Here is a 57,443-nt window from a genome sequence, read left to right as displayed (position 1 = left end):
TACGATCCGCAAGATGGAAGCCCCGCGAAAATAACATCCGCCATCGCAATGAGAACCTCAATCAAAAGGCTTTTCTCATTTCGCATCGTTGAGTTTTTTGAGAAACGGCTTCCGCACTGGTGAAAGTCCTGGTTGCTCCAGTAGACGGGCTCAATATGTTGATGAAATCCGAGGGCGCTCGCAAACCGAAAATGTGCGCAGCCTGCCAAGGCTCCGATGTCGAAAGTCTCCACCTTGCCAGGCAGCGCAAACGTTCCGTGTCACCTGAGGCATTACTGCTTTGCGGACAGAGAGACATTTCTACTTAGTTGCAACACATAACAGGTCATCCAAATGGTTTTCGTGCCAATAAGCCTTGCTCTAAGTTGCCCCAGTGAAAACTTTGGACCCAATATCTTTGATCGGGCCCAAGACCAATTCTTCCCAGCCAATGGCGGCGGCAGCTATTTCTTCCCCAAAAAGGGCTCGTCGATCAGCTGGTACACCACTCAGTCGAACTCAGCTGTAAGTGTTGGATCTTCGGACCACGATTGCACCTCGCCGAAGAAACGGTTCGAACTTTCACCGTTTGGGTCCACCAAAACCTTACTGTAAACACAGCGCTTTTTGTGTGTCAGGGTATCTCGACCCCACAAATAACCCCTAAAAATGCTGACTTCGAGTGATATCAACTGCTTTCTTAGTTTGGTCTGATAGCCTGAACAGGTATCACGTTTTCCTTTGTAGAGTACGCCCCAGCCACTTCCGCACACCGAACCTTTCAAGGTTACGTTGACGGGCAGCATGTCCAAATGGCTATTGAGCAAACTGCTAGATTTAACTTTCGGGCACCCAGATAGAGCTAACGCGCCCCGCGAGCAGACCCCTTTGAAGGGGCCGGTTGTCTAAAAATCTGCCCCCTCGGAAGGAAGCGCTCCGAATAAAAAGGAGCCTATATGGAACGCCCGCTGCCACGAGGCGTTCTCACGTAGTTATAGGTCATCAAGTTCATATTCGGTGACGGATCTCGCGCCATAGGGTAGACCCGCTTTAAAGATCAAGCGCGAACCATCGGCACGGTCAATCTGGAACTCCTCTGAGGTCAACTTCGCAACTTCGGGAACTGGTAGTGTGATCGACCGGTACGGTGTTTAGGTCAAAGGCGCTCCCCACCAGCTGCGCTAGATTTTCAACAACCTGGCATCATAAGCCGGCAAAACAGGATACCTAATCAGGCACACTAAAAAATTAGTTGTTTCATTTTGCCGTCAGCTTTGGGTATATCAAAACCAGGTCCACAGGTCTTTGGTAGCCTTCTGGTGATACAAGCGTAAGGGACATTTTCCAAATCGCAGAGAAAGGCGCCTGGAGAAGAGACCGCAAAAATACCTCCTGCAATCTGTTCGAAGTCAGCTCGGAAGTGGGTGGTGCTCTTCACGCATATCACCGAATAATTCGCAGGGTTTAGCCCGATATGAGTAAAATGTGCACGATCCAGGCATTGATTGCGTATGCTTGTGACGACAAGGTCAATATCGGCCTCGTGCTCAACCAATCGTAGAGCAGCTGTTTTGCCCAGCGTTGCCACGCCACCGCGATACATTTCTCCGGTATAGCGGCAAGTGCCATCACCCAAAGCCAGGACCTCAAACTCTGCTTTGACCGGAACGTGTCCAGCCAGGTTGGACTTTGCACCGATTGCCAACTCAATCAGTGCACCCTCTCCTGCCTCATGGGCTTGCATTGCGCTGTCCGGATCATGGAAAAGACCCATCACAACACTCTTTACCCCACCCTCAATCAGTGCGGCCAGCAACCCTGTGGTATCAGACGTCCCGCCCGCGCCAGCGTTGTCCTGAACATCTGCGAGAACAACGGGTCTTTCCCGTCTTTCGCGGCATGTCGAAACAGCTTCCTCCAACGACAGCATCGAACAATCAAGATCGGCTTCCCGGGATATAAACAAGTTGACGATTTCTTCGGCGGCGGCGGCGGCTTTCTGGGCTGTGGCTGAGTAGGCAAGGCAGGCCGGGCCGGTGTCAGGGAAGTCCGCCGCCGTGAAGCCCAAAGCAATGTCGGCCAAGGTTTCCTGCCGCTCAAGTCTAACTGGTAACTGGTAGATTTCGTCGAATGGCGCAGAGCCCGTATGTTGCGCATGCAAAGGGATGAGATATGGCACCGGCTGGAACACTTTGTATAGTGTTTCGCCCGCCAGCAATTGCTGCAGGACAGGAACGCATCGTGCGCCGGTTTCCGCCATATCCAAATGAGGATAGGTTCTAAAAACAGACAAATAGTCCGTATATTCGACCATCTGAGCAGAGATATTGGCGTGCAGATCCAAACTTGCGACCACTGGAGTTCCGGGACCCACAAGCTCTCGAATACGGCGCAGAAGCTCTCCTTCACCGTCAGCAAGGCTTTCAGTGACCATTGCCCCGTGGAGATCCAGATAAACGCCGTCAATGTGGCCGGCATCTCGGATTCCATTGAACAACATCCCGCAAATCGTTTCGAATGCATGATCGGTTACATGCGCAGACGGCTCGGCAGAACACCAAAGGATTGGAACAACCTCAACCCCTGCGGCTTGAGCAGCCGCAGCAAAACCTGCGACGGGTAAGTTCATGCCCTCCGTTTCCAACAAGACCTTTTCACCGCGCAACATGCCGGGCCAGGAATCTGCCATCTCAAACTCGGGGAGACCGGCCTTTGTCACACCAAAGCAATTTGTTTCATGCTGAAACCCCGCAATCGCAATACGCTTGGTCTTCATTAGGTGTGCTCGATTTCTTTTTTGGCATGCGTTGCGGCAAAAACACTTTGACCGGCTCGGATCGTTTCGAGCACCTGTGTATCCTTCAGACGGTTCGGATCGTGAAGGGGATTGCGCGAAAGGACAACGAAGTCTGCAACTTTACTCGGTTCGATTGATCCGCGCCGATCCTCCTTGAAGACCTGCCAAGCGGCGTCGATGGTTTGGGCACGCAAAGCTGACAGAACGTTGATCTTTTGATCCTCGCCAAGCACACGGCCTGAAGAGGTTTTCCGATTTACCGCACAATGGGCCAGGTGGATTGGACGTGTTGGCGTGACCGACGCATCGTTGTGGATCGTATAACGTACGCCAAAACGCTCGGCTGATGCGGCCGGGGATATCCTCTCGGACCGCTCGGGGCCCAAGAAGGTGTCGTAGTGGCGATCCCCCCAAAAATAAACATGGGCGGGAAAGAAGCTAACGGTAAGGCCAAGTTGGGCCATACGCTCTAACTGATCATCTCGCAGGGCCTGGCCATGAATAATGGTGTGACGATGATCTGTACGAGGGGACGCTCGCAGTACTTTTTCAACCGCATCAATGAACATCTCGGCGCCGGCATCGCCGTTACAGTGGCAATGAATCTGTAGTCCCTTGCTATGGAGTTTGCTGACATCAGCATCCAGCTGCTCTTGCGAGGTGTAAGTCATCCCACGTGGATGTTCTGGATCAGCCGGCTTGAAATACGGGGCAGTCAGATACGCGGTCTGCAGTTGAAAGGCCCCATCCGTGAACAGTTTGCGCGGACCTAGTGTGAAATGCGGGTTGCAGGGCCAGTTCGTGCCGATCCATTGGGTACTTAGTTCTGGTTCCAGACTCCCGACGGGTAACAGCTCGATATCAATTCCCGGATCCTGGTCTGCGGGCAGGCTGGCGAAGTGATCCAGCATGGTTTGCGACGTCCAGGCATTTTGGGCATAGGTCACCCCATGGGTCAGATATTCGTCACGGCAGGCATCAAAGCCCTGCCAGAACCTTTCGCGGTCGATCAGGAAATCGGTATCGCCCATCTCTCCCATGGCCGAAAGACCTTCGATCAATCCCGTTAGGGCTCCGGTTTCAGGGTCGCGGCCAAAACGGCCGCCGTCCGGGTCTGGTGTGTGACGGGTAACCCCACGCCTCTCAAGCGCAAGAGAATTTGCCGTGCCGTTGTGACCCGATGCATGAATAACCCAGATTGGATGACGCTGTGATACCTTGTCCAACTCGGCCCGCGTGGGCATGCGACCTTCGAGAATAGAGGTATTGTCAATCGACACCCCCATGATCCATTCACCCTCGGGCGTTGCATTAGCCTTTTCCCGAAGCCTGTCCAACGCCTGCGCCATGGTCCGGCAACCCCCTAGAGGAGGCGACGACAGGTCAACACGGAACAGCCGGATGAACCCGGGATCCGGAAAATGCCCGTGTGGGTCAATAAACGCGGGCATCAGAGTGCGCCCCCGCAGGTTGCGTTCCTTAGTATCCGCAGGCATGGAAGCGCGCAGATCGGCCTCGGTTCCAACGTCCTTAATCCTGTCTCCTTCGGTCAGAACTGCCTCCGGCGAAGAATTCTGCGCATCCATAGTCAGGATTGTGCCGTTGAAAAAAAGTGTACTTAGCATTGGACTTCCTACTACGACAACGGCGCCAGACAACGCAGCCCATGGCCGCCGTCCACTTCCCATTGTGGGGTCTGGGTGCAGATATCCTTGGCAAAAGGACAGCGTTCACGGAATTCACATCCCGAAGGGCGTTTAAGCAGGCTGGGGGGTTCACCTTTTAGGGCGATCCGTTCCAACCGCGCATCCGGATCCGGCTCTGGGTTGGCGCTTAACAGGCAGCGGGTGTACGGGTGGCGCGGATCTCTGAATATCGTCTCTGTTGTGCCTTCTTCTACCAACCGGCCTAGATACATGATGCCCATTCTGTCGGCCACGTGGCGTACAACGCTGAGGTTGTGGGTGATGATTACCATCGCCAGACCCAGCCGTTCGCGCAGATCGTTGAGCAGATTCAAAAGCTCACCCTGCACCGACACATCGAGGCCTGCGGTCGGTTCATCCGCGAGGATCAATTTCGGCTCCAACGCCAGCGCTCGGGCAACGCCTACACGCCGTGCTTGCCCACCCGACAACTGGTAGGGATAGCGGTCTGCGAAATGCGTGGGTAGATTGACCATTTCCAGCAGTCGCTTGGCTTCTGCATCCAGATCTTTGTCTTTCATACCCTGAATACGGTAAGGCTCAGTGATCAGGCTGCGGATTGTCAGACGCGGCGACAGGCTTCCCACCGGATCCTGAAACATCATTGCCATGTCTTTACGCAGCGGACGCATGACACGTTCCGGCGCGCCGCGAATTTCCTGGCCCTCAAAAGTGACTGAGCCGTCTTGCGCAGGCGCAAGACCCGCAATGGCGCGAATAACAGTCGTTTTGCCAGAACCGCTTTCGCCAACCAGCGCGTAAGTCTCGCCGGGTTGCACGGTAAAGCTGACACCCGCCAAAACATTGACTGGGCCATAGCTAGTTTTAAGGTCCACGACGTTCAGCAAGCTCATGTTGTGACCTCCTCGTGGTTCAGCCAGCATGCGGCGTGATGGCCTTCTTTCAATTGATCCAACGGCGGAACTTCGGTGGCGCACCGTGCCATCGCTTGATCACAACGATCGCGGAAGATGCAGCCACCCGGTAGGTTGGCCAGATCAGGCACTTCACCGGGAATTGTCGGCAAAACACGCGCGCGTTCTTTGATATGACCGGGGTCACATTCGATCAGGCGGCGTGTGTAGGGGTGTTTTGGATTGTGGAAAATCTCACGTACGTCCCCGCTTTCGACAACTGCACCGGCATACATCACGACCACCCGGTCGCAGAGTTCCGCAATCACGCCCAAATGGTGCGAGATAAACAGGATGGCACAGTGAAATTCTCGCTGCAGCTCTTGCAAGCGCTCGATGATCTGCACCTCTAACGTTGCATCCAACGCGGTTGTCGGCTCATCTGCGATCAAAAGGTCGGGCTCGGACATCAATGCCATGGCGATTGCAATCCGTTGGCGCATCCCTCCCGAGAATTCATGCGGATATTGCTTCAGGCGCGCTTCGGGATCGGGAATGCCAACAGCGCCCAGCATCTTGGCCGCGTGGGCCAGCTTGTCCGCCTTTGACTGTTTGGAGCGGTGCTGAATGTCCAGCATCTGCTGCCCAATGGTCAAAACCGGATTGTGCGTTTGCATCGGGTCCTGAAAAACGATGGAAATGTCCGCCCCGCGCAGATCGCGCATATGTCGTTCGGAGGCCTGCAGCAAATCTTGCCCCTTGAACCTGATCTCTCCTTCGCGGAACCGCGTATTGGGCGCGGTCAGGCGCAGGATGGATGAGATCAGTGTGGATTTGCCGCAGCCGGATTCCCCGACAATGCCAACAATTTCGCCCTTGTTGACGTCGAATGTAATGTCCCTCAGAGCTTTGAGGTCACCACGGCCTGTTTCGTAATCGACGCTGAGGTGGTCGATTTCCAGAAGTGTGTCGGTCATCGTTGCTTCCTCAGTTTCGGGTCAACCACGTCGCGCAGGCTTTCACCCAAGAAGGTAAATCCGAGCGTCGCCAGAATGATCGGAAGCCCACCACCGACCACCAGCCAGGGGGTTTGGCGGATCAATGAATACCCGTCCTTTAGCAAGGCACCCCAGCTGGGGGTCGGTGGTTTCACACCGAGCCCCAAAAAGGACAGGCCCGCCTCCAGCGCGATAACTGTGGGGATATCCATGGCCGCCAACACAGCTAGAACGCCAATGATATTCGGCAGCATATGCACGCCCAGAATGCGCGCCATGCTGGCCCCCATCGACCGCTCTGCCAGAATGAATTCAGAGTTTCGCAGCGTCAGTGTCTGGGTTCGCGCGACGCGTCCATATGTTGGGATGGAGGTCGCCATGACTACGAATACCACCGTCTGCAGGCTGGGTCCGATCAGAGCCACAACGGCAAGCGCAAACATCACCGTTGGAAAAGATCGAATGGTATCGAAGAACAGCATCAGAAGGTTATCAAGCCATTTCGGCCCATACCCGGCTATCATGCCCAGCGTCAGGCCAATCGCCATTGCGCCGAACACGGCAGGCAATGCCACCTTGAGCGCAACTTGCCCCCCGGCGATAACCCGCGAAAACGTATCGCGCCCTAACTGATCTGTACCTAGCAGGTGTGCGGCGGACGGTCCTTGCAGGCGGGATTTGATATCCATCGCAATCGGATCATAGGGCACGATCCAATAGGCGAAGATGGCACAGAACACGATGACACCGACGATGATCAAACCCATTAGGCCAAGCGGGTCGCGGGCGACGCCGATGATGATCTGGCCAAGTTCGGAACGAGATTTTTCCATAACGCTCCCTCCTCAATGAGCCGTGCGCGCACGTGGGTCGAGCAACGCATTGATCAGATCTGCCAATGCGGTCGACACCACGAACAACGCCGTTGATATAAGGACGGAGCCCATAACAATCGGGTAGTTTCGGGTGGTAATGCTATCGATAACCAACTTACCCAAACCCGGTCGGGCAAAGACGATTTCAGCAAAAACGGCGGAGCTGAGAAGAAAGCCCATCCCTACCCCGATCACGGTGACCACAGGCAGGATTGCGATCCGCAATGCGTAGACCATGACCACGCGACGCTCGGCGATGCCAAAGGCGCGCGCCGTGCGCACATGGCTTTCGCCCATAACCTCGAGCATCGAGGCGCGTACCAGCCGGGCAATATAGCCAACCCAGCTGAGGCCGATGGCAAAGGCGGGCAGAACCAGATGGTCGAGGCGGTCCCAGAACCCCTCTCCGGCGCCGATGGCGGGAAACCACTGCAAATGCACGGCGAATACCAGCAGCGCCAAAAGTGCGACAACAAAGGCCGGGGCAGCCACGAAGCTGACGGAAATTGCGGCGGCGATCCGATCGATCAGCGTGTTGGGATGTGCCGCAGCATAGGCACCAAGTGCGATGCCCAGGCTTGCAGACCAAAGGATTGACGCAAAAATCAGTTCTAGCGTGAATGGCAATTGCTGGAACACGATGTCCGTCACGGACCGACCCGAAAATACATCGGTTCCCAGGTCTCCTTGCAGAAGATTCCCATAGAAGATCAAAAGCTGTTTCCAGATCGGTTGATCAAGCCCCAGCGCCGCTGTGAGTTGGGCCTGAAGTTCGGGCGTGGCACGCGGGCCCAGCATGATCTGGACCGGATCGCCAGGCACGGCGCGGATCATCAGGAACATGACGGTGACCGCCACGAACAGGATGAGCAGCGACAGCCCGAAGCGACGGGTTGCAAAACTTAGCATGGCCAACTGGCTCCTTGTGGCTTGATGGCGTTCAATTTGGCACGGCGAGCGTCACGCGCCCGCCGTACCCGGTCGACCTGGGGAGGTCAGGTCGCCTTGCCGAAATAGCGAAGCAACGACAGGCCATCTGGCCGCAATGCAGGAATGACCCGGGCGCTGTGAATGACCGGTGTCGCCTCGTGCGTAATGAAGCGATAGGCGCCGCTTTCTTCCATCAGATCCTGCGCGCGCTGATACATTTCCGCCCGCTTTGCGATATCCGTTTCAGCAGCCGCAGTTTCGTGAATCTCGTTGAATTCAGGGCTGTTAAAGCGTTCCCAGTTCCATTTTCCGATCTGTTCGGGCGTGAACCACGACGTCGCATAATACGGGTCTGGGGTCATCGAAAAACGGTTCAGAACGAGCTGCAGGTTTTCATTGTCGCCGGACGCCCAGAATGCACCTGATTCCAGAACGTTGACTTCAACCGTGATCCCAATTTGCGCGAGCGTCGCCTGAATGATCTGAGCGGTTGTCGTGAAGGTCGTTTTGTTCAGCGTGTCTAGGGTCAGCGTGACATTGGTTTCACCGGATTCCGCCAGCAGCTGTGCCGCCTTCTCAAAATCCGCCGCCGGTGGCACCAGCGAAGAAGCCCGATGCCCGGCGAGGCCCGGTGCGATGATGCCGGTCGCTGGTTCGGCAGCACCAAAATAGGCGGCCTCCAAAATGCTGGGTACATCCACCGCGTGCTGAATCGCCTGCCGCAGTTTTTGATTTTGCAGCTTTGGATGCTCAACGTTCATGCCCATCCAGACATAGTAGAGCGAGGGCTTCTCAACCAACGATCCGCCATTGGGCACCCCGGCGCGGTAACGCTCGACCGAGCCCAGCGACACGCGGGTTACATCCAGTTCACCCGCCTCGAACGCAATCTCGGCCGTGTTCTCATCGTCAATCGGATAGATCTCGACGGTGTCCCAGGTGGGCGCGTCCCCTTTCCAGTCGGGGTTACGCTTAAGAACGGTCTTTTCCTTTGGCGACCAGCTGTCGCGCAGGTAAGGACCGGATTCCGCAACCGGATCAGCGCCGATCCGGCCACCGGCCGCTTCGACAGCGGCTTTTGAGACGATGTTTCCTGTGATGTAAGGCAGCGCGATCGACCAGATCGGTGCGAACGGTTTGTTCAGTACAATCGTGCCTTCGCGCTCACTGGTCACGTCCACATGGCTGAATGGCCCCAGATCGGGCTTGTTCGGACTGTCGGTCGCATCGTCCACAATCCGTTCCATGCTGAACTTGACGTCCTCGGCGGTCATGGCGCCAAATCCATTGGTGAACCCGATATCGTCACGCAATGCGAACTTGATATGGGTCGGATCAACCTGCTCGATCATCGTGGCGGCATCCATCTGCCAGCCCCATTCCTCGCCTGGTTTGTACTGGATCAGCTTGTTGTAGATCGAAGCATGAACCTCTTCTTCAACTACACCAACGGAATGGGCCGGATCCATGTTCTGCGCATCGCCGTAGGCCCGCACCCGCAGGACACCGTCATCTGCAGCAAACGCGCGGTTCGTCCATCCCATCGGAAGCGCCGTGACGGCCCCAAGCGCGGTTGCACCTTTCAGGAACCTCCGTCGACCTACATTGGCCTTTGTCCATTCGATCTTCATAATATCCTCCCTTGGATTAAGTCAGAGAAATCCGCGCGGAACGGTTTCGGACCATTCCTTTGTCAGAACTTCGATTTCGTCTGCGCCTTCGGTGGCGCGTAGTTTGCGGTCGAGATAGAAATTCTGCGCGTCGCAGGTCATTCGGCATTCGGTCGAGATGGCGACCTGCCAATCCGCTCGTTCAAACGTGAAATTCCAGGCGCTCTTAAAACACGCGGTTGTCGGATCATCGGGGTGAATGCCGTAGTGCATGCGCACATCACTGCCGACAATCAGATCGTGATACGGATCACGCGCTTTTCCATAGTCATCAAATGTCTCCAGAACGATCTGACCATCGTCAGTCATGATGCGTTCAGATTGCGCGGATGGTGGGCGCAATTGTTCAGCGGCTAGAACCGGATAGTCCTGTGCCGGGCCAGGTTCCGAGGCTTGAACCTCGTGCGTGACGCCGCGCACCGGCAGATGCAGGGCGCATTCCTGTATGTGCAAAGTCACCTCGGCCGAACGCGGCGATGGCCAGACGATCGGCCAGTACGACGTCGACAGCGCCAGTCGCAACACGTGACCCTCGCGCAAATAATGCGCGCATTCGTTCAGAACAATCTCGACCTCATAGATTTCACCCGGTTGCAGGGTTTCAGGCGTTTCGTGGCTGCGGTAGTGGCACAGGTTCAACGGACGATAACTGATGCGCTGGGACACACCTTCGGGCGAGACATCGCACAGCCTTGCGACAAGCTGGGCAACGGGCTGATCCACCGAGAATCGAAACTTCAGCTTTGCGCGGCCCAGCAGTTCCAGCGGAGCTTGCAGCGGTGCGCTGTCAAAACACACCGACAAGGCATCATCCCTTGCCTGGTCGCCTGCAAGCTCATTGTCGATCCGTATGCCAGCGCAGAAATACCCACCCTCCCGGCCGACATGGCTGGGCGACGTGACAGTGATCGTGCCCGTAGCCGGTTGCTGAGAAAACCCACCCGGCGTCAAATGCCAGACCTGTTCAGACACATGCGGTGACGGCCACGTGGTTTCCGCAATCCAACGACCTTGCCGGGCAGAGTTGTGTGCCGTCGGACTAAAATGCTCCTGCCTGTATGTTCGGTACGCAGGCAGGTCTTCGGCTCCATTTTCCTGCCCCTTGAGCCAGCGGTCAAACCAGCCGATCACTTCGGAGTGAAAGTCTGCAGGATCGAGTTTCGAGATGTGAGGATAACGGTGTTCCCACGGCCCAATGACGGCTTTTGCAGGAACGGTTAGGTTGGCTGTCAATGCTGTGGGCGCATTGACATAAGCATCTGCCCACCCGGTGATAGCCAAAACGGGGGTTTGGATCGCGGACCAATCCTCGCAAACCGATCCATGTTTCCAAAACGCGTCACGCGTTTGATGGCGCAGCCAATCCGCAGCAGAGAATGGGACGTTTTGAAGCCGGGCCAACCAGTCCTCTCGCCAGTCTGTACGAAGGTCCGGATCAGCGGGGCGGGTCAGATAGGCAAACATCTGGCTGCCCCAGTTCATGTTGTCACTCAGCAGGCACCCGCCCATAAAATGGATGTCATCCGAATAGCGATCCACGGTCGAGGCGACGCTGACCACCGCTTTCAATGCGGGTGGTTGCCGAAAGGCCAGTTGCAGGCTGTTGAATCCGCCCCACGATATTCCGATCATCCCGATATGACCGTCGCACCAATCCTGCGCGGCGATCCAGGCCAGGACCTCTTCACCATCGCGCAGTTCCTGCTCGGAGTATTCGTCGTCGAACTGCCCTTCGCTGTCCCCGGTGCCCGCGATGTCGACCCGGACGCAGGCATAACCTGCGTCGGCAAATACGGTGTGTGTCGTTTCATCTCTTGGCGCGGTGCCGTCGCGTTTGCGGTAAGGCAAGTATTCCAGAATTGCAGGGGCGGGACTGGTTTCGGGCAACCAGATGCGCGCAGCCAACCGTCGCCCGTCGGCGAGCGTGATCCATGTGTTTTCGATGGGTTCAATTGGCATCTGGTCGCTTGTCTGTTGCAAAGTGATGCCGAAGAAGAAACCGATTTGCAGATAAAACAAATTGTGCGATCTTGCGCGAACTGACGCGAATTGCCGTGATATAGCGTCAGAACGCGAAAGGTTTTACCTATGTCCGAGAATTTTTCTGCCAACCTGCGATCATTATGCGCAGAGCATGGGAACATTTCGCAGATTTGCCGTGATATCGGCGTCAACAGACAGCAGTTCAATCGCTATCTGAACGGCGCCAGCCTGCCCTCTGCTCACAACATGCGCCGTATTGCGCGTCATTTCGACCTGACAGAAGCAGAGTTGTTTGCTGAAACCGATGCTTTTGAACGAATGCTGAAAGGCACCCTGCCACAATCCGGAACAGCGCCCACGGACGCATTTCTGGATCCATTTCGGAGCCAACAGAAAAACCTGAGGCGATATGTAGGCTTCTATCATTCCTATTTCTGCACGCCTTCTTGGGAAGGAAAGATTTTCTGCTCATTGATCCGGATTCAGGAAATTGATGGGCTGTTCACAATCCGATCCAGGGAAATTGCCATATCCCCAGACAAGAGCACGCACCAGATATCGCGCTATGCGGGTCTGGTGACAATGCGTGGGAACAGGATATTCGTGACCGAGCACGAGCTTGCGCGCGAAGGTAGCGTTGCCACCACCATATTGTATTCGGCACACCGTCAGCAGCTGAAGTACCTGCGGGGCATGACAATGGGTGTCGCATGGCGACCATACCCGCATCCCTATGCCGCCAAGACAATCTGGAAACGCTTGCATGAGCGTGTGACAGCCCGCGAGGCCATTGCCGCTTGCGGGATCTACCCTGCCCAAAGCAACAGGATCGATCCAACTGTCCGAAAGCACCTTTACGAGGCTTAAAGCTGCTCTTTTTTCCATGTTGCTTAGCGTCTTCCTAGAAAAATCGAATGCAGTAACCCGAACTTCCTCTGTTGAAACTCCCAGCTGCAGTTTTCGCACTGAGTGTATTAGGGGTGTTTAGCACCAAGACAGGGCTTGAACGTATTGCACAGCTCAAGAGGATCACATCCTTGGGATACCGCGCGCCTTTGAAAAAAATCATAGACTAACCTTCAACTGAATAATGCCGTTCGCTAAACAGGCGTTAACACCATGAAGGTCAATGGTCTAAAGTTTGCAACAGATCCCTTTCCGAGGTTGCCAACCTACCCAATGCGAATGCCATCACAGCTTGGTCGTCATTTTGTAACCGGGAGGAAAATAGAGTTTGGCATGAGTCACGTTGTTCTCCTCCAGCCAAGTGGTTCTTTCGACGGTAAACAAGGCCGTTCCTTCGTTTTCCCCCAGGAACTCCGCAACCTCCAGATTGGCGTTGGTCGCTGAAAACGTCAGTTCAACCTCGGTAAACGGAACCTCACGGACAAGCCACTCGTTTGGCCCAATTTCTTCGAACGACTGATCGCGTGCCTGAGGAATAGTCGCAATATTGATCCAGCGCTCTTCGAACTGAAAGGCTTTGTTTGAGGCAAAGTGCATACATCTGAGATGCAGAACCTCACCCCCTTTTGGGATCTTGACCTGAGCACGCAACCAGCCGGGGGCGGCGATAACCTCGCGCTCAACAAGCGAATATCGATAGGTGGCCCCTAGGTTGGTGATTTCTTCCCGAATAAGCGGAATTGTGATCCGGGCCTGGCGCGTTGGGGCTGTTTTAACCCGTGTTCCTGCCTTGCGCTTGCGCTCAAGAACGCCATCATCAACTAGTTCGCGCATTGCACGGTTTACTGTGGCCCGCGCACAGCCAAATTCCTTGGCAAGCTGGATCTCACCAGGTACTGCCGCGCCGGGAGGCCAGGTGTTGTCGCGGATGCGGCCTAGGATGTTTGATTTTATATCCTGATAGCTAACCCGCACGACAAATGGCCTATAATATGTCTAAATTTATTGCATAATGTTTGTACTCGTATGCGGCTAGGGATTGCAACCGTCGGCACGCCTAATTCGAACAACAGTAAGCATACGCAGCCGTCCCATGACTAACCCGAAATGCGAACAGAAATGAAACATGTCCGAACCAGAACCCTGGAGCCCATCCTGTGGAAAAACGGCTTAGGGACCACGCGAGAAATTGCACAGGGAAGTGGCGAGCAGGGCGTCATCTGGCGTGTGAGCCTTGCTGACGTGGAGGCTGACGGGCCATTTTCCACATTTCAGGGCATGTCTCGTATCCTGACCGTTGTCGAGGGAGATGGCTTTGATCTGGTTGGCCCTGCGACACCGTTGAACGCGCGGTTTTCCGATCCACTCAGGTTTTCAGGCGATCTGAAATTGTGGTGCCGGCTGGAAGCGGGTCCAGTGCGCAATTTTAACGTAATCTATGATCCTGTTCAGTGTGCTGCATCCGTAGATTGCCTGACCGGTGAGGACACCCATAAGCTCCAAGCGGGTCCGAACGAAGTTCTGTGTCTGTTTTCAGTATACAAGGGCTGCTCCATCGACGGAAATAGGGTTGAGCCCACTGAGGCTGCGATCCTCAAGGATGGCAATTTCACAGCCATCGGTTTTGAAGACAGCATTACATTAATGGCGCGCCTCAAGAACCGATAGCGGGCAAGAGAACCTCAATCTACTATGGGAGGTAACTTGGCTGTCACGCATTGAAATTAGCCAGGGGTGCATTTTTGCGCCCGAAGTTCCGAAAGGTGGCTCAGCAATGCGTTCGCTGTTTTCCACGTCACCTGCTCCTTTTCTTCGGCGGTCAGCGCTGCCGGAACAACCGCATGCGTATAAGGATCGTCCGTGAAGATCGGATAATCCGATCCCAGCATAATCCTGTCTGCACCCAAAAGCTTAACAGCTGCCTCCAACGCACGTGGCCCAAGCGAAGCGCAATCGTACCAGAGCCGACGCAGACGCTGGGTCGGGAACGGATCATCCGGGTTGCGATGCCGTGCAATGCTTTCTAACCGCTCAAAAATAAAGGGGAGCGTGCCGCCCAAATTGACTATCTGAAAGGAAACAGCCGGGTAAGAATCCAACAGGTCTGACATGATCATGGTCAAGGCGACCTGAGAAGCGCTGGATTGCAGTTCCACTGCGGACAGTCGATATTGCGTCAGGTCCGCAGGGCGCGGCGGCGGGTTTTGCCCGACTTTCAGACCAGGGTGCAGCATGATGTGACAGCCGTATTCATTTGCCGCTGCCAATAGCGGTCGCAATGTGTCAGCTTCGGCCAAAGAGTTGAAATAGTTCGACGGCAAAATAATTCCCGGCAAACCCAGATCGCGACGAACACGGCGAAGCTCTGCACAGGCAATATCAAGATCATCCAGCGGAACTCCGGCCAGCCCGATCAGGGCGCCATCGCTATCAATTCCCAACTGGGCAAGGTGATCGTTAAATGCAGAGATGACCGGTGCAATTTCCGTGGCGGGCAACAGATCAGCACCAAGTGCTCCGGGGAAGGTCAGCAAGCGGTGCGTCAGTTCCTGCTTTCGCATTTCGGCCAGACACACTTGCGGGTCATGATAGGCATCGGTGAACGGAAATTCTCCATTCATCGCTGACATCACAGTGACACCATCTGTGCGTGTTCTGAGGCGAGGATGCGACTTTCGGGCGCGCAAAGTCTCGACCAGCCCACCACCGTAGTAATGGGAATGCATGTCAATGCGCATATCGATCTCTCCTGACATCTCGATTACTGACGTAGCACACAGAAAAGGCCCGCCGATTGATTATCGCAGCGGGCCTTTTACAGTGTCAAAGTCAGAACGTTACAGGCCCCATTTTGCGGCGGTCGCCGCGAAGAACCCCTGCGCCTGACGCAGTTCGATCCAGCTGTTCACGTAGTTGATCCATACCTGATCGCTTTGGGGCATCAGCATCGCGATCGGTGTCGGCGCACGCGCCTCGGTTACTTCAATCTGACGTAGGTTCGGGAATTTTTCGAGCAGGGTCGAACCTTCGATATTCGATGTGATGAAAACATCAGCGCGCCCTGCCAGAACCTCCTGGAACCCACGTGCCGGTGCCTCAACGACCTTGATATCAGCGTCAGGGAACCACTCGCGGACGCTTTTTTCGAATGTCGTCCCCAAGGTAGTCGCAACCTTGACTTCCCCGTTGTTGATCGAGTCCCAATCCGAGAATTTTTCGGCCTGTTCTTCAGTGGTAAAGGGATAGATTTCAACTGAGATATAGCTATTCGAATACCCGGCAGCTTTCAGGCGGGGCGGGCTGATCGAGGCCGAACCTGTAATGTGATAGTTCCCGGCAACGACACCGTTTACCAGGGTCTTCCAATCCGTTGCCACGAATTCAAGCTCCACGCCCAGATCTTCGGCGAGTTGGGTCATGACATCGATATCATATCCCTTGTAGGCGTTTGTTGCCGGATCCCGGACGGACATCGGGTTCCAGTCGCCGGTTGTCCCGACTTTCAGCACCCCATTGTTCAGTATGTCATTCAGGGCTGATTGGGCATTGGCCGCCCCTGTGAGCATTCCAAGTACAAGACCCGTGGCCAGGCCCATTGATTTCAGCAGCTTCATCGCTTCCTCCCCTTTTGTTCGCGCGTTCGCAATCAGATTTATGTCTGTATTTATCATATTTTGTATAGTTTTAATTTGAAGGCAAAGCTAGTCTTACGCTAACAATCTCAAAGGGGCAGGTCTATGTCAGATGCATCGCCGGTCATCACAATCCGCGACTTGAATAAGTGGTACGGAGACTATCACGCGCTCAGAGACATCAATCTGGATGTCGCGCTTGGGGAAAGAATTGTTGTATGCGGACCTTCGGGATCCGGCAAATCAACCCTCATCCGATGTGTGAATTCTCTGGAGGAGCATGATTCCGGTTCGATCACCGTAGACGGAATCAAAATGACGGACAAAAAGGCCGCCGAGGAAATCCGATCCGAGGTTGGCATGGTGTTTCAGCAGTTCAACCTGTTCCCCCACCTGACAATTCTCCAAAATCTGACGCTAGGACCAATCAAGGCGCGTGGCTTGTCGAAATCGGACGCAGAAGAACGCGCCATGACATATCTCGAACGGGTCCGGATTCCTGATCAGGCGCACAAGCGGCCAACCGAGCTTTCCGGTGGTCAACAACAACGGGTCGCCATCGCACGCTCACTTTGCATGGAGCCCAAGATCATGCTTTTTGACGAGCCCACCTCGGCGCTAGACCCCGAAATGATTTCGGAAGTGCTCGACGTGATCGTGGATCTTGCCGAAGAGGGAATGACGATGATCTGCGTCACCCACGAGATGGGATTCGCGCGCAAGGCAGCGGACCGGATGATCTTTATGGATCAGGGCGAGGTGATCGAAACAGGTACACCCGAAGATTTCTTTGAGGCACCTAAATCAGAACGTTGCAAGCTTTTCCTCAGCCAGATCCTTCAGCACTAAGGAGTATCACATGAAACGTAAAACGCTTGTCGCTCTTTGTGCGCTTGTCATTCTCGGCGGTTGTAGTTCTTCGGGCAACTGGGGATGGTACGTCGTCAACCCCTCGACAGAAACGGGTCAGAACAACATTCGATTTCTTTTGTCGGGCTTCTGGTCGACGATCAGCCTCTCTTTGATTGCCGCCGTTCTATCAATGGCCATCGGGCTTCTGGTTGCCCTGCCGGGCATGTCGTCAAACCGATGGCTGCGGTTACCAAGCAGGGTCTACATTGAATTCATCCGCGCCATACCGCTCCTGCCGATGTTGTTCTGGGTATTTTACGGATTCCCGGTTGTTCTGAAATCAATCGGCATCAGTATCAGCATCGACGCATTCTGGGGCGCGATCATCACGCTGGCCATTTCGGATAGTGCCTTCACCGCCGAGATCTACCGCTCGGGCATCCAGTCGATTGACAAGGGCCAGACCGAAGCGGCAAAGACTGTTGGCCTGAATTACCGCCAGACGATGCTGTATGTAATCCTGCCGCAGGCGATCAAGCGGATTCTACCTCCGTTGGCGAACCAGTTCATCTATATCGTAAAGATGTCCGCCTTTGCCTCGGTGATCGGGATGCAGGAGTTGACGCGCCGTGCCAACGAGTTGGTCGTAACGGAATACCGGCCGCTTGAGATCTATACGCTTTTGATCTTTGAATATCTTGTTCTCGTCCTGATCATCAGCTTCTTCGTGCGCTGGCTGGAACGAAAAATGAGATCGGACGAAAGCCGCTGATCAATGAACAAAGCTGGCGAAATCCGCGGCTACGGCCTGCGCCGCGGCATTGACAAGTTCACGCCCGTGTTCGGGTCGGGCCAGTTCAGAATAGGACCCAACGCGCCCATCGGGAAAGTCGCTTCGATGTTCATCGGGCGGCCCATGGCGATCACCCGCGTGGGCCGCGATGTACTCGGCAGAAAGCTTGCGCGGAGGACTTGTGTCCCCGGCCTGAACAACGCGATGGGTGGCCTGCGTGATCGCGACCTCGGATGGGGTGGCGTGCATACCCTCCCAGTCGCCGTAGTAGCCACGTCGGAGTTTGTTGACCCGGTCAAAGTCCCACCAGCTCCGAATTCGGATTGTCGCACCTACGTCGTGTGCCGCCTTCCGCAAGGGCTCAAGGTTGGCACCGTGGCCGTTCAAAACATAGATCATCGAGAAACCATGATGGGCCAGCCCTTGCATAACCTCTCTCGCCAGATCGCAGTAGAGACCGGCGCTCAGCGAGACGGTGCCCGGAAAGCCCATGTTGAACGGCGCAGGGGCGTAAGCCAGTTCGGGTGCCACTACCGCGCCGGCAATATCGGCCGCAGCCCAGGCGATCTCGCGCGCGCAAATGGCATCCGTACCGATCAGACCGATGGGCCCGTGCTGTTCGATGGACCCGGTCGGCAGAACAATTCCCTTTCGGGATTTGAGGTATGTCTCGACCTCGGTCCAGGTCATCTCTTCCAGTCGCATATTGCCAGCTAACAGAACCAGTCAAGAAAAGGAAAGACACGATGTCCTGGAGCGGATTTCTCACTGAAACAATGGGACGTATAGGCGTTTTGCAGAAACAGGCGCCGGGTATGTTCGAGGGGTTCAACTCGATGTCCAAAGCCGCCAAACGCAATGGCGCCCTGGATGAAAAGACCAAGGAGCTGATCGCCCTGGGCATTGCAATTTCGACACGTTGCGACAGTTGTGTCGGGTTTCACACCAAATCGCTTGTCCGGCTCGGCACCACCCGCGAGGAGTTTTGCGAAGCCTTGGAGATGATTGGCTACATGGGCGGCGGCCCTTCGATCGCCTTTGGCGCTAAAGCGTTGGAAGCGTTTGACGAGTTCACTGGTACCGGTGCTTAACCACCCATCGAAGGTGAAGGTAAGATTGTGCTACAGACCACATTTCGCAACGGAGAAATAGAAGACTACGTAGAGACTCAAAGTCCGTTTTAGGAAGTCGCTCTGTAGCAGCAGTGGAAAGGACAAGGAGCGGGTCTGGGCCGACTGTCACTTTTGCGGTATGACGGAATGTAAAAATCGCCAATGGTGGCGGGTCATCCTCACCGTCGCTGTTGTTTGTGGACCAGCGGGATTTGGACAAGCCAAACGCCCTGGCCGTCAGGGTGAGGACGCTGCCCTCCCCCTCGGGCAACCCTATTAGACAGGGCCGTGTCCTCGGTTGTGCCTGCGGGCCGCACCATCCCGGTCGAATAGCGTTACCTCGCCCCTCCCGCGTTCGCCACGTGGCAGATTAGCAGGAACAGGCAGCTTCGCTGTCTGACCTAAAAATCAGCTCTGATTGTCCGAAAGGGAAGCCAGATCAAACCAAACTGTCAGCGGGAGTATGAAATGGGGGCGGTGAGCAGCCTCATCTGACTGGTCCGGTTTGATTGTTAGTGCATCATTTGAGCCTCCCCAACCGAACTGTTGTTATCCCGGAGATGGAAACACAGATCGAAATTTATCATCAAAAAATTTTCCTCTGAATCGCATGAAAAAGTTCGACTGATTTCTTACTGCAATAGTCAACGAATTGTTTTGATAAGCTCATGGAAATCCTGCTACTTTTTTTGGAGCACGCAGTAATGCGTTGCAATTTGGCTGCAAGTAATAGGTTCCAGTTTGGGACAGTTTGGATGCCAGTCATGTTAAGGTGGCTGGCTCTACAATGATTAAAAACCCCTTCCGAGCACTAAAAATACTTTCGGCCTGGGTTGGTCGCCGATCGCAAGCGAACGTTTTGACAGCGCCACCCCTATGGATTTGGTGGGTATGTTGGCGGTTTGCTGGAATTTACCGCCATTTTTGCCAATGATTTCAAAGTGTCGGACGACACTAGATTTACCATTCAACGGCGGTCAAGCCTTTGAATTTGAACCACTCTAATTTTCATTGGAGCGTAGGCTCTACCATTAACGGCTCAAAGCTTTTCCGTCACATCGACGCGTCTCGGTATCTGTCATTGACACTCGAGCACGACAATCACCTGGTACGGGCCCAATGCGGATGCCGCAATTCCAAGTTTTGATACGCACGGGCGGATTATGGGACGCGAAGTCGGGTAAGTTGACTCTGCACTCGCGGCCTATCCGAGTGCTCGAAGTCGCTTGAGTAGCGAAGAGGTATCCCATCGACCGCCCCCAAGTTTTTTGGACGTCCTTGTAGAACTGATCTACCAGCGCCGTCACGGGTAGACTAGCGCCGGTTTCATTGGCGGCATCAAGGCAGATACCCAAGTCTTTGCGCATCCAGTCAACAGCAAAACCATTGTCAAAATGGTCTTCGAGCATCGTTTCGTATCTGTTCACCATCTGCCAACTGCCTGCAGCCCCTTGGCTTATGACTTCAACCACTGCACGACCGTCAAGGCCGGCTTTCTCAGCGAAATGTAGCGCTTCGCTCAAACCTTGCACCAGGCCAGCGATTGCAATCTGGTTGCTCATTTTTGTCAATTGTCCGGCACCACTCTCTCCAACCCGCCGACAGATTTTCGAGTACGCTTGCATGATAGGTTCAGCGGCATCGTATACGGGATGATCGCCTCCACACACAATGGAAAGAACACCGTTTTCGGCCCCCGACTGACCTCCGGAGATTGGGGCGTCTAGAAAGGCCAGACCAATTTCTTTGGCGGCGGTGTACAGTTCGTATGTCACCATCGCAGAGACGGTCGTGTGATCAACAAGCGTTGCGCTCTTGGACATCCCGCTGAATGCACCGTTCGAACCTGTGCAAACGTTACGAAGGTCATGGTCGTTCCCAACGCATGTCATGACGAATTCCGCGCCTTCAGTCGCCTCACGGGGTGTCTCGCGCATGCTGCCACCGTGCTCGGCAACCCATGCTTCGGCTTTGGCGGATGTCCGGTTGTACACAGTCACCTCATGCCCCGCCGCCTGTAGGTGGCCCGCCATCGGATAACCCATTACGCCTAAGCCAAGGAATGCTAGTTTTGCCATCGCAATGTTCTCTTCTACAAAAGGTCTCGAGGTGTTTTGCCAGCAAAGAAAGCGTCTAAATTTTCAACGCGCGAAAGCCCATTGCGTCGCGGGTTTTCGTCGTTGCGCTTCCGATATGCGGCAACATGAAGATGTTCTCGTACGCGGCGAACTTTGGGTTGCCCCCCGGTTCCGTCTTGAAACAATCAAGACCTGCAGCAGACAGCTTTCCGTTTTCAATTGCGTTTACCAGCGCATCTTCGTCAACAAGTGCGCCTCGGGCAGAATTCACGAGTATCGCCCCACTCGGAAGCGCGGCTAAACGTTCAGCGTTCATCAGGTCAAGCGTTTCAGGTGTGGCGGGACAATGAAGCGACAGGAAATCGGCAACTGGCAGCAGTGTGTCGATACTTTCATGGTAAATTTCCCCCTGTTCTTGATCGGGCGACAGGCGGGTGCGGTTGAAGTAATGGATTTCCATGTCGAACCCGCGCGCTTTTGCTGCAAATGCCCGACCCACGCGCCCCATCCCGACGATGCCTAGTCGCGCACCCGTGACTTGCTTGCCGACCATAAAAGATGGGCTCCAGCTGTCCCAAGTACCGGTGCGCATCAGACGGTCGCCTTGGACCGCGTGCCGCGCTGAACCGAGCAAGAGTAGCATTGCCAATTCAGCTGTTGCATCAGAAAGGACACCGGGCGTGTTAGTCACCGCGATTCCTTTCGCCGCCAAAGCGGCGAGGTCGCAGTGATCAACGCCAACAGAATGGTTCGCGACAATTTTCAGGCGTGGGTCAAGTTGCGACACGACTTCAGCCGAAAAGTGTTCAGAATGACAGGGCATCATCGCGTCAACCTTGGCGCTCATAGCAATGATCTCATTTGACGTGCCCGGCGTGTCGGCATCGTTGAGGATTACGTCGTAGTCCCGACGCGCACGGTCGATGGTCGCGTCGGACAGCCGGCGTGGAAGCCAGAGGACTGGTTTGTCGCTCATGAGATCAGTCCTTTTTAACGGCGTCTTCCCAGAAATTGTATAGCGCAAGGGCTATAACGAAGACCGCCATGCACAGAAACGGCAAACCACCCCAAAACCCGGCGAAACCGGTCGAAATACTGTGCGCGAGGCCAAGAATGAAAGTCATCATCAGGCCAATACCAATCAAGCCCATGATAATGTTTGTCAGCCGCGACATACGTTTACTCTCCTTGTTGTTCCTGTGCGTTGAGACTGTGTTGGACCCATGATGCCGTGCGCAGCAATCGGTCATCTTCTTCAACCGCACCAATTAATTGTACACCGATGGGCAGGTCGTTCTGCCCAACCAGTAAAGGCAGCGTGAGGCACGGCAGACCCGCCAATGTCCAAGCTAGGCAAAAAACTGAATCTCCAGTGTGCCCTGCGTTCAGTGGCACGGCCTCTCATTTGGCCGAAGGGGCCAGAATTGCATCAAAATCGTTGAAGTATTCCGTAAAAAAGCTTTGCGCCGACGCCATGACTACCAAGGCATCTTCATATTGCGTCGCACTAATTTCTGCTCCGCGGTTAATTGCAGACTGCATCTCGGTGCTGATCGCAGGCTAATGATTGTCGGAAATCTCAGCCATGTTCTGGCGAATTTCGTAATCATAGATCGTTTTGTGAACATTAATTAGGTCAGACAGTTGAGGGGATGCCGAAAACCGCTCGACCTGCCATCAATAGGACACAGAATTTTCTTTCATTTTCGAAATTGTGCTTCAAAATTATGCCGCGGGAGGCTGCAAATCGTTGATGTGGGTGCAAACAATTAAACGAACAAACCACGCAAGTTACTAGGATATCTTGATCTGCTGTGCATATTTCCTGGCTCAAAGACATGCACAGGCATTTTTTGGCTGAATAGCTTCTCTGTGACATACTGCGAACAACGCTGAACCGGTGTTATGTGAAATGATCTCTGCTTGAGTGGTGGCTATTCAGTGGGACAAAACAGACGCTTCATCAGCGTCCGCTTTTCAGCTCATTTCGTTCGCCATCGAACGGTTTTTACTGGGTGCATTCGTTTTCTGTCTTTAATCTGTTTTGCATGGCAATCGAACCGAAACTGGATATAATCGGGGCCGCGCTCGCCGATCCCAGCCGATCCCGCATCCTGTGCGAACTGATGGACGGGCGCGCATTCACCAACAAAGAGCTGGTTTGTGCGGCCGAGGTTAGCCCGCAGACGACGAGTGCCCATTTGAAGCAACTCGAAGTTGCCAGTCTGACCGCTTCTTTGCGAAGCGGCCAGCATGTTTATCACTGGGTGGCAAGTGCTGACGTTGCCCGGGTGCTGGAAGGATTGGCTACCCTGTCACCGACCGACCACTTGTCTCGGCCCGGCCAGATCGCGACAGACACACAACGCGCACGCAGTTGCTACAATCATATTGCTGTAAGCTCGGCGTCCTGATGACGAAACGCCTCGTTGCCCTTGATGTGCTGAATCTCAGAGATGACGCTTAGACATCCGGACCTCGCTATCAGGATTTCCTCGATGTTATCGGGATCGAGCCGCCACCTGTTTCATCGGGGAAACCTCCGGCAAAACTCTGCCTTGACTGGACTGAGCGTCGGCACCACATTTCCGGCCCGCTGGCCACAGCGATCATGCAGAAGTCACTGACAGCGAACTGGTTGGAGCGTAGGACCGGCAGTCGCGCTCTTACCATTTCCGACGACGGGTTCGATGCGCTCGAACGCTGGTTTGGCCTGAGCAGAAAGACTCTGGACGGATCGGACGACAATTGACAGTTCGGCCGATAACGAACCGTCATTTACCGTAGCATCGCCAATACGAGCTATTTCGGCAGAAGCTGCTGGAGATAAACATGACAATGTCCAAACTCGAAAATGATTGATTCGTTCCTGAAAACGGTCTGCGGATCGTCGTCCAGGTGCCAGATACACATGCGCAAAAGATCATTGACGCGGTTCTGGTCGATGACGTTTTGAAATATGGCGACTACGATTGCGTCACCTATCAGGCCGCGCCGGGAATGCAACAATTCAGATCCCTGGGGAGTGGGCGCGACAGGGCAACCAAAAAGGTTGTCGAGGTACCCTGTGTGGAGCTGTCTTTCTTTTTGGGCAGTTACGAAGCCAAAACCGTGCAGGTTCTAAGAAACATCTATTCATCACACCCCTACGAAGAGCCGGTGATCTTCATAGAGCCGAGCATGCGGACGCTTCATATCCGGGGAATGGACGAGGGCAATCCTAACAGGTTGTGGAACAACGAGGCCGAAGACTGGGTGCCAAAAGAGCACTGGTAAGTGAAGTTGAACCCAGCAATCTCCGAACCCCAACGAATAAGTAGGAAGGGCTCCTTTGGAACCTTCGCCGCACGCTGCTCTAGGGTCCGGTTTTGATTTCTTGGAAACAAGACAATAGCAGAAACCCCCTGCACATCGCAGTTCGGGTGTTATGTGCATCCGCGTTCGCCACGTCGCAGATCAGAAGAAACAGGCGCCTTCAGCGTCTAATCTTCAAATCAACCCTAATTTTCCCAAAAGGAAGTTAGGATCACTAAAATCGGCCTAGGTGCTGGATGAAGGAAGGGAGGCGAAGATGGCAAGGTTCTTTCGCTGGTGACAGAACTATGTGTCGCCTTACAAAGAGATGTTGAACATCACAGATCTTTGACTCAATCGGCTGCCAAAACCTTAAGAAACACAAAAATTGCGCCTTTCAATTCTGACCCAAACGTCAAGCATTTCTGACCCAACACGATACCAAAAACGCAAAAGAGGAGCCGTTAGGCTCCCTGTCGTGCTTTTGAGAAATCGCATAATTAGTTCAAGCAATTTGGAACAAGAAATCATCTGTTGTGATCAAGGCGCTGTCGATATCTGACAATCTGATGGAACCATGATCACTCACATCAATTCTGGTGTCCGTCCCATCCTGAGATACAGTCAGGTCTTCTATGCCAACACCAACAATGTCGATTTGTATCAGATCGACATCATCTTCAGTTTCTTGGAGCGCGTAAACGCCGGATTGCAGGGATAGTCCGCCCCAAACCCTAATCGACGCCAACCTCGATTGCCTTTTCAGCGATCGCCGCGTCTTTTGCCGCCGAAGCTTCAGCCGTGTCTTTGATCAGCTGCTTCATGCCGACCACACAGTTAGGCGGAACCCAGACACTGGTTTTCAGCGGCGCACCGGGATCGCCTATCAGCCAATTATCTGCGTTTACTGGAAAGGCGCAATCCGCTGCATCAAACGAGAGTGTTTGCTGCGGTGCTGTGGCGGCTGCAATGACCGCTTCAACTTCCTTGACGCTCGTCAACAAAATCGAATGATGACCGATACGTTGGCCCCAATCTGAAATATCTGCATTACTCAAACAGCCGGGGGCCAGTGAACTCAGCGCGCAGCGCCCCTTCGCAGTTTCCTCAATCATCATGGAAGCATAGATTGGAAGCGCTCCACTTGCCCCGGCAGTGCCTGTTAAACTGGTATTGTCACAGGCAAGCTCGACTTCCGGGAAAAATTCTTCGATGAGCGGACCTCCGTGGTCTCGTTCAGCTGGGTTCGCCTCGCTCCGGATAGGTTCTCCATAAACAACACTGTAAACAGATTCACGGGCCGTTTTATATGCGTTTGCATCATCTGTGCTGAAATCGTCGACCAACAGGCACGTCCGGACAGGCATTGATACCTGATAGGCATAGGGTGAGCGGTACAAGGCCGTGTTCGTCTCACACAGTTCTTCGGCAGTGATACAGGTCCGAGCTGCCAGTTCCAGCCGGTCAAGTCCGATGAGAATCTCATCTTGCATATCCTTCAGTTCTGCTTGGACCTTGGCGTTGGTCGCCGGTAAAAACGCGGCTGTGCAGGGCGATGAGGCACAAATCTGATACGGCACAACATAGGCTTCGGGCGTATCCAGCGCATCTTGCAGATCGGTGAACAACGCACGGTAACTGCCCCAAAGCGCCGCCAGTTCTTCATACTCCACCTCTGAGCCGGATAGGCTATCTTCACGCGGCCAGTTTGAAAGCACTTCATAGGGCGTGACGGCAATCCTGAAAATCTTTTCCGCCTTTGCGGCTTGCCCAGCAAGGTCTTCTGCTGCTTCGACAATCGCTGTTGGCGTTGTTGGCAGTTTTTCCGGCTGGCCGCCGGATTGAAAGAATTGAACTTCTCGCGAGGCCTGCTCGTTGTTTGTAGAGCTTGATCCGCCCATCGCTGCGCTCACCTTCGTGCCCCAACCTCCTCCGCTGACCGCGGAAGACATTGCCGTGCGCGAGGCCTGGCTTGAGGTCTTTATCTCGACCACGATTGAGAGTTTCGCGCCACCATAGGTGGCGGAAATATAACCTGTACCGCAGACATCTTTGAATAACTCCAGATCCCGCTCTGCCAGGCGCGTGGCCATCGGGGTCAGTTGAACGGCTTGCCCAGCACCTGCGCTGGGTGGAAGCGCCACCCAAGGGGCATTCAACACCTCTGCCTCGATCAGATAGGTCAAAGAGGTGCCATTGATCTTCGTCTCGGCGCTGAATTTCATCTCGCCTTCAACATCATAGCCAACCGATTTGACGGAGGCCTCAGCGCTCATATCCATGGCGGCCTGCAACTCGTATTGGTCATTGACCTCGCTAAAGTCCAAAGCGGAGGTTTGACCTTTGAATGGCTTGTCACGCGTAAATTGCACGCAATGGGTCGGGATGGCCTCCCCGTGGAACTCGTTCCACCCCCAACCCAATCCAAGACCGGTTTCCGGCGCAAGAATAATTTCTGTCGGATCAGGTGCCTCATAATCCCGCATGCGCTGTAACGCCACCGGATTGATGCTCGCCCGTTCGGGTCGTTTTTTTTGTGCGTCAATCAACCGCTTGGTTGCATCATTTGCGGTAATTTTCGGGGGAGCTTCGGGCTCGTCTTGTTGAAAATACGGAACAGCCAATGTGACTGCCCCCGCGATGCAAGCACTTATGAAAAGAACACCAATGAACCTCTTATCCATAAGAATCCTCAAACAATGTTTGTAAAAAATGAACTCACATAAAATCCTCATATCACGCCCGGCAGAGAATAGGGGAGATTTCAATTATTTTGAATAATTAAGAGGCTAGAATCACTCGATCAGGCGACCGCGCTCCCTTTTTTGGCGGCCATGCTGGTCGCCGTTCGATGTGCCTTCAGGTAGGTCGCGTCGATCATCTCGGTCTTCTGTTCACCGTGCTCAGCAGCCAGACCAGCCATCATCCCTGCGAAGACGCCTTTCTGACTACAGCGCTTCCAGCGACTGTAGAGCGTTTGTGCGGGCCATAGGCTGCAGGGGCATCGCGCCACCTTAACCCATTGCGGTTGATGAAGATAATGCCGCTCAAAACCCGCTTGCCATCAACCCGAGGCTTACCGTGCGATTTCGGAAAGAAGGGCTTAAGACGCGCCGTCTACGCGCCTGTCAGCCAGAAAAGATCGCTCATTTCACCGCTCCGTTTTCGGAGCCGTGAATCACGCGGCGCGGCGGAAATCAATGCATCCTGTCCCTAGTGCCGCACTCTCCGAGAAGATGAACGCGAGCAATTTTGAAATGCCGTTCAATCCGTCCCGTACTTTTCAAGGAAAGCCTCGGCGCTCAGCGCACGAAAGTCCGGCAGGGCGGCGCGTAGACTGTCATTGTCCCAATCCCACCATGCCAAATCCATCATCCGCTCGGCCACGCCAACCGGATACCGGGTACGGATCGGTTTGGCGGTCACGCCGCCTACAATTGTATAGGGCGCTACATCCTTAGTGACGACAGACCCCGAGGCAACCACCGCGCCGTGCCCGATGGTCACTTCAGGTTTGATAATTGCCGCATGCCCAATCCAGGTATCATGGCCGATCCGGGCGAAGCGACTGGCGCGATGATTGAACCAATCCGCGTCATCCTCGGCATCATCCCAGAAATCTGCCGAGCGATACAGGAAGTGATGCAATGACGCCTTCTCCATCGGATGATCTGTCGCACCGATCCGAGTGAAACTGGCGATATTGGCGAACTTCCCGATCTCGGCATTCGCAATATCACAGGTCCGGTCGCAATACGAATAGTCACTGAAAGCAGAGTTCACAACGCGGCTTCCCGCACCAATTTCGACAAATTCGCCGAAGGAACTACCCGAGATTTGGCAATCAGGATGGATAAACGGTTGGTCGGAACGCAGTCGTGCCATGGTTTTGTGGTCCTTGGTCATGAGTCACGGCAAAAAGAACGACTTTGCCTTTGTGTCCCTGGCTTTGCGTATCTTGCCTGTCTCTCCCTGGATAAGCCGTCGGCGCAGCCAGCCCGAGAACCAGTCCATCAGCATCACCATCAGGATGACTAGAACGATGTAATAGGCGACCTCTTCCCAATCCTTCTGGGTGATGATTGCTTGCGTCAGCAACAGACCGATGCCACCGCCGGTGATCGCACCGATGACCGTGGCACTGCGGGTGTTGGATTCAAGGAAGTAGAGCAACTGACTTAGCAGCACCGGCGTCACCTGTGGGATCACACCATAACGATAGCGTTGCGGTGCATTCGCCCCTGTGGATTGCAAACCTTCGATCTGCTTTTGGTCGACGTTTTCCAACGCTTCCGAGAAGATCTTTCCGAACGTGCCGGTATCGGTCACCAGAATGGCCAGTGCTCCCGTCAGCGGACCGGGTCCAAAAGCGCGGGCCAGGACAACCGTCCAGATCAGCGCGTCCACGCCGCGCACAAAGTCGAACACACGTCGTGTCAGAAACCGAACAGACTTGAGCGGGTTGAAATTGCGCGTCGCGAGAAACGCCAAAGGCAATGCGATCATACCCGCGCCTAACGTGCCGAGAAATGCCATCAGGATGGTTTCAAAAATGGCCCAGGCAACATCCTGATGCCGCCACATCTTGTTGGTCCAGAAATCGTTAGAGATCGCTCCGGCCTCGCCTTGCGCAGCCAGACCGGCCAATTCCGGGAACGACTTACCATAGTAAGGGCTATCAAGCGTGAACCAGAACAGCTCCCACCCATTGAAATAGCGGAAGACCTCGGACCGGTTGCGTGTCACGGTCAGACGCCCCGCATCCGTTGTAATCGCCATGCGGTTTTTTGAGACTTTGATCCAATCCGGCACCTCGCCTGCGGGCAGTTCAGCCTGAACACCAGCAGAGCGGGTCGGTGTCGCGCGGACGATGCCATAGCCGGGGATATCGTATTCCACTGTCTCGGGGCCAAAGCGGACGATGTGGCCGTCTTCCAGATCAATGACCGTAGTTTCGCCTAAACTCACCCAGTGCGGAGCCTCACCGTCGGGATAGCGGCCCTTGCGTTCCCCTTCGATGGCGGTTGAAACCTCGCCGGTGCGATTGTCACGCGAAACATGCGTTTTGTAGCTGTAGCTGTCTGCAATCAGCGTTTTTCCGTTCTCCCAGTTCGCACGCTCGGCCATTCCAGACACGTCGAAGGCAAAGAACACGTAAATCAGATAGACAAAAACAAGCGCGGGCAATCCAAAGTTGGTCAGCCGTTTTCGGTTGAACAGACGGTCAGCTTCGGCTTTCAACTCGTTGATGGTTAGGTCAGTGGCGAAGGTGCTCATGCCAGCGCTCCTTTCTGGGAACCATGAGTAAGGCGCGCGCGCAGCAGACCCGATATCTGATCGACAACAACAATCGTGACGAACAGCAGAAGGAAAATGGCTGCAGCTTCGTCATAACGCCCCTGCCCCCAGGACATCGCGTTGCGCAGCTCGTATCCCAGCCCGCCCGCACCAACAAAACCCAGAATGGCCGAGGCGCGAATGTTGATTTCGAACCGCAGCAGCGCATAGCTGACATAGTTCGGTCCAACCTGCGGGATCACGCCCAAATACATCCGCTGAGACCAGTTTGCGCCGACCGAATGAAGCCCCTCGACCGGTTTCAGCGAGGCATTTTCGTTCACTTCCGAGAACAGCTTGCCCAGCGCACCCGCCGTATGAATGGCAATAGCAATCATTGCGGGCACCGGACCACCGCCCAGCACAAAGATCAAAACCAAAGCGATAACGATTTCAGGCACAGCGCGAAAGATATCAGCGATGCGACGAAACAGCGGGATAAGCGAGGGCCACAATGCCATGCCACGCGTGGACATCAGCGCCAGAAACGTCCCGGCGATGGCCCCTATCAGCGTCGAAGCCGCAGCGATATTGAGTGTCTCGACTAGAGCCGGGAAAAACTTCACAAGGTTCTCCGGCATCGCGCCGATCTTTTCCCATGCTTCCGACAGAACCTCAGTCGGGTAGTCGAGGATACGGTGCCAGCCGTCGACAAAGCTGCCGGCATTGCGGTCGTCGGCAGTGCGGAAACCCGCGGCCATCATCGCTACGAATACGATTAGAAGGATACCACCATAGACCCGCTTGCGTCGTGTCATCTCGGAATAGTCGGCCCGGATCTGGTCGACGCTGGGGGACCCTACGGTCATGTCTGTCATGGAGTGCTCCTGAGTGGCAAAAAAGAGGTCCGGTTTGCCACCGGACCCCGATCATTGGAGGTGCAGGATTAGTTGGACTTCAGCTTGCGCGCTTCGATGATGATTTCGTAGGCGTCGTGGGTGATCGGCATAAGGCCTTTGGATTCACCGCCCAGAACGTTGTACATGCAGTCCGCATCAATCGAATTCATCGAGGCCAGCATACCGGTCATCTTGATTTTGACATCCTCGGGCAGTTCGGTTCGCAGAACAAACGGGCCTTCGGGGATCGGAGCGGATTTCCAGATTTCGACCAGATCGTTCATGTCGACCAGACCGGCATCCACAGCGCGTCGCAGCGCACCAGACTGATAACCGTCTTCCCAGTCCCCAAGGCCGTCGGCCCATGTCACGCCACCGTCGACGTCACCGTTGTTTACGGCCACAATAGTCTGCTCATGACCACCGGTGAATTTGACTTCACCAAAATAGTCACCCGAGGTCATGGTTGCACCGGTGGCCTGCGGAATTTCGATTGACGGGATAAGGAAGCCCGAAGTCGAATTGGGGTCGCCAAAGCCGAAGGTCTTGTCCTTCATGTCTTCCAACGAGGCAATGCCACTGTCCTTGCGGGCAAATCCGATCGAATAGTAGCCATAGCTGCCATCGGTGTTGACCTTGACCAGAACAGGCTCAACCGCTTCGGGATCACTCAGGTAGGTTTTGGCGTAGCCGGATGCACCCAGCCAAGCCATGTCGATGGTGCCGCCAAGCAGCCCTTGAATGACACCGTTGTAATCGGCGGGTGCGAACAGCTTGGTCTCCACACCCAGCAGGTCCTCAGTCTGCTCGCGCAAGCATTCCTGCTTGCTCAGACGGTCCTGTGCGTTTTCTCCGCCCAGAATACCAATGCGGAATTCGGAAATCTCTTGCGCCATGGCTGGCGCGGCAATCGCAGTTGTGGCCACCAGGGCGGCAATCAGTTTTTTCATCTGTCTCTCTCCGGTTTGATGCGCCGGCCTTTCATCGGCCGGTCGATGAAAGGGGTGAATTGGGCCTAGATGGTCGCCTCGGCTTCCATCAACGCTTTTGAGGTCGCGTCGAGTGTTTCAATCTGGGTCGAAGTTGCCTCTTCCGAGAAGCTGGCGTCGGCGCCGTAAATTTCGCGGGCCACGCCAGTTGTCAGTTGCTCGGGCAACCCGTCGAAAACGATACGTCCATCGCGCATACCGACGACGCGGTCACAATAGCGGCGGGCGGTATCCAGCGTGTGCAGGTTGGCGATGACAGAGCGGCCATCCTCTTCGTGGATTCGGCGCAAGGACTGCATCACCGCCTGAGCATTCATAGGATCCAGCGAGGCAATGGGCTCATCCGCCAGAATGATCCGCGGGTCCTGCATCAGCGCCCGTGCGATGGCGACGCGCTGTTGCTGACCGCCCGACAGGGCCTCGGCGCGTTTGGGTGCATGCTCGGCAATGCCAAGACGATCCAAAATGTCGATGGCGCGGTGGATCTCTTCCATCGGAAACAGGTTGAACATGGTTGCCAGCGTGGAGTGGCGGTTCAGCGTTCCGTTCAAAACATTCGAGACCACATCCATACGTGGTACCAGATTGAACTGCTGAAAGATCATCGCGCATTCCGCTTGCCAAGCGCGCTTCTCGCGGCCTTTCAACTGCGTCACGTCGCGGCCTTCGACCAGGATCCGACCCTCGCTGGAATCGGTCAGGCGATTGATCATCCGCAGCAGAGTAGATTTGCCCGCGCCGGACCGCCCAATGATGCCGATCACACAGGGCTTGTCCACATCCAGCGTCACAGTATCCACGGCAATATTGTCGCCAAATCGCTTGGTCAGTTTTTCGATACGCAGCACAGGCCACCTCCACTTCATGTTGGCGGTCAGCTACAGGCGGTGTTCGACGACTATGTGTCAGTGTGGCGAAAGTTTTGTAACGAAGCTCGGTTGCTTGTCATGAGATCTGTCGCAATTTTTTGAACATTTTTAAGTGGTGGAAGCGCCTGTCTAGCGAACGGCAGTATCCAAACGAATGCTGGCCTATGATTTCTTCCGAAGGTAAACAGAATCTGAATGACGTGTTCCTGTTCTCAGTGTTCTTCTGTGTCCGCTGCGGTGTGTTCTGTCGGGGCCGGGAAGAACTCATGGCCAAGCGCGGTATTTCGGTGGGTCACACCTCTTTTGCACTGCTCCTGCGGCAAACGCCGGCAATCCGCCTATTCTGTAGAAAAACAACGTGTTCTGGCGCGAAGAGTTACGACGCAGCCCGCACCGACGCACTTGTTTTGGGGCCAGCGGGATTTGAACAAGCCAAACGCCCCTGGCCATCAGGGGTAAGACGCTGCCTTCCCCCTCGGGCAACCCTATTAGACAACAACGTATCCTCGGCTGCGCCTTCGGCGTCTGATCTCCAAATCTGCCCTGATATTCCCAAATGGAAGTCAGGATCAGTGAAGTCGGTCTAGGTACCGGCGGAAGGAAGTGACGCCAAAATGGCAAGGTTCTGTCGCTGGTGGCAGAACTATGCGTTGCCTTACACAGGAAATGTGGCACTTCACTGACCTTTGACTCAATCGACAGCCAAAACCTGAATAAATCAGTGAATCGCGTCACTCAATTCTGACCCAAACGTCAAGCATTTCTGACCCAATACGAAAAGCTGCCCTTCATCGAACTAGCGGCGAAGGTGTCGAAGGAGCCCTGAGCTGCACTTTCCGAGAGCGGACAAAACCGACTTTCTTGTCAATAAAACAAACAACGGGTCTCGACGTAAATCTATCATACCAGATCCGAAGGTTGGACAGTACAGCAGTTATTTTGTTGCTTTGTAGAAAAAGCAACACGGTCAAAATGAAGTCGCAAGTTGCGGGTCGTTTTCAGTGCACCACACACAAAAGCAATTATTGCATCAGCAATAGCAGGCCAACACTCACCACGTAATGCGTATCGGCGACATTGCCCAGACCATTGTCGCTTCTTTCTCTGTCTTGTTGCGAAATCGGTGAGCGATCATTGATGGATAGGAAAAGCTATCCCCTTCGCGCAATGAAATGACCTCGTCCCTGAGACGTAACTCAACTTCACCGCTTAGCACGATGGCGTGTTGCTCACCTTCAAATGAATAACCTTCCAGCGGCTCGGGCGGCTCTCCTGCACCTGGGCGGAACCTTGATAGGATCAAATAACAATGGCCGGACAATGTGCTTGAAAGCAATTCGTCCTCAAAGCCCAATTCATCTGTTGAGCGCGTGTACATCGCGGACAGTGCCCTACGGTTCTCGCGGCGCACGACGTGCTTTCGCTCCAGCGGTCCGTCGCCCTCCTGTTTGGGAAAGAACCAATTGGGGTCAACCGCAAGCGCATCGCTGATTTCGCCAAGCAGGTCTTCTGATACCTTGGCCGTCCCAAGCTCAATCCTGCTGAGATAGGCTTTGGAACACGAAACCGACTCGGACAGGAGTTGTAGCGTCAGTCCACGCGCCTTGCGGACTTCGCGAATTTCACTGCCGAGCCTTTGTGCATCGGTTTGAGACACGTCTTTGTTCATGTCTTTGACATAAATGATTGTGGTTGACTTTTGGAGTACAAATCAACTTAGTTGAAATACGGGAAAAAAATCAACTGATTTTCTACCGGCTGGGAGGATGCTATGCGCTTTGATTTGATTGCCAATTTTAGTCCCGGTGAGACGATTCCCTGGAAACGCACGCTGGAGGTGATCCTCGAACAGTGTTCGCTGGCTGAGCAGGCGGGTTTCACAACTGCGTGGTTCACCGAGCATCACTTTGCCCATAACGGGTATATGAATGCGCCGCCCAACCCGATTCAAATGGGGACCCACGTGGCCGCGCATTGCAAGAAACTCCGAGTCGGAACAGCCCCCATCATCCTGCCCGATTGGCACCCGCTGCGTGTCGCCGAAGATGCCGCGATGCTTGATAACATGTCGTTGGGCCGATTTGATTTCGGCGTTGCCAAGGGTATCAACGAACGCTCGACCATCCAGTTCAACAAGGATGCAGACCGGCGCGACAATGCCAAGGTTATGCGGCTGCATCAAGAGAGCCTTGAGATCATCCTGAAAGCCTGGACCAACGAGGCCTTCACCCATCACGGTGAATTCTATCAGTTCCCGGTCCCCGGCTGGAAAGAGAGCAACCGGTTCTTTGACCCTTTGGACCCGCGTTATCACGATGAAGATGGCGAATACAAAGCGATGTATGTGCATCCGCGCCCCTATTCCAATCCTCATCCGCCGGTCTGGCTGATGTCGAACGCACCGCCCACGTTCAAATTGGCGGGGGAGCGCGGTTGGGGTGTGATCTCAATGGCAGCTGGCCCCAAGGCGACGCTGGCCTGTTGGGAACCCTATCGCCAAGCCTTGTCGCAACGCGAAAGGCGCGAGGTGAAGCTTGGCGAGCGTGTCGGTGTCTGCACGGCGTTTTATGTCGGTGAAAGCATGGAAGAAGCAGTGAACACGATCCGTGGTCCGATCAATGCCTACTACGAATTCCTTGGCGGGTCGCGCCCCAAGGGGGAATGGACCAAGCACGGCTATCTGGACGTGGGCGAAGAGATGACACCCGAGGATGAAAATATGGACTGGTTCGATTTCCTCAACAAACGCGGGATCATCGTGGTGGGCGACGCTGAATATGTTTCGGATCGGTTTGCAGAACGGCAGGAAACCATCGGCCTCGATCACCTCATGCTGATGCAGCAATATACCGGTGTGCCGTACGAAATGATCCTCGCCAGCTGGCATCGTCTGTTCGAGCATGTTGTTCCGAAATTCGGCACACAATCCATCGCCCAGAAAAGGATGCTGGAACATGCTTGAGGTATGGGGGCGTCCCTATTCGTCGAACGTCATTCCGGTGATCTGGACGGCGAATGAGCTGGGGCTGGACTACACGCTGCAACTGGCCGGGGGCAGCTTTGGCAAGCTCGACACTGAAATGTACGCGATGATCAATCCGAACAAGATGATCCCGGCGATCCGCGACGGAGACTTTGCGTTGTGGGAAAGTCTCGCCATCGTGCGCTATCTCTGTGACCGCTACGGCGAAGGAACGCTGAGCCCTTCCGACATTCAGACCCGTGCGATAGCGGATCAATGGATGGAGTGGTCGGCCAGCCGCGCCTTTGGGCCCGTGATCTACCTGTTCTTTGCAACCGTGCGCACTCACCCTGATCAGCGCGACCCGGAAAAGATCGCCATGCTGCGCGACGAAGCGCATCACGCCCTGACCATTCTGGATCAGCATCTCGCGGACAGAGCCTATGTCTGCGGCGACAACTTTACCATGGCGGATATTCCTTTGGGGTGTGTTGCCTATCGGTATTTCAACGTCGAAGTCGCCCGCCCGCCCTTGCCGAATGTCGAGGCCTGGTATCAGCGGCTGGTGGAACGTCCCGCATATCAGGATCACGTTATGCGCCATTTCGGGACCAATCCCAACGAATGGGCTGCGTTAGAAAAAGCTTGTGCCAGCGAAGGGGTGCTCTGATGGACGTCCGGGACTATCGCCGCGCACTTGGCACCTTTCCGACGGGTGTTGCCATCGTAGCCGCCTATGACGAGGACGGAGAACCGTGGGGCCTGACCGCCAATTCATTCACTTCGGTCTCATTGCAGCCGCCGGTGATCTCGGTCTGTGTCGCAAAATCAGGCAGGGTTTTCCCGACGTTGTCGAATTCGGATCATTTCGCGGTCAACATCCTGTCGGCCGAGCAGAAAGACCTTGCGATGCACTTCGCCAGTGATGTCGAAAACCGGTTTACCGACACTAAATGGATACCTGGAACCGTGACGCCCTTGATCCTCAGTGCCTCGACGCAATTGGAATGTACGGTCCACGGCAGGGTCGACGCAGACGATCATGAAATCCTGTTGGGTTGCGTCATCAACTACACCCACGTGGGTGTTCCCCCACTTGTCTTTTGCCAAGGTGCGTTCTTCTCCGCGCCTCAACTAGAGGTTTAGTATGGGCGATCACCTGACCTATCACACCCGCTTCAGCCCCGATAAGTTCGACGCGCAATACAATCTGCGGGCAGGACGACCGGACTATGAAGTCACTGTCATCCCGAGCTGGAGCAGCGACAGCGAGGCTGCACGCGCCTCAACCGATTGCAGCCTCGATATCCGTTATGGAGAAGGCAAGAAACAAAAACTGGATGTCTTCCGCTGCCTAGACGCGAAAGCACCAACGCTCGTTTATGTACACGGCGGTTATTGGCAGCGCGGCGACAAGTCAATCTACAGCTTCATTGCCCCGCCCTTTGTCGCGGCGGGGTTTAACGTTGTTGTCATTGGCTATGATCTTTGCCCATCCGTGACAATCACGCAAATTTCCGAAGAAGCCCGCGAAGCAATTGACTATATTTGGCGCAACGCGCGCGATTTGGGCGTCAATCCAGACCGTATCACTGTGATGGGCCACTCGGCTGGCGGCCATATCACCCAGATGATGATGGCGACCAATTGGCCTGCTTTCAGAGCGGATCTTCCAGCAGACCTGATCAAATCCGGCATCCCGGTTTCACCGCTCAGCTACCTCGAACCGGTGCGTCTGACAGAAGCACTCAATGCCGGCATCCGGATGACCCCGGAAGAGTCCGAGGCCGAAAGCCCAATGACCAACCATCCCCCGGTTACAAATGCACCGCAGCTGGTTGTTGTTGGTGGCGCGGAAACGGATGAATTCCACCGTCAAGCGCGCATGTATGTCGAAAAATACGAGACCCAAGACCGCCAAATGGACCTCTATGTTGTGCCCGACGTTGATCATTTTGACGAGTTGAACACGCTTGTTGACCGGGCAAGCCCCTTCTTCAAACACACATGCAATATGCTTCAAGGAAAAGGACCGCACACATGACCGCTTTGACCCGAGATCTTGTCGACTCTGTCGGAGATGCCTTCAACGCCAACGACATCGACGCCGTGATGAAGCACTTCGCTGAGGATGCTACGTTTGATCACGCCGTTGGCCCCGACGAGCATGGCGTCCGGCTTGAAGGTGCCAATACGATCCGCGGCGCTTTCTCCGGGTTGTTCGAAAAAGTCGATAACGTCCATTGGGACACGCTGGACTGCGCCATCTCCGGCAATAAAGCCTATTGCGAATACCGCCGAACCGCGACGCATAAGGATGGCACGAAAGAAGAGTTCCTGAGCGTCGACATCCTGACCTACCGCGACGGGCTGATTGTCCATAAGGACACGTACTACAAGCAACGGACAAATTGATCGGCTGCCGTAGGCCCGCACCGCACTTGTTGGCAAAGTCAGAGACGTAACAGATGAGGAAACGGCAAACGTTCTGGAAGCTGCTTTGGGCGACTCCATGACCGGTCGAAAATTGAATTCTATATTGTCGTCGCTCCGTGCAGCGACGGGACGTTCATGACACCGTATTCAGCCGCATTACACTGCGTTACGAAAGCCACAACTTGAAAGGCATAGCCTACAACGTAGCGTTGTGGTTCATTCCGACGCCAACGGCTCAAACCTTATTGGTAAAGCCCTCACACCCAGATGCCAACTCTTGTAGTTTGTCGGTTGAAGGCCGCCCGGCAAAAGCCCCAGAAGAAGCAAATCCCCGGAACTACACTGGTAGAAACTAGTATTTTCGCCGTGCGAAGGGTAGATCATATCAAGTTCAATTGCAGATTATGAACTATTCCCAGTCAGTTCAGATATTTGGGTCTGTAGTTCTTGGGTGGCGTAATCTTTAGAGTAAGGCAGGTGGCTCTCAATGATTTCGGCAATGTTAACTTCTTCACTTTGCCAGCGAAGTGTACCCTGAAGAGGTTCCAATTGGGTAACGTTGCAAAGCCCCGTTTTCAGAGTTTCGTCTGTACTCTTGTTTCAACTGAAAACCCCAATTCCATTGAGACCGGGAAAAGACAATTAATGTAAAGTCGTACGGTAGCGTTTCGATGGTCACGTTCCCCAAATAAAGCCCAGTCTTGTGAAGGAGCGGAACTGCCCTCATTCTGTACAAGATGTGAGCATTCCCTCAAAGCGTTTGAGACAGGCGAGTGGTTGGCCTCGGAGTGGCCAACTGAAGGCGCGCTCATAAACGCGCGATTACTGCTATTTTTTTGTTCTTTGCATGGAAAAAACTTTCACGGTTTCCATGGATTCGTCAGGTTTACTGGCATAGGGCCTTTTCGACAAAGGCGTTCTGGGCGTGCATCAAAAAGGCCTTTGCCGCAAGACGACGAACTGTTCCGGCGGCTAGTCGGCACGAACCGTGCACTAGGACGTCGACTTTTGAACGAAGGGCTAGCGGGACGCGTCAATCTGGCAGAATTTGATGCCGTCTGGGACGCTGAAACCGCGCAACGGCTGGCGGATTGCATCCCCGTCAAACCGGGTGCGCGCGCGATGGCAGAACACCTGCGCGAGCGAGAAACACCTTACTTCATCGCCACCAGCACCCAGACGAAAAAGGCGCATCTGCATCTCGAGCGAGCGGGTTTCGGCGCGCTTTTTCGCGACGTAGTAGGCAACCATCAGGTCGCTGCCAGCAAGCCCGCGCCAGATATCTACCTACATGCCACGGCACGTCTGGGTCACGATCCGTCAAACTGCGCTGCATTCGAGGATTCGCCCAATGGTGTCCGCGCGGCCCACGCGGCAGCCCTCATTACAGCGCAGGTCCCCGATATCGTTCCCCGACGCCGAACTACGTACACTCGGGCATTACATCGCCAGCAATATCGTCGCCGGGGCCCAAGCGGTTGGTCTGATGGTAGTTCCGGAATAGAAGGCTGACCATCGCGCAACTGCAGTGAAAGCGCAGTTTGTTGCGCATCTCGTAACCCGCAAAGCTTGGATTTGAATGTCCGCTTCAGGCTGCGACCTAACGAATACACCCGCTGCACTTAGTTGGTACGGAATTGACGGCTCAGGGCTCGTCGCGGACATTCGAAGTCACCGCTAAAGAACGCTTGGTTTCGGATATGCGCAACAAAGCTGTCACACAATCGAGATGCCCTTAACTCGATCTGACGCCAGCTTTCATTTTAGCATTTGGTTTGCAGTCGCCTGAAATGCAGGCATTGCGTCTTCTATCATTTCGTCAGTAGCGGTAAGGCAAATGCGAAAATCCGTTGGGCGGTCGAAAACTGTTCCTGGCATCACATAAACGCCTTGCTTTTGAAGACATTCAGCAAAGGCATCGCTGTCACCGCCCGGGGCTCTCCCCCATAGATAAAAGGTGCCTTCTGGCCTTGTCATCCTGTATCCCCACTGACCCAAAGCACCAAGCATTCGTTCGCGTCGGCGAGCGAGGGCGGCAATGTCGATTGAGACGTTTTCAAGGTCCGGCAGCGCATAGATCAATGGAGCATCCGGGACATTCCAACCATCCGCCATCTGCACGGCAAACCGCAGAGTCTGAAGCTCTTTTCGTTCCGCTGCAGGCAAGGTTGGAGAGATCGCAAGGTAACCAAGGCGCAGGCCGGGCGCGAGGAGAATTTTCCCGTAAGAATAGTCGATCAATGTGTGCGGATAGACGGCTGCCGGTGTGGTAAAGCCAATGCCGTCGAACCGAATGCGGCGGTAGGGTTCGTCAGACAAAATCCAAATTCGATGACCGATCTCAGCTGACTTAGCCTCGAGCAGGTCGGCAAGCTGTTGCAGATCAGAACGCGAGTATATGCGACCCGTCGGGTTGTGCGGCGTATTAACAACCACGATTTTGGTACGCGGGGTTATGGCGCTTGCAATAGCCTCAAGGTCAATGTCAAAATTGTCTGGATCCAGAGGCACCTGAACCTCTTTGGCATCGGCTGCGGCTAGCATTGGCCCATAGCAGAACCAGCCCGGCAGCGGCACGATGCATTCGTCTCCGGGCTCAAGAAGCATGGTGAAACACATCTTGATGGCCCCGAAAGCGCCTTTGGTCAGCGCGATGTCTTCCGCCTCGAACGGAAGTCCCAACTCCTCAGATAGGGCGTCAGCCAGAAACGCGCACGGATCCGCTTCGTTGGTTTTATACGCGAACCAATCCACACTCTGAGGTTCGGCGTGTGTCTTCAGCGCATCGACGACACGGGGCAGGGGCATTTCGTGCGGATTGCCAAATGTAAAATCTGCGACAGCAGGCGTTTCCTTCACCGCAGCATTGTAGGATGTAAAGAAGGCTTCGACTTTCTGGATGGAATGCGCAGCAGTGTTTGCACGGCGGGCCGTCATGGACATTGAACTCTCCCTACTAAGATGTCGGCATTGCGAGCACAGAAGGAATACTGTTGTGTCGAACAACATATAGATAACTGATCCACAATATTTTGCAGCCTTTTTCGCTATTTGACTTGTGCGACTTCGAATCCAATGTCGTGAAACTATTTCCATATTTGTCTCGGAACCGGCATCCCTATCAGTGAACGGCAACGTTTATTGGAGGGCAATATTGGCATCACCGCTTCGGCAAACTTGACCTGCGTAACTCTATCTTTTTGAAAATAGCCAGGGGAACTTTGATAGGTTGAAGGGTGCATTCACCAATTCCAATTTAACCTAAGGTTCAATTATGAAACTCCCTTCTGATGGTCGTCCTCTTACAAATACTGCCGGCGCAAGCGCAGGTCTTAGCTCAAAGAGGGCGTCAAAGGCCAGCAATGAGATCCAAACCTGACGAATGCCGACACAACGATCAAATAGCTCCGAAACGGCAGGTATGGGTTCTTTCTGGCCCGTGGGCCTGAAAATTCTTCAAAATGGAAGCGCGTCAACAGAGCTGAAACGAAGTACCCCATCAGCATCTTGAGGGCGTCGCCAATAACGACGGCATTAACCACTATTAGTTCAGATTTTTTTCAAATATGCCGAAGAAACATACCCCTTCAACCCACGCGCGCGTTGTAAGGACGCACGGCACCACCGGGTGCCACCGGTTTGCTCGCAACTGTGAACTCCTAGAACTGTTCCATTTGGAAGACCCACGATCACGTTAAAACCCACTCCAGGTCCCGCACGCAATTTCAGCATATCTCCCCCTTCAACTCCAAAAACCTCGCATCGTCTAGGCAAAGCCGCTTCTGCGGTTTCAGCTGCGACAATGACGCCTATAGAAAACGCCGCTAAGGCGTATGAAGACAGCACTACGCATCACGAAAAAAAGCTGCGGAATATCATCTGAAGTCTTTTCCCAAATTGGCCTTACTCAACATGAGGCAGACGACATCATCTGAATTTACAAGAAAATCGCAGGCAAGTAATCCGTTGTCGGATTGCGAATAACATCGCAGGTTTTTCTCCAAAATTCTCCGTATTCTAATCTAGAAACCGGGGTTAGTTGGCTGGCTAAGCAGTTTCGGTCAATCTTCTCGGCGCACACTCGGTTTTCGGAACGATTGTTACAGGAACCACGATAACAGGCAGATAGTTGACCTTGATCTGCCCTTTAGCTGCAACTACGGCGGCTGCATGACCTGTGCCGCGAAACTGAAAACAGGCATGGAGAACAGCGCCGAAAGGCCGCGCTGAACAATAGCCAGATCGCGAACGGCTACGTAATCCTCTGTGTGGCACGCGCGACGTCCGACATCGCATTGGAGACCGGGGTTGAGAGTCATGACAAACTCTATCTCAACCCGTTTCTCGACCCGCTCAAACTCCACGAATAAAAGGCAGGCATTGCGACGCCGTAGGGAGTTAAACCGATGCCCGAAGCAAATACCGACCGCAACTACGATTACGACTCCAAGTACCTAGCTGACATCCTGAAGTCGTTCAAAACCATTGCAAAGGTGAGCGCAAGCGCAGACAATACAAAATTAAGCTATGGTGTTCCCCTTTGGGCAACCCAATTAGACAAAACCGCGTCCTCGGCTGCGCCTGCGGGCCGCACAACTATTTTCGAATAGCATTGACTCGCCCCATCCGCGTTCGCCACTTGGCAGATCAGCAGGAACATGCGCCTTCGGCGTCTGATCTGCAAATCAGCCCTGATTTTCCCAAAAATGAAGTCAAGATCAATGAAATCGGTCTGGGTGCTGGGTGAAGGAAGTGACTCGAAAATGGCAAGGTTTTGTCACTGGTGGTAGAACTATGTGTCGCCTTACAGATGTTGTATAGCATCACAGTTCTTTGACTCAATCGACGACCATAACCTCAAGAATCGAACAAATCGCGTCACTCAATTCCGACCCAAACGTCAAGCATTTCCAACCCAAAACGATGAGCGAAATGACATCGAAGGTGCAGGAATACTCCCAAAGACGCGGGATGACACGTTCGAACCAGCCCCAGTTATCCGCCTCAAGCATGCGCGCGGTGCAAGGCCCACAGAGACTTTAGTAGAGACCTGCGACCTTTGCCCTCAGTTTGATCAGTGATGCGACGGTATCGATTGTGGGCGTTGAGATACCCGTAAGGTGCCCCAGTTCTTGCACTGAAGTGACCAAGGCATCAATTTCCATCGGTCGGCGCAACTCCAAATCCTGCCACATAGAGGTTTTGTGCGCACCGACAGCCGCTCCGCCGTCGAGGCGTTTTTCAACATCTATCGGGAACTTTACACCAAGTTTTTCACCGACTTCCTGAGCCTCGAGCATCATTCCGCGTGCCACGGAGCGTGTGCCTTCGTCGGCACACAGGACATCAAGTGTTGAGTGGGTAAGAGCGGAAATCGGGTTGAACGACAAGTTACCCCACAGTTTCAACCAAATTTCATCCCGGATTCTTGGTCTGACGGGCGCACGCAGTCCGGCAGCGGATAGCGCAGCCGAAAGCTTGACAGCACGGTCTGATTTAGCACCATCGGGCTCGCCCAACGAAAAACGATTACCTTCGATATGCTTAATTGATCCCGGAGCAATGACCTCGGCGGCTGGATAGACAACACATCCGAGGACGCGATCTGGCCCAAAACCGTCCCATTGTACATTACCCGGGTCGACTGACGCCAACCTCGTCCCCTCGTACGGGCCGCCCAGTTTGTGGAAGTACCACCAGGGCACGCCGTTCACTCCACTTACCACGGTTGTCTCGTCTGCAATCAACGGCTGCATTGAGTCTACGACTGCTGGGACGGAATGCGCTTTCAGTGTGATGAAGACATAATCTTGTGGGCCGAGATCGGCAGCATTGTCTGAAGCGCGTATTGGAACGCTAACCGGATCCTGCCCTTCCTCAAGAAGGGTCAGTCCTTTTTCCTGCATTGCCGCCAAGTGGGGGCCACGCGCGACGACACTGACTTCTGTATCAGTCTGTGAAAGTTTCGCGGCAACGTAACCTCCGATAGCTCCGGCACCAAAGATACAAACTTTCATGTGTCTAAGCCTTTGCCAGTCCCAATTTAGCAGCTAGTCCGATCCTTTGTATCTTGCCAGTCGCGCCTTTTGGAATTTCTTCAAGAACAACCACCGAAGTCGGCACCTTGAATTTTGCGAGCCGCGCGCCGACAAAAGCCCTGACCTCCTGACCTTGGATCGTCGCTCCTTCTGAAAGCACCACAGCTGCCGCTATGTCTTCACCCAGTCTTTCGTGGGGAACGGCAAAACAAACTGCCTGAGCGACTTCTGGGTGGCTTAAGAGTACAGCGTCAACCTCAAGTGGACTGATTTTCTCTCCACCGCGATTGATAAGCTCCTTAAGACGACCGGTCAGTCGCAGATAATTCTCTTCGTCGAATGATCCCTGGTCGCCAGTGCGAAACCAAGTTTTTCCGTCCACTTCAAAAAAATTGTCCGCATTTGCCTGCGGGTTGCTTTCGTATCCCGGCGTCACGTTCGGACCGCTGATAACGATTTCTCCGACGTCCCGCGAAGAGATCAGAATATTTTCGTTTTCGTCTGCAATTCTGACTTCGGGGCCTGCTGCTATTCCAACAGATCCGGGTTTTTGCGTTTGGGGAGTAAGAGGGTTGCAACACATTTGATGTGTCGCCTCAGTCATGCCGTAGGCTTCGATGACGGGCGCATTAAAAGTTGCCACCAACTCTTCCATTACCGGGCCCGGCAACGAAGCAGAAGAAGACCGAAGAAAGCGCAACCGCGACTGCTCTATGATCGATTGGTTTCGTGCAGCTCGGGCAAGTATAGCTTGATGCATTGTCGGAACTGCGGTGTACCACGTCGGATTAACTTCAGCGACCTGAGAGAAAAAACTAAGAGCGTTGAACCCGGGGGCGCAGCTAATTTGAGATCCAGCACCTAAAGACGCGGCAACAGCCGCAATCAACCCGTGGATATGAAACAGCGGCATAATACTCAGACAGCGATCGTCGATTGTCAGTTTCAAAGACGACGCCACATTTCGCGCGGATGCGTAGATATTAGCCTGCGTCAGAGGAACGATTTTGGGACGCGACGTTGTTCCTGACGTGTGCAGTATCAGGGCGACATCATCTTCACCCGGTGCGGATGTGTCAGCCGTACCAATTGGGTCACAGGGCAAAATGGAAAACTGACCGGCCGAATGTAAGCGATCGTGAGAGGCCCTCAAGATAGCGATGCCAAGGTCCCTAGCAGCTTTTACGGCAGGTCCATCGTCGTTCTCGTTTACAAGAAGGGCCTTGGCCTTCAGATCTTTGAGGTAGAAAACGTATTCTTCGTGCGTGTACGCCGGGTTCAAAGGTGCCGTCGTCGCCACTTGGGCGACGGATATAAAGGCCGTCGCCATCTCTGGGCCGTTGGGCAACACAATTGCCACTCGGTCGCCACGACCTACTCCGATCTGATGGAGATCTTTTTTGACATTTACACAAAGCTCACGCAGCCCGAGGTAGTTCAACCAAGACCGACCTGGGGCACCGATAGCATTTGCAGTGCCAGAATGGGGTGCGATCAATTCGGCGACTAAGTGGGGCATCTGGGATCCGTTTACAAAAGCGTTGGCCTATTTCGCGGAGTGGGTTTGGTGTGGTTGCTAAGTTACCTTGACAGTTAGGCTACCCAATTTGTCGACCGACAGCACCAATACATCGCCGCGGTTTACTGGACCAACGCCAGAGGGCGTGCCAGACAGGATAACGTCACCGGTGGCAAGTTCGAAGTAATCGCTCAGGTAAGAGATCATTTCAGGGACTTTCCAGATCATCTGGTTCAAATCACCTTCCTGCCGAATTTCTCCGTTCACCGATAGGCGAATTGCGCCTTCGTCGAGTGGCCCAACATCTTCTGCTTTGTGCACCGGTCCGCATGGAGCTGAGCGCTCAAACGCCTTCCCGATTTCCCAAGGACGACCCATTTTCTTCATTTCGCCCTGTAGATCTCGACGGGTCATATCCAGTGAAAGCCCGTAGCCGTAGACATGATCCAGAGCATCTTGCACAGAAATATTCGTCCCGCCGGATTTAAGCGCCACATACATTTCAGCTTCATGATGTACGTCCGAGCTGTGAGCCGGATATGGAAATTCTCCGGATGGATCGAGGTTGTCAGGGTTCTTTTGGAAGAAAAATGGGGGTTCACGATTTGGGTCGTGGCCCATTTCTATGGCGTGCGCCGCGTAGTTTCGACCAATGCAATAAACCCGACGTACCGGGAATATGCCACCGCCTTCTACCGGTATTTCGTGAACCTTCACCGCGGGAATTTCGTGATCGTGCATCGCTTTCCTCCTGAACACTTCGCTGCCAAAGATCGGTTTGCCAATCTGAGGCCTTGTTCCGATCGGTGCTGTGCCACGCCCGAAAAGACGTAGCTCTTGTCTCAGTCATCGCCAATGTGACCGTCGATTTGCAAGAGGTTCAGCCGCAGCTTAGCCCAACCATTTCCCAAATTGGTCGGGTTCTAGTTTAGTGGTCGGCCTCAAGACTAGCTGGCAACACACGGGAGTAAACGGATCTTAGATGAGCCAACATGGCCTGCGCCGCCTCTTCTCCGTCTCCGCTCGATATCGCTGACAGGATCAAGTCATGCTCTCGAAAGCTGGAATAATCATCGGGGGGTTTATAGGTTTTACGGGGTTGTCCCCACACAATGGACCTTCGAACGGAATTCAGAGTCTCGAAGAAATACAGGAAAAGCTGATTACGCGTTGCCCGGGCTATCGCGTGATGCAAATTATTGTCCCATGCTTCATATGTGCGCCAGTCTTCTGCGGCTCGGCACCTCTCAACGCAGAGCCTCATTTGCTCGCGATCCGAACGCGTAGAATGAAGCGCGGCAAGGCGGCTAAGCTGCGGCTCGATGGTAAACCGAACACCTACAACCTGTTCAGGCTTGATCTGTGCACCCAAATAGGTCACGTCCGTTAAATTGAGAACCGGTCGGGCACCAACGAACGTGCCCCGACCCACATGCCGCCAGATAAGCCCCTGCGCCTCTAGTTCGGCCAATACGCGCCTCAGCTGATTTCGGGTTGTGCCCAGCCATTGGCACAGTTCCCTTTCAGGCGGAAGCCTATCGTTGTGCCGGTATCCCGCATTGTCGATCAGGTCCCGGACACGTTGCGAAAGTTCTGAAGGCTCACTCACATTGCCACCCAATTTGCTGATTGGTTGATTGATTGAAACGCCAAGTCGGCAAAAACTCAAGGGCAAGTGACAACCAAATCTGAGTCGCCTGCCAAGATCGGTGACCTAAGTGGGCGCCAGCATGTAGGAGGAGAGCCGAGTGCGTTTAGCGACTGTTTCATTAGATGGCCACGCCGTTTGTGTCGCAATGCTTGCTAACGGAAGCAGGTTGGATGTTTCGCGTGCGATTAAGATGCTCATGCCGGATACGGCTCTTGATGTAAGCACGATGCAGCTGATTATCGAAGGCGGTCAGACCGCGCTGGAGGCGTTAAACGCCGTTGTTGCTGCGGGTGAGGCAGGCGAACTCAAGGACTTACTCGTCCCCGAAGGCGCGCCTCTTCTGTCGCCCATTCCCACGCCACGTAAGAACGTGTTCTGTGTGGGGCGAAACTACGCTGAGCACATCGCAGAAGGCGAACGGGCGCAAAAAGAGAAAATCGGCATCACCGAACATCCGGTTTTCTTTACCAAGCCGCCGACCTCGGTCGTTTCACCAGACGCCGACATCCTACTTTTCCCTTCGGTTTCGCAGTCCATCGACTACGAAGTCGAGTTGGCAGTCGTGATTGGGGAGCGCGGGCGTAACATCACCAAGGCAGATGCGTTTAATCATGTCTTTGGGTATTCTATTCTGAACGACATAACCGCCCGAGACATACAGCGCCGCCATGGCGGCCAGTACTTCAAAGGCAAAGGGCTTGATGGATCTTGCCCAATTGGTCCTTACATCGTGACCGCCGATGCCATCAGCGATCCGCAAGCTCTGTCAATCGGACTGACAGTTAACGGTGAGCAGCGCCAAAACGGGATGACGTCGGACATGATATTCGACATTCCAACGTTAATCGCATCCTTGTCAGAAGGCCTGACACTAGAACCGGGAGACATCATTGCGACAGGTACGCCATCAGGCGTCGGATACGCAATGGAACCGCCGCAGTTTTTGAAAAACGGGGACGTCGTAGTTTGCGAGGTTTCCGAAATCGGCACGCTAAGGAACACAGTGCGCGCCGTATAATGGCTCCTACGCAGCATTCGCTGTGAGGCGTCAACATTCAAGGGAGGAAGACTACAATGATGAACAGAAGGACTTTCACAGCGTCCCTGCTTACTGCTGTTCCGGTAGCAGGAGCACTAGGAACAATGGGTTTTGCGCAAGACTTGCGTGAAATCACCTTCGTGCAACCAAGCCCTTCGGCAATCAACTCATTTCCTGTGTTTGTCGCCATTGGCGAAGGGTACTTCGCAGATGAAGGATTGAACGTGACCGTCGAGGCTATCAACGGCTCAGGCGCCGTGCTTCAGGCATTGTCTGCTGGGCAAGCGCATTTCGGTCGCCCGGGACCCGGGCCTCTGATTGCAGCGCGGTCGCGCGATGTGGATGCCGTACATATCTACAACGTTGCGGCACGCAGCAACTTCGGCATCGCAGTGCCGGAAGACTCTGAAGTCCAAAGCGTTGAGGAACTGCGCGGAAAGGTCATCGGAACCGGCACCGCAGACGGTGCCGAAGTGGGTTTTGCACGAAACGTCTTGACCGGTGCAGGTATGAAAGAAGGTGAGGATTTCACATTTCTTACCGTTGGCGACGGCGGCCCGGCGACAGCAGCTTTCTTGAACGGCGAAATCGACGCATATTCTGCTTCGACGGCTGATACAGCAATCCTGAACCAGCGCGGAATGAAGGTGCGTGACATCACGCCTGCGGAATTCGGGCGTTTCTTCGGAAACGGTATCGCCACAATGGCTGACACAATCGCCAACGATCGCGAATTGGTTGAGGCCTGGAGCCGCGCGTTCGCACGTGGCCATGCCTTTGCTCTCGATGATGCTAACCGTGAAGCTGTGCTGAAGCATTTGGCGGACGGCAATCCGCAGGAAGGCGAAGACAAGGAATTCCAGGCAGCGCTGTTCGATGCCGTACGCTCGAAGACCATAGCAGCGGATCCAAGCAATGGTCTGGGATGGTATCCCGCCGAAGTTTGGCAAGAATGGCAAGACGCGCTCGTCGCAGGGGGCGAAATTCCGGGACCGCTTGATGACTTGAACGCCGCCTGGACCAATGAATTTGCCGCCATTGGCAACGAGGCCGCCAGCAAATGAACGCTGCAGCCGCACAAGAGTTTTCCGGCGCGCCCTTGGGCACGCCGGTCTACGAATTGACCCATTTAAGCAAGACCTATGCACGCAACCTTGTTGTTGCGCTTGAGGACATTAATCTGACGCTTCGGAAAGGAAGCTTCACTTCTGTCATTGGGTCCAGCGGGTGCGGGAAATCCACTCTGCTCAAGATTATGGCGGGTCTGATCCCCCCTACCAAAGGGCGTGTGATCCTACAGGGCCTGCCAGTGACCGGTCCCCGGCGAGACATTGGTATGATGTTCCAACAGGCAACACTATTTCCCTGGAAAACAGCAGTGGAAAACATCGTGTTGCCAATCGAGATCCGCGACGGAAAGGCAGCCGCCAAGCAAGCAATGAGCAAGGCTCACGAACTTTTGGACATCGTGGGTTTAAAGGGATTCGAAAACGTATATCCGAACGAATTGTCTGGCGGCATGGCTCAGCGCGCCTCAATCTGCCGTATGCTGATCACAGAACCAGCCGTGCTTTTGTTAGACGAACCATTCAGCGCGCTGGACGAGCTGTCACGCGACATGATGAATATGGAACTGCAGCGGATTTGCCATGAACAGGATGCGACTGCTTTCCTTGTTACGCACTCTATTCAGGAAGCCGTGATTTTGTCCGATGAAATCGTCGTGTTGAAACCACGCCCGGGCAGGATTGCCGAGATCGTGAAGGTCGACCTGCCGCGCCCACGCACGTTGGATATGATGACCACGCCCAAGTTTGGCGCTATTGTAGACTACATTCGCAGCCTCCTGGATAAGGGAGAAGAAATGTGAGCGACGTTCATAACCACTCACCTTCCCTAAAGGATTCTGACACCGCAGAAGACACGGTATGGGAACAGAAAATTCACTTTATCGACTCAGTTCCACGCTGGCTGGCGATGACCTTTGTCTTCGTGGTTTTCGTGGGCACATGGCAAAGTGTCACGAGCCTTGGGCTGGTTTCCCCAATCATTTTGCCGACACCGATGGAAACCCTGAAAGATATGATCTTCGTGGGACAAAACCTATTGACTGGCGGCTACATGCTTGGGGCGCTGTGGATCACAATCAAAGAAGTTATCTATGGTTTTGCGCTGGCAATCGCGATCGGTTTTTCGCTGGGCGTATTGGTGGGGGAAACGGCATTTGGTGAAAAGGCAGTGATGCCTTACCTGGTGGCCATAGATACCATGCCAAAGGTGGCATTTGCCCCACTCTTTGTAGCGTGGTTGGGTTTTGGCATTGAATCAAAGGTCGCGCTTGCTGCCTTTATCGCGACATTTCCAATCGTTGTTGGTACTGCGGCCGGGCTTCACGCTGCCGACGAAAACGCGCGTATGCTTTTCAAGACGATGGGCGCAAGTCGGATGCAGACATTGTTCAAGATGAAACTGCCGACTGGCCTGCCGCAAATTTTTACCGGTCTCAAGATCGGAGCAGTCGGCGTAATGGCTGGTGCGATCACAGGAGAATTTCTGGGTGGTGGCAAGGGATTTGGCGAACTTATCCGGGTTGCGGCCTCGCAGCTCAACACGCCGCGCGTCTTCTCGTTAATCCTGTATCTCAGCCTTGTCGGTCTGGTCGTATTTGCGTCGGTGGTTTGGACACAGCGTAAATTGGTGTTCTGGCACAAGGAACAGGTGGGAAGAGATGACTTCTGAGCCATTGAAAATTGACTGCCACACCCTGCGCGAATTTGTGGCGGCCGCACTCGAAACTCGAGGTGTGCCAAAATCAGATGCGGACAAGGTGGCCTCGACGATGGTTGAGGCCGACATTTATGGCTATGGCACGCACGGTGTTTTTCGCCTGCGACAGTACCTAGCCCGGCTGGTGGGAGGTGGCTCCAATCCTACGCCAAAAGTCACAGTAGTACATGAGACCGTTGCAACCGCTTTGATCGACGGAGATAACGGCCTCGGCCATCTGGCTATGTCGGCGGCTCGGGATCTTGCAATTGAAAAGGCAAAAGAGGCCGGCATCGGATGGGTTGGTGTTCGGCGCGGCAATCATGCGGGACCACTGGCACTTTATGTACGTCCACAAGCCGAGGCAGGGCTGCTTGGTATGGCCGCGGCAGTGGGCAGCGCGAACCACGTCCCGCCCTATGGCGGTAGCGACTTGCTTCTTGGTACCAATCCCATTGCTTTTTCCGCCCCCGCCGATGGTCCCGACCCGTTTGTGTTTGATATGGCGACGACCGTAGCGGCGATGGGTAAGATCAAAACCCTGCTGCAGCAAGGCAAGCCTATGCCCGAAGGCTGGATGGTTGGGCGTGATGGAAACCCATTGACGGACCCCGCCCTAAAGTCAGAAGGGTTTCTTTTGCCAATCGGCGGTCCGAAAGGGTTCGGTCTTTCGGTGGCAATCGGGTTGATGGCCGGGGTCTTGAACGGCGCGGCTTTCGGCTCTGATGTGGTCAATTTCACCTCGGACACAACTTCATCCACAAATACCGGCCAGTTCGTTATGGCGCTCAATCCGGCAGCCTTTGGGATGGGCAATGACTTTGCTTCTAACGCAGCCCGCGTCTTCTCTGAAATGCGTGCATCTCCCCCCCTGCCCGGGCATGATCCCGTGCGCCTGCCGGGCGACGGCAAAACGGCCGCCGCTGAGGCTCGCCGCAAAGACGGTGTTAGGCTTAACCCGGCCCTATGTCGGGACCTCAACAAACTTGCCTTGGACTGTGGGCTGACGCCCCCATTTCTTGCTCTAAAGACTGACTAGCGGCGTATCCGAGCGAAACTGATAGACGCACTAGACCACACGTTACCTAAGCGACCCACCCTCGGCCTCCAGCGCTTTCACAAGGGCCGAAAGTTTGTTCACCATGTGAAGCTTCATAGACTTTCCAAGCCCATCTGCATCACGGGCCCTGAGTAACTCCATCATGGCTTCATGTTCGTCAATGGCCTGCGCCCAGCGCTCGTCCGACAAGTTGGCCATAAAACGTGCGCGGCGTACCCGCGCCGCCAATAGCTTGTGGTGGCTTTCAAGAATGTCGTTTCGCGCGCCACGTATCAGTGCCTGATGAATGTCCTGATTGGCCTTAAAATATGCCTGTCGATCACGTGACTTATAGGCCTTCAGCATATCATTGTGGCGACGCTCGATCTGTTGAATTTCCGCAGAGTTCATGTGCTGACATGCCAACTCTCCCGCCAGCTGCTCAAGCGTCGCAAGCACTGGAAACGTATTCTCCAATTCCTCTCGCGTGACACTTGCGACGCGGGCCCCCCGGTTGGCTTGAAGTACCACAAAGCCTTCTGATGCAAGCACCTTTAAAGCTTCTCGCAAAGGTGTCCGCGAGACCCCCAACGAGTCGCAAAGCTGTTTCTCGGGCACTTTTTCACCCGGCTTTAGAACATCTTCGACAACCAGGTTGCGTAGCCTTTCGACCAGTTCTTCGTGAAGTGTCGGGCGATTAATGCTGTCCGTCAGGTTCATTTCCATTTCCTAAACATCAAGAACCATATCCAACAGGCGCGCGACGTGCATGGGCTTCCGCTGCGTACCTTCGGCGATTTGGTGGCGGCAAGATGTTCCGTCTGCCACGATAACTGCGTCTATAGGTGCTGCTTCCAACGCCGGGAACAAGTCGAGTTGTGCCATCTTTATCGAAACATCTATAGTGTCAGGCGCATATCCAAACGCCCCAGCCATGCCGCAACAACCGCTTTCAATCATGTGAACTTGTGCCCCAGGAATACGTTTCAAAAGGTTGAGCATCGGTGTGACGGCATCGTGTGCTTTCTGGTGGCAATGCCCATGCACATAGATCGGGCGATCCAACGAACTCAGGGGCAAATCCGGCTGCTTGGCCAAGAATTCCTCAAAGGTGTGGGCTGCGTTCGACAACATCTCCGTTTCCGGCCCCGGGCAAAGCGCCATAAATTCATCCCGGAAAGTGAGGATAGAGGACGGTTCGAGCCCGACTACCGGAACACCTTTTGCAACCGCCTCTCGCGTCGCGTCAATCACGCGTTGTGCCTCGTAACGAGCTTCATCCACGCAACCCACAGCCAAGAAAGTACGCCCACAATCCAAGGCCCTGTCAGATCGATCGTCTCGCGCCACAGCCACCCGAAGTCCTGTTGCCCGCAAAACCCGGACAGCGGCGCGTAAGTTTTCCGGTTCGAAATACCGGTTGAACACATCGGCAAACAGCAACACCTGCGGATCATTGTCCTGAGCCTCGGCATCACGGAACGGAGCAGAAGACCACACTGGCAGATTACGTCGCGCTGAAATACCAGTCGGTCCCTCCAATAGCTTACGCGAGGGTGCAATTTTGTTTCGTAAATTCATAAGCCACGCGACTTTCGCGGCTTTTGGTGCATATCGGGGCAGGTAAGCTATCAATTTGTCTACCAACGTCAGCCCATCTTTTTTACGTTTTGCTGACAATACTTCGATTTTCATTCGCGCCATATCGACGCCAGTCGGACATTCCCGAGCGCACGCTTTGCAGGACACGCAGTACTTCATTGTGCCCAACATGGCATCGGACGACAAACCGCCTGACATCTGCCCGCTGATCGCAAACCGCAGCGTATTTGCCCGTCCACGCGTAACATCACGCTCGTTTCGGGTCGCTCGGAAAGATGGGCACATAACGCCACCCTTGAGCTTGCGGCATGCACCATTGTTGTTGCACATCTCGACGGCGCCCTGAAACCCTCCTCCGGAACCCGGCCAAGCGGACCAGTCCAGTGTTGTTTCGAATTCAGGAACCGAATAATCTAGGCCATAGCGGAACAGTCTGCGGTCGTCCATGGCAGGCGCGTTAACGATCTTGCCGGGATTCATCACCCCGTCGGGATCAAACCGGTTCTTAACCTGCTCAAACGCAGAAACGATACGCTGACCGAACATCTTCTCATGAAATTCTGATCTTACGATCCCGTCACCATGTTCACCTGAATGAGATCCTTTATATTTTTTGACCATATCAAATGTTTCTTCAGCGATAGCCCTCATTGTCCGGGCGTCTTTGTCTTGCCGCATGTTCAGCACAGGGCGCACGTGCAAACACCCCACCGAGGCATGCGCGTACCATGTTCCCTTTGTGCCATGTTTTGCAAAGATTTCGGTCAGGCCAGCGGTGTATTCGGCGAGGTCGGGCAGCGGGACAGCGCAATCTTCGACAAAAGAGATTGGTTTTCCCGCCTCTTTCATCGACATCATGACGTTCAACCCGGATTTTCGGTACTCGGCGATAGAATTCTGCAAAGAGTTGTCCGTAACAGAGACAACGCCGCCCCACCGGTTTTCCGCACCGCTGAAAGCAAACCCGAGATCTCCCATCAGTTGCGAAAGCTCGACCAGTTTTGCGGCATTCGCCTCGGCGCTACCCTCAGCGAATTCCACCAGCAGCAGGGCTTCGGGATTGCCTTCAACAAATGCATTAATCGTTTCGCGAAACAATGGGATTTCACGCCCCAAGGCAATCATGGTGTCGTCGACCAACTCTACCGCCTGCGGGTTGAGTGTCACGATTTGCTGGGTGGCTTCCATTGCAGCACGGAATGTCGGGAAATGGCACACACCCGTAACTTTCGCGCTCGGCAGATGAGCCAGGCTTAATTCCAGTTCTGTGAAATAGGCCAATGTGCCCTCTGACCCCACCAACAAATGGGACATGTTGATGTCGTTACCTACGAGCGCGTCGATATTGTACCCGCCCACACGGCGTTGGACTTTGGGAAAACGAGCGTCAATTTCAGCAGCCTCGCGACGCCCAAGAGCGCGCATGTCACCAACAAGATCCGAAAAATCGCCTGATGCGGCCGTATCAGCGCTGAACCGCGCTTCCGTGCCGTCAACCATGATTGCGTTTATCGCACGGACGTTGTCTCGCATGATCCCGTATCGCAGAGATTTTCCACCTGAAGAATTGTTTGCCGCCATCCCCCCAAGAGTGCAACGAGACGCTGTTGAGGGATCCACGGGAAACCACAGGCCATGCTGCTTCAACGCTTGGTTCAATTGATCCAGAACAACACCGGGCTGAACGCGCGTAATACGTTTCTCAACATCTACGTCAAGAATACGATTCAAGTGTTTTGTGTTGTCCAGCACAACACCCTGATTGACTGTTTGCCCGCATTGCGACGTGCCGCCGCCGCGAGGCAGAACCGAACATCCTTCGTCCCGCGCAATGGACATTACTGCTTGGACATCCTCTGTGGACCGGGGGATCACCACAGCGTCCGGTATCATCTGATAGATTGAGGCATCGGTCGAGTATCGAGCAAGCGATGCCGGATCTGACATCACTTCCCCCCGTACATCAGACAACAGTCGGCGGCACAACGATCCATTCTCTACCATCAGGTACGCCTTCTCTTCCGTTTAAGCCTAATTAGACCCTTCACTTCATCGTTGACTGAATAATGAATTCATAATTAACTTTTGCAATAGGCAATAGCGCCACTTTTTTGGCACCAGCGTAAGGATCAGTTCAAATGCGTCAGGCGGGTAGACACTTTTTGCAGATTCCAGGGCCAAGTGCTGTGCCAGATCGAATCTTGAGAGCCATAAGCACGCAGACCATTGATCATCGAGGACCGGATTTTGCTGAAGTGGGAAATAAGGCCCTAAATGGCATGAAGACGATTTTCAGGACAAAACAGAACGTCTTTATCTATCCTTCATCCGGCACCGGCGCATGGGAAGCCGCCCTTGTGAACACGGTTTCGCCAGGCGAAAAAGTTCTGATGTTCGAAACAGGGCATTTCGCCTTCATGTGGTGCAACTTGGCTGGAAAACTAGGGTTGCAACCAGAGCTGATTGAAGGAGATTGGCGTGGCGGCGCGGACCCCAATCAGATTGAAGACCGTCTACGTGCGGACGAGCAGCACGACATCAAGGCGGTTTGCGTCGTTCACAACGAAACGTCCACCGGGTCAGTCTCATCAATTGACGAGGTGCGCAGGGCCATAGACGCAGCAAAACACCCCGCACTTCTAATCGTGGATTCCATCTCCGGCCTTGCGTCGATTGATTTTCGGTTCGATGACTGGGGGGTCGATGTGTGTGTCTCCGGCTCGCAAAAAGGATTGATGTTACCGCCTGGTCTGAGCTTCAACGCCGTGAGCGATCGGGCGCTAAAACACTCAAAATCCGTGACCACGCCGCGAAGTTACTGGGATTGGCAAGATATGGTCGGACCAAATCAGAAGGGGTTCTTTCCCTACACCCCCGGAACCAATCTTCTCTATGGATTAAATGAGGCCATAGACATGTTGCACGAGGAAGGGTTGGACAACGTTTTTGCCCGTCACTCCCGACACGGAGCCGCGACACGGGCTGCCGTGCGCGCCTGGGGTCTTGAGGTTTTGTGCACACATCAAGGTCAGGAATCGGGCGTCTTGACTGCGGTTAAGGTCCCAGAAGGTCACTCCGCCGATGCGTTTCGTGCTACGGCGCTTGAGCACTATGACATCTCATTAGGAAATGGTCTGTCCAAGGTAGCCGACAAGGTGTTCCGTATTGGCCATTTGGGCGACTTCAACGACCTAAGTTTGATGGCCACCCTTTCTGGCGTAGAAATGGGCCTAGCCAAGAGCGGTATGCCTCATAGCAGAGGCGGCACTCAGGCTGCCTTGGAACATCTCAATGCTGCGTAGCGCGAGTTGACATTTGACAGATCCCTCAGCTAAATTTGCCACGAATGGCATTGAGGTTCGCGGGTGTGAGCAACATCTTCCCCTATTGCCGCAACATAACCCGTTGCCTTTCGGTAGCGGGTTTTATCTTTTTTGCGGAGGTCAGAAAGCCAAAGGGGAAAGTTGAACCGTATCCACCTAGCGCTCCGAATTCAGAACATCTCAAAAAATTAGCCGTGATCGCCGTCATATGCGCTTCCCACGTAACGCTGAAGCACGAATATCTCACCAAATTCTCGGTTATTAGAAATGCTGTACACGCCTCGTTCTGATCGTTTGACGATCAACAACCATTTGGTGAGGCGGCATCAAATAGAGCCCAGCGCACTCTGTCTTGTATGTCTGCTGAACAACTATCGGTAAAAACGCCCATCTGAGCGCGCAGTTTCCAGCACTTTTCATGCATAAAAGATACCTCGGTAGGCAAGCGTTTCAGTACGCTTTGATGAGGACGCCCAATAAGCTTCCAAAAACTGTCTCTAGGTTAGGTGTTCATCCAACGATGATCCATCAATTGAAATGGGCGCTGCTTGAAGGTGCTTCGGGTGTATTCGAGT

Annotated in this window: 54 protein-coding genes and 3 pseudogenes (1 of these 57 running past the window's edge); 24 read left to right on the top strand and 33 right to left on the bottom strand. The window is 54.3% G+C overall.

Annotated features, from left to right (window positions below; genetic code table 11):
* Nucleotides 1-123 carry the 3' portion of an NAD-dependent epimerase/dehydratase family protein gene (locus QMP16_RS15410; RefSeq protein ID WP_282153099.1) on the top strand. 687 nt of this gene lie to the left of the window's left edge, so only the last 123 of its 810 coding nucleotides appear in the window; its start codon lies off the left edge, out of view; it ends in the stop codon at nt 121-123.
* 1,096 nt (nt 124-1,219) lie between these two features.
* Here QMP16_RS15410 and QMP16_RS15405 read toward each other — a convergent pair.
* From QMP16_RS15405 to QMP16_RS15370, 8 genes are all read right to left on the bottom strand, one after another.
* Entirely contained in the window at nt 1,220-2,755 is a 1,536-nt protein-coding gene (locus QMP16_RS15405) for a M81 family metallopeptidase (protein ID WP_282153098.1), read from the bottom strand.
* The gene (locus QMP16_RS15400) at nt 2,755-4,401 is read right to left on the bottom strand and encodes an amidohydrolase (protein ID WP_282153097.1); all 1,647 of its coding nucleotides are present in this window, start codon (nt 4,399-4,401) and stop codon (nt 2,755-2,757) included. Before QMP16_RS15400 ends, QMP16_RS15405 begins: the two co-directional genes overlap by 1 nt.
* Before the next feature lie 11 nt (nt 4,402-4,412).
* A complete protein-coding gene (locus tag QMP16_RS15395; RefSeq protein WP_282153096.1) occupies nt 4,413-5,336 on the bottom strand; it encodes an oligopeptide/dipeptide ABC transporter ATP-binding protein in 924 nt (307 codons plus the stop codon).
* Entirely contained in the window at nt 5,333-6,313 is a 981-nt protein-coding gene (locus QMP16_RS15390; protein ID WP_282153095.1) for an ABC transporter ATP-binding protein, read from the bottom strand. The genes QMP16_RS15395 and QMP16_RS15390 overlap by 4 nt, the downstream gene beginning before the upstream one ends.
* Nucleotides 6,310-7,167 carry an ABC transporter permease gene (locus QMP16_RS15385; protein WP_113791915.1) on the bottom strand — a complete coding sequence of 286 codons (858 nt, stop codon included), beginning with the start codon at nt 7,165-7,167 and terminating at the stop codon, nt 6,310-6,312. Before QMP16_RS15385 ends, QMP16_RS15390 begins: the two co-directional genes overlap by 4 nt.
* Nucleotides 7,168-7,179: 12 nt before the next feature.
* A complete protein-coding gene (locus QMP16_RS15380) occupies nt 7,180-8,118 on the bottom strand; it encodes an ABC transporter permease (RefSeq protein WP_108859860.1) in 939 nt (312 codons plus the stop codon).
* 86 nt (nt 8,119-8,204) lie between these two features.
* Nucleotides 8,205-9,770, bottom strand: coding sequence for an ABC transporter substrate-binding protein (locus QMP16_RS15375; protein WP_282153094.1), 1,566 nt, complete (start codon nt 9,768-9,770; stop codon nt 8,205-8,207).
* Nucleotides 9,771-9,791: 21 nt separating this feature from the next.
* Nucleotides 9,792-11,768, bottom strand: a complete 1,977-nt coding sequence (locus QMP16_RS15370) for a CocE/NonD family hydrolase (protein WP_282153093.1) — start codon at nt 11,766-11,768, stop codon at nt 9,792-9,794.
* A 129-nt stretch (nt 11,769-11,897) separates the two neighbouring features.
* On the opposite strand from QMP16_RS15370, the gene QMP16_RS15365 reads away from it, so the two are divergent.
* Nucleotides 11,898-12,659, top strand: coding sequence for a helix-turn-helix transcriptional regulator (locus tag QMP16_RS15365; RefSeq protein ID WP_282153092.1), 762 nt, complete (start codon nt 11,898-11,900; stop codon nt 12,657-12,659).
* Nucleotides 12,660-12,983: 324 nt separating this feature from the next.
* On the opposite strand, the gene QMP16_RS15360 is transcribed toward QMP16_RS15365, so the two are convergent.
* Nucleotides 12,984-13,673, bottom strand: coding sequence for a UTRA domain-containing protein (locus QMP16_RS15360; protein WP_282153091.1), 690 nt, complete (start codon nt 13,671-13,673; stop codon nt 12,984-12,986).
* Between the two features lie 144 nt (nt 13,674-13,817).
* Between QMP16_RS15360 and QMP16_RS15355 the strand changes: the two genes are divergently transcribed.
* A complete protein-coding gene (locus QMP16_RS15355; RefSeq protein WP_282153090.1) occupies nt 13,818-14,366 on the top strand; it encodes a HutD/Ves family protein in 549 nt (182 codons plus the stop codon).
* Nucleotides 14,367-14,422: 56 nt separating this feature from the next.
* On the opposite strand, the gene QMP16_RS15350 is transcribed toward QMP16_RS15355, so the two are convergent.
* Both QMP16_RS15350 and QMP16_RS15345 read right to left on the bottom strand, forming a co-directional pair.
* Nucleotides 14,423-15,436, bottom strand: coding sequence for an amidohydrolase family protein (locus tag QMP16_RS15350; protein WP_282153089.1), 1,014 nt, complete (start codon nt 15,434-15,436; stop codon nt 14,423-14,425).
* Nucleotides 15,437-15,535: 99 nt separating this feature from the next.
* Nucleotides 15,536-16,312, bottom strand: a complete 777-nt coding sequence (locus QMP16_RS15345) for a transporter substrate-binding domain-containing protein (protein WP_282153088.1) — start codon at nt 16,310-16,312, stop codon at nt 15,536-15,538.
* Between the two features lie 123 nt (nt 16,313-16,435).
* On the opposite strand from QMP16_RS15345, the gene QMP16_RS15340 reads away from it, so the two are divergent.
* Both QMP16_RS15340 and QMP16_RS15335 read left to right on the top strand, forming a co-directional pair.
* Complete coding sequence (locus QMP16_RS15340; protein WP_282153087.1) at nt 16,436-17,179, top strand: amino acid ABC transporter ATP-binding protein; 744 nt, start codon at nt 16,436-16,438, stop codon at nt 17,177-17,179.
* A gap of 10 nt (nt 17,180-17,189) precedes the next feature.
* Nucleotides 17,190-17,954 carry an amino acid ABC transporter permease gene (locus QMP16_RS15335; protein ID WP_282153086.1) on the top strand — a complete coding sequence of 255 codons (765 nt, stop codon included), beginning with the start codon at nt 17,190-17,192 and terminating at the stop codon, nt 17,952-17,954.
* Here the strand turns inward: QMP16_RS15335 and QMP16_RS15330 are convergent, their stop codons facing one another.
* On the bottom strand, nt 17,955-18,680 hold the full coding sequence (locus QMP16_RS15330; protein ID WP_282153085.1) for a creatininase family protein: 726 nt from the start codon (nt 18,678-18,680) through the stop codon (nt 17,955-17,957).
* Between the two features lie 41 nt (nt 18,681-18,721).
* Between QMP16_RS15330 and QMP16_RS15325 the strand changes: the two genes are divergently transcribed.
* Nucleotides 18,722-19,066, top strand: a complete 345-nt coding sequence (locus QMP16_RS15325) for a carboxymuconolactone decarboxylase family protein (RefSeq protein WP_282153084.1) — start codon at nt 18,722-18,724, stop codon at nt 19,064-19,066.
* A 1,225-nt stretch (nt 19,067-20,291) separates the two neighbouring features.
* Here the strand turns inward: QMP16_RS15325 and QMP16_RS15320 are convergent.
* The 4 genes and pseudogenes from QMP16_RS15320 to QMP16_RS15305 form a co-directional block, all read right to left on the bottom strand.
* A pseudogene (locus tag QMP16_RS15320) lies at nt 20,292-21,165 on the bottom strand (NAD(P)-dependent oxidoreductase).
* Between the two features lie 14 nt (nt 21,166-21,179).
* A pseudogene (locus tag QMP16_RS15315) lies at nt 21,180-22,141 on the bottom strand (2-hydroxyacid dehydrogenase).
* 4 nt (nt 22,142-22,145) lie between these two features.
* Nucleotides 22,146-22,340 (bottom strand): hypothetical protein, encoded by a 195-nt coding sequence (locus QMP16_RS15310; RefSeq protein WP_282153083.1) that lies wholly within the window; start codon nt 22,338-22,340, stop codon nt 22,146-22,148.
* Nucleotides 22,341-22,566: 226 nt separating this feature from the next.
* On the bottom strand, nt 22,567-22,707 hold the full coding sequence (locus QMP16_RS15305) for a hypothetical protein (RefSeq protein ID WP_282153082.1): 141 nt from the start codon (nt 22,705-22,707) through the stop codon (nt 22,567-22,569).
* A 506-nt stretch (nt 22,708-23,213) separates the two neighbouring features.
* Between QMP16_RS15305 and QMP16_RS15300 the strand changes: the two genes are divergently transcribed.
* From QMP16_RS15300 to QMP16_RS15285, 4 genes are all read left to right on the top strand, one after another.
* On the top strand, nt 23,214-23,579 hold the full coding sequence (locus tag QMP16_RS15300; RefSeq protein ID WP_282153081.1) for an ArsR/SmtB family transcription factor: 366 nt from the start codon (nt 23,214-23,216) through the stop codon (nt 23,577-23,579).
* A gap of 197 nt (nt 23,580-23,776) precedes the next feature.
* Nucleotides 23,777-23,917 (top strand): hypothetical protein, encoded by a 141-nt coding sequence (locus QMP16_RS15295; protein WP_282153080.1) that lies wholly within the window; start codon nt 23,777-23,779, stop codon nt 23,915-23,917.
* 146 nt (nt 23,918-24,063) lie between these two features.
* On the top strand, nt 24,064-24,441 hold the full coding sequence (locus QMP16_RS15290) for a hypothetical protein (protein ID WP_282153079.1): 378 nt from the start codon (nt 24,064-24,066) through the stop codon (nt 24,439-24,441).
* Between the two features lie 595 nt (nt 24,442-25,036).
* On the top strand, nt 25,037-25,180 hold the full coding sequence (locus tag QMP16_RS15285) for a hypothetical protein (protein WP_282153078.1): 144 nt from the start codon (nt 25,037-25,039) through the stop codon (nt 25,178-25,180).
* Nucleotides 25,181-25,193: 13 nt separating this feature from the next.
* Here QMP16_RS15285 and QMP16_RS15280 read toward each other — a convergent pair whose 3' ends face one another.
* The 8 genes and pseudogenes from QMP16_RS15280 to QMP16_RS15245 all read right to left on the bottom strand — a co-directional run bounded on the left by QMP16_RS15280 (nt 25,194) and on the right by QMP16_RS15245 (nt 34,162).
* Nucleotides 25,194-27,143, bottom strand: a complete 1,950-nt coding sequence (locus QMP16_RS15280; RefSeq protein WP_282153077.1) for a hypothetical protein — start codon at nt 27,141-27,143, stop codon at nt 25,194-25,196.
* Nucleotides 27,144-27,260: 117 nt separating this feature from the next.
* Nucleotides 27,261-27,609 (bottom strand): annotated as a pseudogene (locus tag QMP16_RS15275) (transposase); the annotation flags it as partial.
* Between the two features lie 114 nt (nt 27,610-27,723).
* The gene (locus QMP16_RS15270; protein ID WP_282153076.1) at nt 27,724-28,344 is read right to left on the bottom strand and encodes a chloramphenicol acetyltransferase; all 621 of its coding nucleotides are present in this window, start codon (nt 28,342-28,344) and stop codon (nt 27,724-27,726) included.
* 24 nt (nt 28,345-28,368) lie between these two features.
* Nucleotides 28,369-29,736, bottom strand: coding sequence for a phosphonate ABC transporter, permease protein PhnE (phnE, locus tag QMP16_RS15265; RefSeq protein WP_282153075.1), 1,368 nt, complete (start codon nt 29,734-29,736; stop codon nt 28,369-28,371).
* Nucleotides 29,733-30,614 carry a phosphonate ABC transporter, permease protein PhnE gene (gene phnE, locus QMP16_RS15260; protein ID WP_282153074.1) on the bottom strand — a complete coding sequence of 294 codons (882 nt, stop codon included), beginning with the start codon at nt 30,612-30,614 and terminating at the stop codon, nt 29,733-29,735. The genes phnE (QMP16_RS15265) and phnE (QMP16_RS15260) overlap by 4 nt, the downstream gene beginning before the upstream one ends.
* 68 nt (nt 30,615-30,682) lie before the next feature.
* Nucleotides 30,683-31,585, bottom strand: a complete 903-nt coding sequence (gene phnD, locus QMP16_RS15255; RefSeq protein ID WP_282153073.1) for a phosphonate ABC transporter substrate-binding protein — start codon at nt 31,583-31,585, stop codon at nt 30,683-30,685.
* A gap of 65 nt (nt 31,586-31,650) precedes the next feature.
* Complete coding sequence (gene phnC, locus QMP16_RS15250; RefSeq protein WP_282153072.1) at nt 31,651-32,472, bottom strand: phosphonate ABC transporter ATP-binding protein; 822 nt, start codon at nt 32,470-32,472, stop codon at nt 31,651-31,653.
* Between the two features lie 1,072 nt (nt 32,473-33,544).
* The gene (locus tag QMP16_RS15245; RefSeq protein WP_282153071.1) at nt 33,545-34,162 is read right to left on the bottom strand and encodes a helix-turn-helix domain-containing protein; all 618 of its coding nucleotides are present in this window, start codon (nt 34,160-34,162) and stop codon (nt 33,545-33,547) included.
* A gap of 102 nt (nt 34,163-34,264) precedes the next feature.
* On the opposite strand from QMP16_RS15245, the gene QMP16_RS15240 reads away from it, so the two are divergent.
* From QMP16_RS15240 to QMP16_RS15215, 6 genes are all read left to right on the top strand, one after another.
* Complete coding sequence (locus QMP16_RS15240) at nt 34,265-35,455, top strand: LLM class flavin-dependent oxidoreductase (RefSeq protein ID WP_282153070.1); 1,191 nt, start codon at nt 34,265-34,267, stop codon at nt 35,453-35,455.
* Complete coding sequence (locus tag QMP16_RS15235; RefSeq protein WP_282153069.1) at nt 35,448-36,125, top strand: glutathione S-transferase family protein; 678 nt, start codon at nt 35,448-35,450, stop codon at nt 36,123-36,125. Before QMP16_RS15240 ends, QMP16_RS15235 begins: the two co-directional genes overlap by 8 nt.
* The gene (locus QMP16_RS15230; protein WP_282153068.1) at nt 36,125-36,601 is read left to right on the top strand and encodes a flavin reductase family protein; all 477 of its coding nucleotides are present in this window, start codon (nt 36,125-36,127) and stop codon (nt 36,599-36,601) included. Before QMP16_RS15235 ends, QMP16_RS15230 begins: the two co-directional genes overlap by 1 nt.
* A gap of 1 nt (nt 36,602) precedes the next feature.
* Nucleotides 36,603-37,499, top strand: coding sequence for an alpha/beta hydrolase (locus QMP16_RS15225; protein WP_282153067.1), 897 nt, complete (start codon nt 36,603-36,605; stop codon nt 37,497-37,499).
* Complete coding sequence (locus QMP16_RS15220) at nt 37,496-37,870, top strand: nuclear transport factor 2 family protein (RefSeq protein ID WP_282153066.1); 375 nt, start codon at nt 37,496-37,498, stop codon at nt 37,868-37,870. Before QMP16_RS15225 ends, QMP16_RS15220 begins: the two co-directional genes overlap by 4 nt.
* Before the next feature lie 798 nt (nt 37,871-38,668).
* Complete coding sequence (locus tag QMP16_RS15215; protein ID WP_348774604.1) at nt 38,669-39,403, top strand: HAD family hydrolase; 735 nt, start codon at nt 38,669-38,671, stop codon at nt 39,401-39,403.
* A 246-nt stretch (nt 39,404-39,649) separates the two neighbouring features.
* Here the strand turns inward: QMP16_RS15215 and QMP16_RS15210 are convergent, their stop codons facing one another.
* Together QMP16_RS15210 and QMP16_RS15205 are read right to left on the bottom strand one after the other, a co-directional pair.
* Nucleotides 39,650-40,834, bottom strand: coding sequence for an aminotransferase class I/II-fold pyridoxal phosphate-dependent enzyme (locus QMP16_RS15210; RefSeq protein ID WP_282153064.1), 1,185 nt, complete (start codon nt 40,832-40,834; stop codon nt 39,650-39,652).
* Between the two features lie 606 nt (nt 40,835-41,440).
* Nucleotides 41,441-41,623: an SH3 domain-containing protein gene (locus tag QMP16_RS15205; protein ID WP_432653409.1), complete on the bottom strand. Its 183-nt coding sequence runs from the start codon at nt 41,621-41,623 to the stop codon at nt 41,441-41,443.
* A gap of 393 nt (nt 41,624-42,016) precedes the next feature.
* On the opposite strand from QMP16_RS15205, the gene QMP16_RS15200 reads away from it, so the two are divergent.
* A complete protein-coding gene (locus QMP16_RS15200) occupies nt 42,017-42,121 on the top strand; it encodes a 2Fe-2S iron-sulfur cluster-binding protein (RefSeq protein ID WP_348774606.1) in 105 nt (34 codons plus the stop codon).
* 176 nt (nt 42,122-42,297) lie between these two features.
* On the top strand, nt 42,298-42,501 hold the full coding sequence (locus tag QMP16_RS15195) for a hypothetical protein (protein WP_282153063.1): 204 nt from the start codon (nt 42,298-42,300) through the stop codon (nt 42,499-42,501).
* Nucleotides 42,502-42,729: 228 nt separating this feature from the next.
* Here the strand turns inward: QMP16_RS15195 and QMP16_RS15190 are convergent, their stop codons facing one another.
* The 5 genes from QMP16_RS15190 to QMP16_RS15170 form a co-directional block, all read right to left on the bottom strand.
* Nucleotides 42,730-42,903, bottom strand: a complete 174-nt coding sequence (locus QMP16_RS15190; RefSeq protein ID WP_282153062.1) for a hypothetical protein — start codon at nt 42,901-42,903, stop codon at nt 42,730-42,732.
* A gap of 27 nt (nt 42,904-42,930) precedes the next feature.
* Nucleotides 42,931-43,908, bottom strand: a complete 978-nt coding sequence (locus tag QMP16_RS15185; RefSeq protein WP_282153061.1) for a 2-dehydropantoate 2-reductase — start codon at nt 43,906-43,908, stop codon at nt 42,931-42,933.
* 4 nt (nt 43,909-43,912) lie between these two features.
* Nucleotides 43,913-45,448 carry an acyl--CoA ligase gene (locus QMP16_RS15180; protein ID WP_348774603.1) on the bottom strand — a complete coding sequence of 512 codons (1,536 nt, stop codon included), beginning with the start codon at nt 45,446-45,448 and terminating at the stop codon, nt 43,913-43,915.
* 57 nt (nt 45,449-45,505) lie between these two features.
* Complete coding sequence (locus tag QMP16_RS15175; protein WP_282153059.1) at nt 45,506-46,189, bottom strand: fumarylacetoacetate hydrolase family protein; 684 nt, start codon at nt 46,187-46,189, stop codon at nt 45,506-45,508.
* Nucleotides 46,190-46,376: 187 nt separating this feature from the next.
* Complete coding sequence (locus QMP16_RS15170) at nt 46,377-47,057, bottom strand: FadR/GntR family transcriptional regulator (protein ID WP_282153058.1); 681 nt, start codon at nt 47,055-47,057, stop codon at nt 46,377-46,379.
* 187 nt (nt 47,058-47,244) lie between these two features.
* On the opposite strand from QMP16_RS15170, the gene QMP16_RS15165 reads away from it, so the two are divergent.
* The 5 genes from QMP16_RS15165 (at nt 47,245) to QMP16_RS15145 (ending at nt 51,943) form a co-directional block, all read left to right on the top strand.
* Nucleotides 47,245-48,117 (top strand): fumarylacetoacetate hydrolase family protein, encoded by an 873-nt coding sequence (locus QMP16_RS15165; protein ID WP_282153057.1) that lies wholly within the window; start codon nt 47,245-47,247, stop codon nt 48,115-48,117.
* Between the two features lie 125 nt (nt 48,118-48,242).
* Nucleotides 48,243-49,202 (top strand): ABC transporter substrate-binding protein, encoded by a 960-nt coding sequence (locus QMP16_RS15160; protein ID WP_282153056.1) that lies wholly within the window; start codon nt 48,243-48,245, stop codon nt 49,200-49,202.
* Nucleotides 49,199-50,008: an ABC transporter ATP-binding protein gene (locus tag QMP16_RS15155; protein WP_282153055.1), complete on the top strand. Its 810-nt coding sequence runs from the start codon at nt 49,199-49,201 to the stop codon at nt 50,006-50,008. The genes QMP16_RS15160 and QMP16_RS15155 overlap by 4 nt, the downstream gene beginning before the upstream one ends.
* Nucleotides 50,005-50,877, top strand: coding sequence for an ABC transporter permease (locus tag QMP16_RS15150; RefSeq protein ID WP_109312708.1), 873 nt, complete (start codon nt 50,005-50,007; stop codon nt 50,875-50,877). Before QMP16_RS15155 ends, QMP16_RS15150 begins: the two co-directional genes overlap by 4 nt.
* Complete coding sequence (locus QMP16_RS15145; protein WP_282153054.1) at nt 50,867-51,943, top strand: Ldh family oxidoreductase; 1,077 nt, start codon at nt 50,867-50,869, stop codon at nt 51,941-51,943. Before QMP16_RS15150 ends, QMP16_RS15145 begins: the two co-directional genes overlap by 11 nt.
* A 42-nt stretch (nt 51,944-51,985) precedes the next feature.
* Here QMP16_RS15145 and QMP16_RS15140 read toward each other — a convergent pair whose 3' ends face one another.
* Entirely contained in the window at nt 51,986-52,663 is a 678-nt protein-coding gene (locus QMP16_RS15140; protein ID WP_282153053.1) for a GntR family transcriptional regulator, read from the bottom strand.
* A gap of 9 nt (nt 52,664-52,672) precedes the next feature.
* The gene (locus QMP16_RS15135) at nt 52,673-55,492 is read right to left on the bottom strand and encodes an FAD-binding and (Fe-S)-binding domain-containing protein (protein WP_282153052.1); all 2,820 of its coding nucleotides are present in this window, start codon (nt 55,490-55,492) and stop codon (nt 52,673-52,675) included.
* Nucleotides 55,493-55,683: 191 nt separating this feature from the next.
* Between QMP16_RS15135 and QMP16_RS15130 the strand changes: the two genes are divergently transcribed.
* Nucleotides 55,684-56,847 (top strand): pyridoxal-phosphate-dependent aminotransferase family protein, encoded by a 1,164-nt coding sequence (locus tag QMP16_RS15130; RefSeq protein WP_282153051.1) that lies wholly within the window; start codon nt 55,684-55,686, stop codon nt 56,845-56,847.
* Nucleotides 56,848-57,443: the final 596 nt, after the last annotated feature.

The organism is Ruegeria atlantica (assembly GCF_947495585.1).
Classification (GTDB): domain Bacteria; phylum Pseudomonadota; class Alphaproteobacteria; order Rhodobacterales; family Rhodobacteraceae; genus Ruegeria; species Ruegeria atlantica_G.
The sequence above is the reverse complement of the archived record's forward strand: the minus strand, read 5'-3'. Positions and strand labels throughout refer to the sequence as shown.

Coding starts and splice junctions, on each gene's coding strand:
- QMP16_RS15405 (WP_282153098.1), bottom strand. CDS start 2,755: ATGAAGACCAAGCGTATTGCGATTGCGGGGTTTCAGCATGAAACAAAT.
- QMP16_RS15400 (WP_282153097.1), bottom strand. CDS start 4,401: ATGCTAAGTACACTTTTTTTCAACGGCACAATCCTGACTATGGATGCG.
- QMP16_RS15395 (WP_282153096.1), bottom strand. CDS start 5,336: ATGAGCTTGCTGAACGTCGTGGACCTTAAAACTAGCTATGGCCCAGTC.
- QMP16_RS15390 (WP_282153095.1), bottom strand. CDS start 6,313: ATGACCGACACACTTCTGGAAATCGACCACCTCAGCGTCGATTACGAA.
- QMP16_RS15385 (WP_113791915.1), bottom strand. CDS start 7,167: ATGGAAAAATCTCGTTCCGAACTTGGCCAGATCATCATCGGCGTCGCC.
- QMP16_RS15380 (WP_108859860.1), bottom strand. CDS start 8,118: ATGCTAAGTTTTGCAACCCGTCGCTTCGGGCTGTCGCTGCTCATCCTG.
- QMP16_RS15375 (WP_282153094.1), bottom strand. CDS start 9,770: ATGAAGATCGAATGGACAAAGGCCAATGTAGGTCGACGGAGGTTCCTG.
- QMP16_RS15370 (WP_282153093.1), bottom strand. CDS start 11,768: ATGCCAATTGAACCCATCGAAAACACATGGATCACGCTCGCCGACGGG.
- QMP16_RS15365 (WP_282153092.1), top strand. CDS start 11,898: ATGTCCGAGAATTTTTCTGCCAACCTGCGATCATTATGCGCAGAGCAT.
- QMP16_RS15355 (WP_282153090.1), top strand. CDS start 13,818: ATGAAACATGTCCGAACCAGAACCCTGGAGCCCATCCTGTGGAAAAAC.
- QMP16_RS15350 (WP_282153089.1), bottom strand. CDS start 15,436: ATGCGCATTGACATGCATTCCCATTACTACGGTGGTGGGCTGGTCGAG.
- QMP16_RS15345 (WP_282153088.1), bottom strand. CDS start 16,312: ATGAAGCTGCTGAAATCAATGGGCCTGGCCACGGGTCTTGTACTTGGA.
- QMP16_RS15340 (WP_282153087.1), top strand. CDS start 16,436: ATGTCAGATGCATCGCCGGTCATCACAATCCGCGACTTGAATAAGTGG.
- QMP16_RS15335 (WP_282153086.1), top strand. CDS start 17,190: ATGAAACGTAAAACGCTTGTCGCTCTTTGTGCGCTTGTCATTCTCGGC.
- QMP16_RS15330 (WP_282153085.1), bottom strand. CDS start 18,680: ATGCGACTGGAAGAGATGACCTGGACCGAGGTCGAGACATACCTCAAA.
- QMP16_RS15325 (WP_282153084.1), top strand. CDS start 18,722: ATGTCCTGGAGCGGATTTCTCACTGAAACAATGGGACGTATAGGCGTT.
- QMP16_RS15310 (WP_282153083.1), bottom strand. CDS start 22,340: ATGTCGCGGCTGACAAACATTATCATGGGCTTGATTGGTATTGGCCTG.
- QMP16_RS15305 (WP_282153082.1), bottom strand. CDS start 22,707: ATGCAGTCTGCAATTAACCGCGGAGCAGAAATTAGTGCGACGCAATAT.
- QMP16_RS15300 (WP_282153081.1), top strand. CDS start 23,214: ATGGCAATCGAACCGAAACTGGATATAATCGGGGCCGCGCTCGCCGAT.
- QMP16_RS15295 (WP_282153080.1), top strand. CDS start 23,777: ATGCAGAAGTCACTGACAGCGAACTGGTTGGAGCGTAGGACCGGCAGT.
- QMP16_RS15285 (WP_282153078.1), top strand. CDS start 25,037: ATGATCACTCACATCAATTCTGGTGTCCGTCCCATCCTGAGATACAGT.
- QMP16_RS15280 (WP_282153077.1), bottom strand. CDS start 27,143: ATGGATAAGAGGTTCATTGGTGTTCTTTTCATAAGTGCTTGCATCGCG.
- QMP16_RS15270 (WP_282153076.1), bottom strand. CDS start 28,344: ATGGCACGACTGCGTTCCGACCAACCGTTTATCCATCCTGATTGCCAA.
- phnE (WP_282153075.1), bottom strand. CDS start 29,736: ATGAGCACCTTCGCCACTGACCTAACCATCAACGAGTTGAAAGCCGAA.
- phnE (WP_282153074.1), bottom strand. CDS start 30,614: ATGACAGACATGACCGTAGGGTCCCCCAGCGTCGACCAGATCCGGGCC.
- phnD (WP_282153073.1), bottom strand. CDS start 31,585: ATGAAAAAACTGATTGCCGCCCTGGTGGCCACAACTGCGATTGCCGCG.
- QMP16_RS15245 (WP_282153071.1), bottom strand. CDS start 34,162: ATGAACAAAGACGTGTCTCAAACCGATGCACAAAGGCTCGGCAGTGAA.
- QMP16_RS15240 (WP_282153070.1), top strand. CDS start 34,265: ATGCGCTTTGATTTGATTGCCAATTTTAGTCCCGGTGAGACGATTCCC.
- QMP16_RS15235 (WP_282153069.1), top strand. CDS start 35,448: ATGCTTGAGGTATGGGGGCGTCCCTATTCGTCGAACGTCATTCCGGTG.
- QMP16_RS15230 (WP_282153068.1), top strand. CDS start 36,125: ATGGACGTCCGGGACTATCGCCGCGCACTTGGCACCTTTCCGACGGGT.
- QMP16_RS15225 (WP_282153067.1), top strand. CDS start 36,603: ATGGGCGATCACCTGACCTATCACACCCGCTTCAGCCCCGATAAGTTC.
- QMP16_RS15220 (WP_282153066.1), top strand. CDS start 37,496: ATGACCGCTTTGACCCGAGATCTTGTCGACTCTGTCGGAGATGCCTTC.
- QMP16_RS15210 (WP_282153064.1), bottom strand. CDS start 40,834: ATGTCCATGACGGCCCGCCGTGCAAACACTGCTGCGCATTCCATCCAG.
- QMP16_RS15205 (WP_432653409.1), bottom strand. CDS start 41,623: ATGCTGAAATTGCGTGCGGGACCTGGAGTGGGTTTTAACGTGATCGTG.
- QMP16_RS15195 (WP_282153063.1), top strand. CDS start 42,298: ATGCCCGAAGCAAATACCGACCGCAACTACGATTACGACTCCAAGTAC.
- QMP16_RS15190 (WP_282153062.1), bottom strand. CDS start 42,903: ATGCTTGAGGCGGATAACTGGGGCTGGTTCGAACGTGTCATCCCGCGT.
- QMP16_RS15185 (WP_282153061.1), bottom strand. CDS start 43,908: ATGAAAGTTTGTATCTTTGGTGCCGGAGCTATCGGAGGTTACGTTGCC.
- QMP16_RS15180 (WP_348774603.1), bottom strand. CDS start 45,448: ATGCCCCACTTAGTCGCCGAATTGATCGCACCCCATTCTGGCACTGCA.
- QMP16_RS15175 (WP_282153059.1), bottom strand. CDS start 46,189: ATGCACGATCACGAAATTCCCGCGGTGAAGGTTCACGAAATACCGGTA.
- QMP16_RS15165 (WP_282153057.1), top strand. CDS start 47,245: ATGCTTGCTAACGGAAGCAGGTTGGATGTTTCGCGTGCGATTAAGATG.
- QMP16_RS15160 (WP_282153056.1), top strand. CDS start 48,243: ATGGGTTTTGCGCAAGACTTGCGTGAAATCACCTTCGTGCAACCAAGC.
- QMP16_RS15155 (WP_282153055.1), top strand. CDS start 49,199: ATGAACGCTGCAGCCGCACAAGAGTTTTCCGGCGCGCCCTTGGGCACG.
- QMP16_RS15145 (WP_282153054.1), top strand. CDS start 50,867: ATGACTTCTGAGCCATTGAAAATTGACTGCCACACCCTGCGCGAATTT.
- QMP16_RS15140 (WP_282153053.1), bottom strand. CDS start 52,663: ATGAACCTGACGGACAGCATTAATCGCCCGACACTTCACGAAGAACTG.
- QMP16_RS15135 (WP_282153052.1), bottom strand. CDS start 55,492: ATGTCAGATCCGGCATCGCTTGCTCGATACTCGACCGATGCCTCAATC.
- QMP16_RS15130 (WP_282153051.1), top strand. CDS start 55,684: ATGCGTCAGGCGGGTAGACACTTTTTGCAGATTCCAGGGCCAAGTGCT.